This window comes from Pseudomonas sp. SDI (assembly GCF_003105155.1).
In the GTDB taxonomy this organism is placed as follows: Bacteria; Pseudomonadota; Gammaproteobacteria; order Pseudomonadales; family Pseudomonadaceae; genus Aquipseudomonas.
Window position 1 is genome coordinate 56,847 of sequence record NZ_QETK01000004.1, and the last position, 57,151, is coordinate 113,997.

General features: G+C 63.3%; 49 protein-coding genes and 3 pseudogenes (2 of these 52 only partly in view). 27 read left to right on the forward strand and 25 right to left on the reverse strand.

The window, feature by feature from the left end; genetic code table 11:
• From DCO48_RS03630 to DCO48_RS03650, 5 genes are all read left to right on the forward strand, one after another.
• Positions 1 to 595: the 3' portion of a saccharopine dehydrogenase family protein gene (locus DCO48_RS03630; RefSeq protein ID WP_116549252.1), read on the forward strand. Its footprint begins 641 nt before the window's first position; only the last 595 of its 1,236 coding nucleotides appear in the window; its start codon lies beyond the left edge, outside the window; the stop codon is at positions 593 to 595.
• 220 nt (positions 596 to 815) lie between these two features.
• Positions 816 to 1,412, forward strand: a complete 597-nt coding sequence (locus tag DCO48_RS03635) for a paraquat-inducible protein A (protein ID WP_116549253.1) — start codon at positions 816 to 818, stop codon at positions 1,410 to 1,412.
• Entirely contained in the window at positions 1,409 to 2,053 is a 645-nt protein-coding gene (locus DCO48_RS03640) for a paraquat-inducible protein A (RefSeq protein ID WP_116549254.1), read from the forward strand. Before DCO48_RS03635 ends, DCO48_RS03640 begins: the two co-directional genes overlap by 4 nt.
• A complete protein-coding gene (locus DCO48_RS03645) occupies positions 2,034 to 3,686 on the forward strand; it encodes an intermembrane transport protein PqiB (RefSeq protein WP_116549255.1) in 1,653 nt (550 codons plus the stop codon). Before DCO48_RS03640 ends, DCO48_RS03645 begins: the two co-directional genes overlap by 20 nt.
• 14 nt (positions 3,687 to 3,700) lie before the next feature.
• Complete coding sequence (locus DCO48_RS03650; RefSeq protein WP_116549256.1) at positions 3,701 to 4,255, forward strand: membrane integrity-associated transporter subunit PqiC; 555 nt, start codon at positions 3,701 to 3,703, stop codon at positions 4,253 to 4,255.
• 18 nt (positions 4,256 to 4,273) lie between these two features.
• Here DCO48_RS03650 and DCO48_RS03655 read toward each other — a convergent pair whose 3' ends face one another.
• The 4 genes and pseudogenes from DCO48_RS03655 to DCO48_RS03670 form a co-directional block, all read right to left on the reverse strand.
• On the reverse strand, positions 4,274 to 4,777 hold the full coding sequence (locus DCO48_RS03655) for a GNAT family N-acetyltransferase (RefSeq protein WP_116549257.1): 504 nt from the start codon (positions 4,775 to 4,777) through the stop codon (positions 4,274 to 4,276).
• A gap of 166 nt (positions 4,778 to 4,943) precedes the next feature.
• Positions 4,944 to 5,504, reverse strand: coding sequence for a DUF1003 domain-containing protein (locus DCO48_RS03660; protein ID WP_116549258.1), 561 nt, complete (start codon positions 5,502 to 5,504; stop codon positions 4,944 to 4,946).
• A 22-nt stretch (positions 5,505 to 5,526) separates the two neighbouring features.
• Positions 5,527 to 5,793, reverse strand: a pseudogene (locus DCO48_RS03665) (spermidine/putrescine ABC transporter substrate-binding protein PotF); the annotation flags it as partial.
• 19 nt (positions 5,794 to 5,812) lie between these two features.
• A complete protein-coding gene (locus DCO48_RS03670; protein ID WP_116549259.1) occupies positions 5,813 to 6,094 on the reverse strand; it encodes a DUF1652 domain-containing protein in 282 nt (93 codons plus the stop codon).
• A gap of 242 nt (positions 6,095 to 6,336) precedes the next feature.
• On the opposite strand from DCO48_RS03670, the pseudogene DCO48_RS03675 reads away from it, so the two are divergent.
• Both DCO48_RS03675 and DCO48_RS03680 read left to right on the forward strand, forming a co-directional pair.
• A pseudogene (locus DCO48_RS03675) lies at positions 6,337 to 6,785 on the forward strand (ATP-dependent Clp protease proteolytic subunit).
• Between the two features lie 77 nt (positions 6,786 to 6,862).
• A complete protein-coding gene (locus tag DCO48_RS03680) occupies positions 6,863 to 7,090 on the forward strand; it encodes a DUF6555 family protein (RefSeq protein ID WP_116549260.1) in 228 nt (75 codons plus the stop codon).
• On the opposite strand, the pseudogene DCO48_RS23145 reads toward DCO48_RS03680, so the two are convergent.
• The 4 genes and pseudogenes from DCO48_RS23145 to DCO48_RS03695 form a co-directional block, all read right to left on the reverse strand.
• A pseudogene (locus tag DCO48_RS23145) lies at positions 7,059 to 7,229 on the reverse strand (DNA-3-methyladenine glycosylase 2 family protein); the annotation flags it as partial. The gene DCO48_RS03680 and the pseudogene DCO48_RS23145 sit on opposite strands and share 32 nt — an antisense overlap.
• Positions 7,230 to 7,234: 5 nt before the next feature.
• Positions 7,235 to 8,101, reverse strand: coding sequence for a pirin family protein (locus tag DCO48_RS03685; RefSeq protein WP_116549261.1), 867 nt, complete (start codon positions 8,099 to 8,101; stop codon positions 7,235 to 7,237).
• Positions 8,102 to 8,320: 219 nt separating this feature from the next.
• Complete coding sequence (katG, locus tag DCO48_RS03690) at positions 8,321 to 10,528, reverse strand: catalase/peroxidase HPI (protein WP_116549262.1); 2,208 nt, start codon at positions 10,526 to 10,528, stop codon at positions 8,321 to 8,323.
• Positions 10,529 to 10,649: 121 nt separating this feature from the next.
• Entirely contained in the window at positions 10,650 to 11,630 is a 981-nt protein-coding gene (locus tag DCO48_RS03695; RefSeq protein ID WP_116549263.1) for a GlxA family transcriptional regulator, read from the reverse strand.
• A gap of 304 nt (positions 11,631 to 11,934) precedes the next feature.
• Between DCO48_RS03695 and DCO48_RS03700 the strand changes: the two genes are divergently transcribed.
• Together DCO48_RS03700 and DCO48_RS03705 are read left to right on the forward strand one after the other, a co-directional pair.
• On the forward strand, positions 11,935 to 13,308 hold the full coding sequence (locus tag DCO48_RS03700; protein ID WP_116549264.1) for a cystathionine beta-synthase: 1,374 nt from the start codon (positions 11,935 to 11,937) through the stop codon (positions 13,306 to 13,308).
• The gene (locus DCO48_RS03705; protein WP_116549265.1) at positions 13,305 to 14,471 is read left to right on the forward strand and encodes a PLP-dependent aspartate aminotransferase family protein; all 1,167 of its coding nucleotides are present in this window, start codon (positions 13,305 to 13,307) and stop codon (positions 14,469 to 14,471) included. The genes DCO48_RS03700 and DCO48_RS03705 overlap by 4 nt, the downstream gene beginning before the upstream one ends.
• Positions 14,472 to 14,629: 158 nt before the next feature.
• On the opposite strand, the gene DCO48_RS03710 is transcribed toward DCO48_RS03705, so the two are convergent.
• The gene (locus DCO48_RS03710) at positions 14,630 to 15,964 is read right to left on the reverse strand and encodes a HAMP domain-containing sensor histidine kinase (protein WP_116549266.1); all 1,335 of its coding nucleotides are present in this window, start codon (positions 15,962 to 15,964) and stop codon (positions 14,630 to 14,632) included.
• The gene (locus tag DCO48_RS03715; protein ID WP_116549267.1) at positions 15,961 to 16,620 is read right to left on the reverse strand and encodes a response regulator transcription factor; all 660 of its coding nucleotides are present in this window, start codon (positions 16,618 to 16,620) and stop codon (positions 15,961 to 15,963) included. The genes DCO48_RS03710 and DCO48_RS03715 overlap by 4 nt, the downstream gene beginning before the upstream one ends.
• 132 nt (positions 16,621 to 16,752) lie before the next feature.
• Between DCO48_RS03715 and DCO48_RS03720 the strand changes: the two genes are divergently transcribed.
• The 7 genes from DCO48_RS03720 (at position 16,753) to DCO48_RS03750 (ending at position 24,363) form a co-directional block, all read left to right on the forward strand.
• Positions 16,753 to 17,076 (forward strand): PepSY domain-containing protein, encoded by a 324-nt coding sequence (locus DCO48_RS03720; RefSeq protein WP_116549268.1) that lies wholly within the window; start codon positions 16,753 to 16,755, stop codon positions 17,074 to 17,076.
• A 91-nt stretch (positions 17,077 to 17,167) separates the two neighbouring features.
• Positions 17,168 to 17,638: a DUF2271 domain-containing protein gene (locus DCO48_RS03725; RefSeq protein WP_116549269.1), complete on the forward strand. Its 471-nt coding sequence runs from the start codon at positions 17,168 to 17,170 to the stop codon at positions 17,636 to 17,638.
• Positions 17,639 to 17,663: 25 nt separating this feature from the next.
• Positions 17,664 to 19,844 carry a PepSY domain-containing protein gene (locus DCO48_RS03730; protein ID WP_116549270.1) on the forward strand — a complete coding sequence of 727 codons (2,181 nt, stop codon included), beginning with the start codon at positions 17,664 to 17,666 and terminating at the stop codon, positions 19,842 to 19,844.
• Positions 19,834 to 20,799 carry an FAD:protein FMN transferase gene (locus DCO48_RS03735; RefSeq protein WP_116549271.1) on the forward strand — a complete coding sequence of 322 codons (966 nt, stop codon included), beginning with the start codon at positions 19,834 to 19,836 and terminating at the stop codon, positions 20,797 to 20,799. Before DCO48_RS03730 ends, DCO48_RS03735 begins: the two co-directional genes overlap by 11 nt.
• A gap of 69 nt (positions 20,800 to 20,868) precedes the next feature.
• Positions 20,869 to 21,570, forward strand: a complete 702-nt coding sequence (locus DCO48_RS03740) for a VIT family protein (RefSeq protein ID WP_116549272.1) — start codon at positions 20,869 to 20,871, stop codon at positions 21,568 to 21,570.
• 97 nt (positions 21,571 to 21,667) lie between these two features.
• Positions 21,668 to 22,351 (forward strand): response regulator transcription factor, encoded by a 684-nt coding sequence (locus tag DCO48_RS03745; protein ID WP_116549273.1) that lies wholly within the window; start codon positions 21,668 to 21,670, stop codon positions 22,349 to 22,351.
• 53 nt (positions 22,352 to 22,404) lie between these two features.
• Positions 22,405 to 24,363 carry a sensor histidine kinase gene (locus DCO48_RS03750; protein WP_116549274.1) on the forward strand — a complete coding sequence of 653 codons (1,959 nt, stop codon included), beginning with the start codon at positions 22,405 to 22,407 and terminating at the stop codon, positions 24,361 to 24,363.
• On the opposite strand, the gene DCO48_RS03755 is transcribed toward DCO48_RS03750, so the two are convergent.
• The 4 genes from DCO48_RS03755 to DCO48_RS03770 form a co-directional block, all read right to left on the reverse strand.
• Complete coding sequence (locus DCO48_RS03755; RefSeq protein WP_116549275.1) at positions 24,338 to 26,470, reverse strand: pentapeptide repeat-containing protein; 2,133 nt, start codon at positions 26,468 to 26,470, stop codon at positions 24,338 to 24,340. The two genes, DCO48_RS03750 and DCO48_RS03755, sit on opposite strands and share 26 nt — an antisense overlap.
• A complete protein-coding gene (locus DCO48_RS03760; RefSeq protein WP_116549276.1) occupies positions 26,467 to 28,158 on the reverse strand; it encodes a hypothetical protein in 1,692 nt (563 codons plus the stop codon). Before DCO48_RS03760 ends, DCO48_RS03755 begins: the two co-directional genes overlap by 4 nt.
• An 18-nt stretch (positions 28,159 to 28,176) precedes the next feature.
• Positions 28,177 to 32,067 (reverse strand): hypothetical protein, encoded by a 3,891-nt coding sequence (locus DCO48_RS03765; RefSeq protein ID WP_165840724.1) that lies wholly within the window; start codon positions 32,065 to 32,067, stop codon positions 28,177 to 28,179.
• A gap of 164 nt (positions 32,068 to 32,231) precedes the next feature.
• Entirely contained in the window at positions 32,232 to 33,119 is an 888-nt protein-coding gene (locus DCO48_RS03770; RefSeq protein ID WP_116549278.1) for a MerR family transcriptional regulator, read from the reverse strand.
• Positions 33,120 to 33,271: 152 nt separating this feature from the next.
• Between DCO48_RS03770 and DCO48_RS03775 the strand changes: the two genes are divergently transcribed.
• From DCO48_RS03775 to DCO48_RS03790, 3 genes are all read left to right on the forward strand, one after another.
• Positions 33,272 to 33,718, forward strand: a complete 447-nt coding sequence (locus DCO48_RS03775) for a PAS domain S-box protein (protein ID WP_116549279.1) — start codon at positions 33,272 to 33,274, stop codon at positions 33,716 to 33,718.
• Positions 33,719 to 33,986: 268 nt separating this feature from the next.
• Positions 33,987 to 35,234, forward strand: coding sequence for an NAD(P)/FAD-dependent oxidoreductase (locus DCO48_RS03780; protein WP_116549280.1), 1,248 nt, complete (start codon positions 33,987 to 33,989; stop codon positions 35,232 to 35,234).
• A gap of 135 nt (positions 35,235 to 35,369) precedes the next feature.
• Positions 35,370 to 36,629: a cyclopropane-fatty-acyl-phospholipid synthase family protein gene (locus tag DCO48_RS03790; protein ID WP_116549281.1), complete on the forward strand. Its 1,260-nt coding sequence runs from the start codon at positions 35,370 to 35,372 to the stop codon at positions 36,627 to 36,629.
• Between the two features lie 22 nt (positions 36,630 to 36,651).
• Here DCO48_RS03790 and DCO48_RS03795 read toward each other — a convergent pair whose 3' ends face one another.
• From DCO48_RS03795 to DCO48_RS03815, 5 genes are read right to left on the reverse strand one after another with little or no spacing between them, the layout of a single operon-like run.
• Positions 36,652 to 36,798 carry a DUF2256 domain-containing protein gene (locus tag DCO48_RS03795; RefSeq protein ID WP_116549282.1) on the reverse strand — a complete coding sequence of 49 codons (147 nt, stop codon included), beginning with the start codon at positions 36,796 to 36,798 and terminating at the stop codon, positions 36,652 to 36,654.
• Positions 36,795 to 38,321, reverse strand: a complete 1,527-nt coding sequence (locus DCO48_RS03800; RefSeq protein ID WP_116549283.1) for a cryptochrome/photolyase family protein — start codon at positions 38,319 to 38,321, stop codon at positions 36,795 to 36,797. Before DCO48_RS03800 ends, DCO48_RS03795 begins: the two co-directional genes overlap by 4 nt.
• 8 nt (positions 38,322 to 38,329) lie before the next feature.
• Positions 38,330 to 38,635: a DUF6482 family protein gene (locus DCO48_RS03805; RefSeq protein WP_116549284.1), complete on the reverse strand. Its 306-nt coding sequence runs from the start codon at positions 38,633 to 38,635 to the stop codon at positions 38,330 to 38,332.
• Positions 38,632 to 39,168, reverse strand: a complete 537-nt coding sequence (locus tag DCO48_RS03810; protein ID WP_116549362.1) for a DUF3833 domain-containing protein — start codon at positions 39,166 to 39,168, stop codon at positions 38,632 to 38,634. The genes DCO48_RS03805 and DCO48_RS03810 overlap by 4 nt, the downstream gene beginning before the upstream one ends.
• 17 nt (positions 39,169 to 39,185) lie before the next feature.
• Positions 39,186 to 39,716 (reverse strand): chalcone isomerase family protein, encoded by a 531-nt coding sequence (locus DCO48_RS03815; RefSeq protein ID WP_116549363.1) that lies wholly within the window; start codon positions 39,714 to 39,716, stop codon positions 39,186 to 39,188.
• Between the two features lie 174 nt (positions 39,717 to 39,890).
• Between DCO48_RS03815 and DCO48_RS03820 the strand changes: the two genes are divergently transcribed.
• The 3 genes from DCO48_RS03820 (at position 39,891) to DCO48_RS03830 (ending at position 42,462) form a co-directional block, all read left to right on the forward strand.
• Positions 39,891 to 40,382, forward strand: a complete 492-nt coding sequence (locus DCO48_RS03820; protein WP_116549285.1) for a DUF1543 domain-containing protein — start codon at positions 39,891 to 39,893, stop codon at positions 40,380 to 40,382.
• A gap of 98 nt (positions 40,383 to 40,480) precedes the next feature.
• Complete coding sequence (locus DCO48_RS03825) at positions 40,481 to 41,608, forward strand: diguanylate cyclase (RefSeq protein ID WP_116549286.1); 1,128 nt, start codon at positions 40,481 to 40,483, stop codon at positions 41,606 to 41,608.
• 83 nt (positions 41,609 to 41,691) lie between these two features.
• Positions 41,692 to 42,462, forward strand: a complete 771-nt coding sequence (locus tag DCO48_RS03830) for an SDR family NAD(P)-dependent oxidoreductase (protein ID WP_116549287.1) — start codon at positions 41,692 to 41,694, stop codon at positions 42,460 to 42,462.
• 96 nt (positions 42,463 to 42,558) lie between these two features.
• Here the strand turns inward: DCO48_RS03830 and DCO48_RS03835 are convergent, their stop codons facing one another.
• The 4 genes from DCO48_RS03835 to DCO48_RS03850 all read right to left on the reverse strand — a co-directional run bounded on the left by DCO48_RS03835 (position 42,559) and on the right by DCO48_RS03850 (position 46,685).
• Positions 42,559 to 44,181 carry a methyl-accepting chemotaxis protein gene (locus DCO48_RS03835; RefSeq protein ID WP_116549288.1) on the reverse strand — a complete coding sequence of 541 codons (1,623 nt, stop codon included), beginning with the start codon at positions 44,179 to 44,181 and terminating at the stop codon, positions 42,559 to 42,561.
• A 219-nt stretch (positions 44,182 to 44,400) separates the two neighbouring features.
• On the reverse strand, positions 44,401 to 44,976 hold the full coding sequence (locus DCO48_RS03840; RefSeq protein ID WP_116549289.1) for a cytochrome b: 576 nt from the start codon (positions 44,974 to 44,976) through the stop codon (positions 44,401 to 44,403).
• A 131-nt stretch (positions 44,977 to 45,107) separates the two neighbouring features.
• A complete protein-coding gene (locus DCO48_RS03845) occupies positions 45,108 to 45,731 on the reverse strand; it encodes a dTMP kinase (RefSeq protein WP_116549290.1) in 624 nt (207 codons plus the stop codon).
• 153 nt (positions 45,732 to 45,884) lie between these two features.
• The gene (locus tag DCO48_RS03850) at positions 45,885 to 46,685 is read right to left on the reverse strand and encodes an ABC transporter substrate-binding protein (protein ID WP_116549291.1); all 801 of its coding nucleotides are present in this window, start codon (positions 46,683 to 46,685) and stop codon (positions 45,885 to 45,887) included.
• A 297-nt stretch (positions 46,686 to 46,982) separates the two neighbouring features.
• Between DCO48_RS03850 and DCO48_RS03855 the strand changes: the two genes are divergently transcribed.
• A complete protein-coding gene (locus DCO48_RS03855; RefSeq protein WP_116549292.1) occupies positions 46,983 to 48,569 on the forward strand; it encodes a hypothetical protein in 1,587 nt (528 codons plus the stop codon).
• A 46-nt stretch (positions 48,570 to 48,615) separates the two neighbouring features.
• On the opposite strand, the gene yddG is transcribed toward DCO48_RS03855, so the two are convergent.
• Positions 48,616 to 49,515: an aromatic amino acid DMT transporter YddG gene (gene yddG / locus DCO48_RS03860; RefSeq protein WP_116549293.1), complete on the reverse strand. Its 900-nt coding sequence runs from the start codon at positions 49,513 to 49,515 to the stop codon at positions 48,616 to 48,618.
• Positions 49,516 to 49,746: 231 nt separating this feature from the next.
• Here yddG and DCO48_RS03865 point away from each other — a divergent pair, with 231 nt between their 5' ends.
• Genes DCO48_RS03865 through DCO48_RS03875 form a run of 3 tightly spaced genes read left to right on the forward strand, consistent with a single transcriptional unit; the run spans position 49,747 to position 55,897 of the window.
• A complete protein-coding gene (locus DCO48_RS03865; protein ID WP_116549294.1) occupies positions 49,747 to 50,808 on the forward strand; it encodes a DUF2278 family protein in 1,062 nt (353 codons plus the stop codon).
• Positions 50,809 to 50,818: 10 nt separating this feature from the next.
• On the forward strand, positions 50,819 to 51,811 hold the full coding sequence (locus DCO48_RS03870) for an SUMF1/EgtB/PvdO family nonheme iron enzyme (RefSeq protein WP_165840725.1): 993 nt from the start codon (positions 50,819 to 50,821) through the stop codon (positions 51,809 to 51,811).
• Between the two features lie 57 nt (positions 51,812 to 51,868).
• Complete coding sequence (locus DCO48_RS03875) at positions 51,869 to 55,897, forward strand: Dyp-type peroxidase (protein WP_218276116.1); 4,029 nt, start codon at positions 51,869 to 51,871, stop codon at positions 55,895 to 55,897.
• 62 nt (positions 55,898 to 55,959) lie between these two features.
• Here DCO48_RS03875 and DCO48_RS03880 read toward each other — a convergent pair whose 3' ends face one another.
• Positions 55,960 to 56,619: a phytanoyl-CoA dioxygenase family protein gene (locus tag DCO48_RS03880; protein ID WP_116549296.1), complete on the reverse strand. Its 660-nt coding sequence runs from the start codon at positions 56,617 to 56,619 to the stop codon at positions 55,960 to 55,962.
• A gap of 143 nt (positions 56,620 to 56,762) precedes the next feature.
• On the opposite strand from DCO48_RS03880, the gene DCO48_RS03885 reads away from it, so the two are divergent.
• Positions 56,763 to 57,151, forward strand: partial view of an HNH endonuclease gene (locus DCO48_RS03885; RefSeq protein WP_116549297.1) — the 5' portion only. The gene runs 265 nt beyond the window's last position; the window shows 389 of its 654 coding nt (coding positions 1-389); its start codon is at positions 56,763 to 56,765; the stop codon falls past the right edge of the window.

Sequence of the window (57,151 nt, forward strand, 5' to 3'; positions counted from 1 at the left end):
CAGCAACACCATGTTCGAAGTCAAACGTACCGACGACCTGCCAGTGGTCGGTTCGCAGAACCTCTACCTGACCGGCCACGATGAAGTGCACTCGCTGTCGAAGAACCTCGACGTGCCGAACGTGCGCTTCTGGATGAGCTTCGGCGAGCACTACATCAACGTGTTCACCGTGCTGAAAAACCTTGGCCTGCTCTCCGAGCAGCCGGTGAAGACCGCTGAAGGCCTGGAAGTGGTGCCACTGAAAGTGGTCAAGGCCGTACTCCCGGACCCAGCCTCGCTGGCACCTGGCTACACCGGCAAAACCTGCATTGGCGACCTGGTCAAGGGCACCAAGGACGGTCAACCGCGCGAAGTGTTCATCTACAACGTGGCTGACCACGAAGAAGCCTATGCCGAAACCGACAGCCAGGGCATTTCCTACACCGCCGGCGTCCCCCCGGTGGCGGCGGCCCTGCTGGTTGCCCGTGGCGAGTGGGACGTGCAGCGCATGGTCAACGTCGAGGAACTGCCGGCAGAGCCGTTCCTCAAGGCGCTGGACGTGATGGGCCTGCCGACTCGGGTCAAAGACGAGCACGGCGACCGTCCGTGGAACTGATCCCGGGTTAGTTGCCAGCGGTACAAGAATGCGCCCTTCGGGGCGCATTTTTTTTGGCTGGCGCTGTGCGCCAGATCGCTGGCAAGCCCCCCAAAGTGGATTTGTGCCGGCCTCGCCATGTAGCGCATACCCCTTGTGGGAGCGGGCGCACAGATTTGCCTAATGCCAACGCACTTCTATATTGACTGATACCCCCGCCGGCTTCGCATGAGCGCGATCCATGGCCACGACCGCCCCGTTGATCATCTGCGAGCACTGTGACTGCGTGTACGAAAAGGTGTCGCTCGCCAAACACCAGAAGACCCTCTGCCTGCGTTGCGGTGCGCCGCTGCAGCGCTACAACGGTCTGACGGTGGAACAACGCCTGGCCCTGACGCTGACGGCCGCCATGCTCTGGCTGTTCGCCAATTTCTACCCGGTCATGAGCATCAGCCTGCAGGGCCTGCACAACAGTGCCACGCTGTGGGACTCGGTGCTGGCCCTGAGCCTGGGGCCAATCACCTTCATTGCCCTGGTCGCGGCGATTTCCATCATCCTCGCGCCGATCTTCCAACTGCTGTTGCTGACCTGGGTGCTCAGCTTTGCCCTCGGCGCCCGCCGTGCGCCGGCGTTCAAACTGTGCATGCGCGGGCTGGAGTCGCTGCGCCCATGGAGCATGCTCGAAGTCGGCCTGCTCGGGGCCATGGTCGCGGTGTTCAAGCTGGCCGGGATGCTCGATGTGCTGCCCGGCATCGGCCTGTTCGCCCTGGCCGTACTCAGCCTGCTGATCATTCGCATCGCCGGGCGCGACATCCGCGACCTCTGGGACACCCTGTGAAGCGCCCGCCGCTGGCCAGCGAGCTGGGCCTGTGCCTGTGCCACAGTTGCGGGCTGGCCTGTGACATGCAGGATGAGCCGCACACTTGCCCGCGTTGCGACGCACCGCTGCACCGCCGCAAACCCGACGCGCTGAACCGCACCTGGGCGTTCATGCTCGCCGCCCTGGCCTTCTATGTACCCGCCAACCTGCTGCCGGTGATGAACACCAAGCTGCTCGGCGCCGGTGCCGACAGCACGATCATGAGCGGCGTGCTGGAATTCTGGCAACACGGCGCCTGGGACATCGCCCTGATCATCTTCATCGCCAGCATCGCCGTGCCGGGGATCAAGTTCGTTGTGCTCAGCCTGCTGCTGGTCAGCGTGCAGCGCAACAGCGCCTGGGCGCGTCGAGAACGCTCGAAACTGTTTCGCTTCGTCGAACTGATCGGCTACTGGTCGATGCTCGACGTGGTCGTGGTCGCCCTGGTAGCGGCGCTGGTGAAGTTCCAGGCCCTGGGCGATATCGAGCCGCGCCCAGGCATTCTGTTTTTCGGCCTGGTGGTGGTGTTCACCATGCTCGCGGCCATGAGCTTCGACCCCCGGATGATCTGGGACAGCGCCACCCCACAGGAGAGCCTGGATGAACCCGTCAGCCACTGATGCGCCCTCAACACCGGGGCCGGCGCCGGTCAGGAGCCGTCGATTCAGCATTTCGCTGGTGTGGATCGTGCCCATCGTCGCGGTGCTGGTGGGGCTGTCGCTGGTGGTGCACAACCTGCTGCAGGAAGGCCCGAGCATCACCCTCACGTTCAAGACCGGCGCGGGCCTGACCGCGAACAAGACCGAGGTGCGCTACCGCAATGTAGTCATCGGCCATGTCACCGACGTCGGCCTGAGCGATGACCAGCGCAGGGTCAACGCCACGGTCAAGCTGGACAAGCACGCCGAAGGCTTCACCCGCGAAGACTCCACGTTCTGGGTGGTGCGCCCGCGCATCGGCGCGGGGGGGGTGTCCGGCATCGATACGCTGCTGTCGGGCGACTATATCGGCGCTGACATCGGCCAGGCCAGCCGCCGTGCCAAGCACTTTACCGGCCTTGAGAACCCGCCAGCGATTACCTACGGCGAGCCAGGCAAACATTACACCCTGCACACCCAGGATCTTGGTTCGCTGGATATCGGCTCGCCGGTCTATTACCGCAAGATCCCGGTTGGCCAAGTGGTGGCCTATGCCCTGGATGCCGACGGCAAAGGGGTGAATATCGAGGTGTTCGTGCACGCGCCGAACGATGCGTTCGTCACCGAGAACTCGCGTTTCTGGAACGCCAGCGGGATCGACCTGAATGTCGGCGCCAATGGCTTTTCGCTGAAGACCGAGTCGTTGTCGGCGCTGCTGGTCGGCGGGATCGCCTTCCGTGCCCCGGACTACAACCCCGACGACACCGCTGCGGCGGAAAACCATCGCTTCGACCTGTTCGCCGATCAACAAAGCGCCCTCGCCCCGCCCGCCGGCAAGGCGCAGTACCTGACCCTGCGCTTCGACCAGGCGCTACGCGGGCTCAAGGTCGATGCCCCGGTCGAGTTCCTCGGCATGGAAGTCGGCCGGGTGGTGTCGATCAATCTCGATTTCGACGAGCAACTGCGCAGCTTTCCGGTCAATGTCGGGGTAGTCATCTACCCGCAGCGCCTTGGTCGGGCGCACACCAAGATGCTCAAGGCGCTCAAACACAACCCTGAGGACGAAGCGGCGGCCGGCAAGCTGATGGGCAGCTTCGTCGCCAATGGCCTGCGCGCCCAGGCCCGCAGCGGCAACCTGCTCACCGGGCAGTTGTTCATCGCCCTGGACTTCTTCCCCAAGGCGCCAAAAGTGGCGTTCGACGAAACCGCGCGGCCGATGGCAATCCCGACCGTACCGGGCAGCCTGGAACTGCTGCAGGAGCAATTGCAGGCCATGGTCGACAAGATCAACCGGCTGCCGGTGGAGCGCATCGCCGGCAACCTGGATGCCAACCTGGTGGAACTGCGCAAAGGCCTGGCGCAGTTCAACAGCAAGACCCTGCCGGGCGTGCAGAGCACCCTGACAGACGTCAGCAACACCCTGCAGTCGGCCAGCACGACCCTCGCGGAAGACTCGCCACAGCGCGAAAAACTGAGCCAGACCCTGGATGAGCTCGGGCGCATGTCGCGCTCGCTGCGCGAGTTGTCGGACTACCTCGGACGCCACCCCGAATCGCTGATTCGCGGCCGCCCGGCCAACGCTGCGCCGAGCCCGCCAGCCCCGGCACGCCAATGAACAGGATCCCCGCCATGCCCATCGCATCGAAGATCACCGTGCTCGCGACCCTGTTGGTGCTGGCGGCCTGCCGCAGTGACCCGATCAGTTTTTACACCCTGACCCCGGCACAACCGGCGCCCCAGGCACGCAGCGCGGGCAACATCCAGATCGAACGTATCAGCGTACCGCCGCAGGTGGACCGGCAGCAGATCGTCATCCGCCAGGGCAACAATGCCCTGGCGGTGCTCGAAACCCAATGGTGGGGGGCCAGCCTCGTCGATGAGCTGCGCAGCGCACTGGTCGATCAGTTGAGTAATGCCCGCAGCGGCAGCAAAACCCAGGGCTTGCGCGTGGACGTGCTGCGCTTCGACAACGTCCCCGGCCAGTACGCCTTGCTCGACGCCACTTGGCGCCTGCGTGCGGCCGATCTACGCAACCCGCTGATCTGCCGCAGCACGTTGCAGACCGCCTCCGGCGCAAGCATCGACGAACTGGTGACGGCGCAGCAAAACAACGTCAAGCGCCTGGCCGCGCTGATCGCCGCAGCGGCTAACAGCAACGCGGGCAATTGCCCGACAGCCCTCTGACGGGCGCCAAGGACAGCCTCAGTGCATCACTCGCGGCAACAGGTAATTCACCAGCTCCGGCTCATCGTCCAGGCTGATCGGCTTGACCGTGCGCGGTAAGCCCTCCAGCACCGAATGCCAAAACGCCGCGGCGGCCTCGTCCTGCTCGTAAAACCGCACCAGCCAGGCATGCTCGGCATTCATCAGCACCTCACGCGCCAGTAACCGGCCGAAACCGCGCCGCCGGTAGCGCTTGAGAATGAACAGGTCTGCCAGCTCCTGCGCCTCGATCCCCGGCAACTCACTGCGCTCGATCAGCATGAAGCCGGCGATGAAACCGTCTACCAGCACCAGGTTGGCGCTCCACTGCGGCGTGTCCCAATAGCGGCGCAAATGCTCGTCGTGGATATAGAAACGCCCATCCACCTCGACATCCTCCTGCTCCCAGTCCGATGTCTCATAGGCATAGAACTGGTAAAGGTTGCGGATCAGCTCGATCTCTTCCGGGCCGGTAGCAACCAGCTCGAGCGTGACGTCGGTCATGGGGTGAATCTCGATCAGGAAAACGGGGCGCCATTGTAGTAGAGCCCAGGCGCTTATTGCACCGGCAGACGATGGAAAAGCCGCAGGCACTGCGCCTGCCGCGGCTCGACTCGCGACTGCGCCGCAGACGGGCACAGCCTGGCCGATGAATAGCGGGGTGCCGCCACTAGCCCTGCCCTCGCGGGCTCTGTCCGGGGTTGAGGAAATGCGAATGCACCTGAAGCGTCAGTTTTTCGATGCGTTCGGTCAGTTCCTTGGTCATGACCGTCAACTGAGTGTTCTGCTCCAGCAACCCCATCAGTTGCTTGCTGTGCAACTCGGCATCACGCTGCCGGCGCTGGTTGGCCACGGCGATCGCTTCGCGGTGGCGCGCGTCGGCCTCGGCGTTGGCCTTGTCGCGCGCCGCCTGACGGGTCTGCGCCAGCAGGATCAATGGCGCGGCATAGGCGGCCTGCAAGCTGAAGGCAAGGTTGAGCAGGATGAACGGGTACGGGTCAAACGCCGACATGCCGGACAGGCTGATGCTCATCCAGACGATCACTACCAGCGTCTGCGCCCCGAGAAACACCGGCGTGCCGAAAAACCGCGCGAAGGCTTCGGCACGCTTGGCAAAGGCGTCGTTGCCGAAGGTCTGGCTGAGATGGTCATGGCCGCGCAAAAATCGCAGGTGATCGACATCTTCGGGCGTTTCCGAGGTTTCAGCCACAGTGCCAACTGAGGGTTTCATCTGCAGTCTCCTGGGGAATCGATGGGCGCATCGGCATGCGCGCCTTGATCTTGTCGACGTTGTAGCTGATGCCCGAACTGCCCCAGGTGTAGGCCGCCGAGTAGATAATGCCGGGGTCGTAGCCTTGCCGGTTCGGCAGCACCTGTGGGTCGATGGCCCAGCTGGGCAGCTGGGTCTTGTCCAGCGGCTGGAAGACCTTGGCCTTGATCAGCGGCGGCAGCAGCGAGGCATTGAGCATCACCAGGTCATAGCCGGAGCGGCCGGTGAGGCGTTTGGTCTGGCCGGGCTCTACGCGACCTTCCTGCTGGTCAGCGGCCTGTCGACGTTAATGCGCGTGCGCACAGCGTTTTCGAGCGCGCGAGGGACTCCCGTTCTTCGCGCACCTGCGCCACCAGATCGGCCATTGCGCGGGTGTTGGGTAACGCACTGAGGCGAATGCCGGTGATGGTCATCTCGTCATGCTCGGCGTCCTGGGCGAAATGCAGCGTCAGCGATAGGCCATCGCTACAGCTCACTTCACAGCGGGCAGGCAGAAACGCACCTTCGATCAGTTGTCGAAGCTCAAGGTCGCACACTCCGTTCATTGGCATGGTCCAGCCCTCGGCAGATGGTGGAGGTCCACCCAGTATGGTCGTCCCTGTGCTAGGGAGAGCGCCGACCCGACGGAGTTCCGCATCAAGCTGCCAGTGTCGGATGAACGGCAGGTGCTGACCGTTCGTCCTTTGCCCGTGCAGTTTTTTCAAACTTTACCGGCGCTGCCGCCTCCACCCTTATGTGAGCCTTATCGGGCCCGCGCCTTTCACGCCAAGAGGCACTGCATCATGGACGCCCGATCGATCAGGCCAGCACCGAGCGCTTCCGTGACCGGTGCTTGCAGACAGCTTTCTGAAATCGCTGCCGGTGCCATTGTGCGCGGTGAATGCCGGCAACATCGAATCAATGGGTATCGTCATGTACCTGGCGGCCGGCGAACGGATTGCCGCACCGCACTCGCGCTTTCTGATTCACCCGATGACCTGGCATTTCAGTCAGCGCGCGGTGGATCACTCGCGCCTGCGCGAGTACCTGTCAAGCCTGAACAACGACCTCGACCGTTATGCGCGGATCTACGACCTGGAAACCGCCCATGCGGAACGCAAGCTGGACATCATTCACTGCCTGTCGACCGAGGAGAAGGTCATCCCGGCCTACGACTCGCTGGCCTATGGCATTGCCCATCGGCTGGAGCAGGTGGTGTTCGCCGAGGATGCCGTGCACCTGAGTGTCGGCTCTGAGGGCTAAGTGTCGGACAATCCGAGTGAATTATTTCGCTGTGGCGGGGACACAGTTAAATACGTTGAAGGGACACACGACGAACCATGATTAACGCAAAACTCTACGTCATCGCCTACAACCTGCACGGTGAGCACAAATCCTTCGTGATCCGCGCCGCGGCCATGGACAACGCCGAGGCCTGGCACTGGGCGAGCTGCGATGCCGGAGTCGGCCGGATCGGCCGCTATGGCCGGGAGAAGGTGAAGAAGATCAGCAAGCCGTTGGCCGAACGCTACGGCATCACCGAGGTGACGTGGCGCCAGTCCAACTGAGCGAGGTCCACAGATGCTGTGCGGCGTACGCCCGCCAGGGACGCCAGGCCTAGGCGCGCTCGGCCAGTTGCGCGTCACGGCCTTCCAGCAGGCGCAGGGCTTTGACCAGGGCAACATCGCCCAATGGAAACGCATCGGCATTGATTAGCCGGCCATCTGCCCAAAGCGCCCGGCGTGAAAGTCGTCGAATGCCTCGACGATTTCGGCCTCGCTGTTCATCACGAACGGCCCATAGCCAACAATCGGCTCATTCAGCGGCTCACCACTGAGCCACAGCAGCACCGCATCGCCCGTGGCCTCCAGCAGCACCTCGTCGCCATCCTGGGCGAACACCACCAGTTGCGCCGGGCCGACGGTTTCAGCGGCGTTGACCTGCACCTGGCCATGTAGCACCACCAGCGCGGCAGTGTTGCCGGCCTTGCTCGGCAGGCGCAGCGTGGCGCCGGTTCGCAGGTGCAGGTCCCACACAGCCATCGGTGTGAAGGTACGCGCCGGGCCCCGATGGCCCAGGTACTCACCGGCGATCACCCGCAGGCTGCCGGCCGCGTTGGCCAGTTCGACCCGAGGGATGTCGTTGGCCAACAGGGTTTGGTAACCGGCAGCGGCAGACTTGTCGCGGGCCGGCAGGTTGACCCAGAGCTGGACCATCTCCAGCGTCCCGCCGCTGCGGGCGAACGACGGCGCATGGAACTCTTCGTGGAGGATGCCGCCGGCAGCGGTCATCCATTGCACGTCGCCCGGCCCGATCAGGCCGCCGGCGCCGGTAGAGTCGCGGTGCTCCAGTGCGCCCTGGTAGACGATGGTCACCGTCTCGAAGCCGCGATGCGGGTGCTGGCCGACACCCCGGCGACTGGCGGTGGGGCTGAAAACGTGCGGACCGGCGTAGTCCAGCAGCAGGAACGGGCTGAGCTGCTGGGCCAGGTTGTCGTAGGTAAACAGGCTGCGTACCGGGAAACCGTCGCCCACCCAATGGGGCGCCGGGCTGCGGTAGATGCCTTGAATGGTTTTCATGGGAGACCTCTTGCTCGTGTAGCAATCACCATACGGGTGATACCGACTTTGCGGTAGAGAGGGAATTTTGATTGGTGTGTTCTACCAGCAGGACAATCGACGGGAAACCTATCGCTGGCTAGGCCAGCGCCCACAGGACCGGCTTCCATTCAAGGTGGAAGCCGGTCCTGTGGGGCCCGCCTTGTCGGCGACCAGGGCCGACACAGCATCAGCAGAGGCTTACAAGCGCCCTTCCCGCTCCTTCAGATCGTAACGATCCAGGTTCATCACCTTGCTCCAGGCCTTGACGAAGTCGCGCACGAAGACCGCCAGCGAATCGGCACAGGCATAGGTCTCGGCCAGCGCCCGTAGTTGCGAGTTGGAACCGAACACCAGGTCGACCACGCTGCCCGTCCACTTCAGGTCACCACTGCTGCGCTCGCGCCCCTCCAGCAGCGCCGGGTTGCTCGCCGACTTCTGCCAGCGCGTACGCATGTCCAGCAGGTTGACAAAGAAGTCGTTGCTCAAGGTCTGCGGGCGCTGGGTGAACACCCCGTGTGGGGTCTGCCCGACATTTGCACCCAGCACCCGTAGGCCACCGACCAGCACGGTCATCTCCGGCGCCGTCAGGGTCAGCAGGTTGGCCTTGTCGAGCAACTGCTCGGCCAGCGCGCTGGCGTCCACACCCTCGGCAACGTAGTTGCGGAAGCCATCGACCTTCGGTTCCAGCACGGCAAAGGCTTCGACGTCGGTCTGCGCCTGGGACGCATCGCTACGGCCCGGGGCGAACGGTACACTGACCTCGACCCCGGCGGTTTTCGCCGCGGCCTCCACGGCGGCACAACCGCCGAGTACGATCAGGTCGGCCAACGACACCTGCTTGCCATTGCCCTGCCCACCATTGAACGCCTGCTGGATCGCCTCCAGTCGCTGCAGCACCTGCGCCAGTTGCGCCGGTTGGTTCACCGCCCAGTCCTTCTGCGGCGCCAGGCGAATCCGTGCACCGTTAGCCCCGCCGCGCTTGTCGCTGCCACGGAAGGTCGACGCCGAGGCCCAGGCGGTACTCACCAGTTGGGCAATCGACAGGCCGGATGCCAGGACGCTGGCCTTGAGTGCGGCAATGTCCTGGGCGTCGATCAGCGGATGCTCGACCGCCGGCAGCGGGTCTTGCCAAAGCAGTGCTTCCTTCGGCACCAGCGGGCCCAGGTAACGCGAGCGCGGGCCCATGTCGCGGTGGGTGAGTTTGAACCAGGCGCGAGCAAAGGCATCGGCGAATTCGGCCGGGTTGGCCATGTAGCGCCGGGAGATCTTTTCGTAGGCCGGGTCCATGCGCATGGCCATATCGGCCGTGGTCATCATCGGGGCGTGGCGTTTGCCCGGGTCCTGGGCATCGGGCACCGTGCTGGCGGCGGCCGGGTCTTTCGGCCGCCATTGCTGGGCGCCGGCCGGGCTGCGGGTGAGCTCCCACTCATAGCCGAACAGGTTGCGGAAATAGCCGTCGTCCCAGCGCGTCGGCTGGTCGGTCCAGGCGCCTTCCAGGCCGCTGGTGGTAGCGTCGGTGCCCACACCGCTGGCGAACTGGTTAGCCCAGCCCAGGCCCTGGGCCTCGATGTCGGCGCCTTCCGGCTCGGCGCCGACGTACGCCGGGTCACCGGCGCCGTGGCACTTGCCGAAGGTGTGGCCACCGGCCGTCAGGGCCACGGTTTCCTCGTCGTTCATCGCCATGCGGGCGAAGGTTTCACGGATATCGCGCGCCGAACCGAGTGGGTCCGGGTTGCCGTTCGGGCCTTCCGGGTTGACGTAGATCAGGCCCATCTGTACCGCAGCCAGCGGGTTCGCCAACTGGCGGTCGCCGCTATAGCGCTCATCGCCCAGCCAGGTGGTCTCGCTGCCCCAGTTGATCGCCTCATCCGGTTCCCAGGTGTCCGGGCGCCCGCCGGCGAAGCCGAAGGTCTTGAAGCCCATCGACTCCAGCGCGACGTTGCCAGTGAGCACGATGAGGTCGGCCCAGGACAGCTTGCGCCCGTATTTCTGCTTGATTGGCCAGAGCAGCCGCCGCGCCTTGTCGAGGTTGCCGTTGTCAGGCCAGCTGTTCAGCGGGGCGAAACGCTGCGCCCCGCTGCCGGCGCCGCCGCGGCCATCGGCGATGCGGTAGGTGCCGGCGGCATGCCAGGCCATGCGGATGAACAGCGGCCCGTAATGGCCGTAGTCGGCCGGCCACCAGGGCTGCGAATCGGTCATCAGCGCCTGCAGGTCCTTGATCACCGCATCGAGGTCGAGGCTGCGGAATGCGTCGGCGTAGTTGAAGGCGGGGTCCATGGGGTTGGACTGCGGCGAATGCTGCTGGAGGATCTTCAGGTTGAGCTGATTGGGCCACCAATCGGCGTTGCGGGTGGCCCGTGGTTTACCGGCGTGACCCGAAAACGGGCACTGGGCTTCGGTGGACATGGCGCGCTCCTCACTCTTGTTAGATGGCTAACACGAGCATCAGCTTGGATTCGCCTGGCGATTCCTTCAAATCGCTTTTGCCCATCTGTACGATAGCCGCGCTCTCTGAGCGACCGACGGGCTATTTCACCCGCCGGGTTTCCCGCGACGGCGTGTAGCCGAAGTAGGCGCTATAGCACTTGCTGAAATGGCTCGGCGAAACAAAGCCGCAGGCCACCGACACCTCCACCTGCGACAGCTCGGTGTGCTGCAACAGGCGTCGCGCCTCGGTGATGCGCAGCTCCATGTAATAGCGCTGCGGGGTGGTGCCCAGTTGTTCCTTGAACAGCCGTTCGAGCTGACGCCGCGAGCGCCCGGCGTACACCGCCAGTTGCTCCAGCCCCAGCGGTTCTTCGAGGTTGGCATCCATCAGCTTGACCACTTCGCGCAGCGGCGCGCTGACCGAGGCATGCAGGGCCGGCTTGATCCGCCGATAACGCGACGCCTCGAACGACAGGATGTCCTCGATACCCTCGACCAGCGCCTTGTCGTGCAGCGTCTTGATCCACGCCAGGGCCATCTGGAAGGCCCCGGCCGGGCTCGACGCGGTGAGCCGGTCGCGATCGACCACAAAGGCTTCGCTGGTCACCTGCGCGCCCCTGGCAATTTCCGCCAGCGCCGGACGGTGCTCGGGGTGAATCGCACAGCGGTAGCCATCGAGCAGCCCGGCCAGGCCGAGAAACCAGGCGCCATTCCACAGCCCGGCCAGGCCGATGCCCTGCTCGGCGGCGGCACGCAGCAAGGCCTTGAGTTCGTCGCTGGCCTTGAGTTCGGTGCGATAACCGCCACAGATCACCAACAGGTCGAGCTCGGCCAACGCCGCCAGCTCCAGCCGCGCATCCGGGCGGATCACCAGGCCGAGGTCGCTGACCACGTCGGCGTCGCCCTGGCCGAACGTGCGCGGGGCGAACAGCGCTGGGCGCAGCAGGTTGGCGGTGACCAGGGTGTCCAGCGCCTGGGTGAAGGCTGGCAGGGAAAAATGCTCCAGCAACAGGAAACCGACGCGGCTCTGCCGGGCCGGCTGGCCGCGCTCGTCCAGGTAGCGCAGGTTCTTGCCCTTCATCAACTCGCTGAATTGCCGTCTTTCGCTCAACGCTGGCCTCGCTTGATTGTTCTGGTTATGCACAGCATCGTACCGACCGCGCTGAAACCGCGATAGTCAGAGGGTGCGGATCGGGCCGTGACGTGAGCCACACAAGGCCGGGAGGCCTCCTATACTGACTCTCTCGCCAGGCGTGGCGAACGCGCCAACCTGTCTATTCAACCCCGGCCAGGCGAACACGCGCACACGCAGTGCCGGCAAACGCTTTACCCGCGTGAAGCCTTACCTGCGCACGGTCGCGCAGCCGAAATAGCGAGGTCGCCCCATGTCCAACCATTCCGGGCCGGCGGTACTGGCCCTGATCGGCAATACCCCGCTGGTGCAGGTGAGCCGCTTCGACACCGGCCCCTGCACGCTGTTTCTCAAACTCGAATCGCAGAACCCCGGCGGCTCGATCAAGGACCGCATCGGCCTGGCAATGATCGATGCCGCCGAGCGCGACGGCCGCCTGAAACCGGGGGGCACCATCGTCGAGGCCACCGCTGGCAACACCGGCCTGGGCCTGGCCCTGGTCGGCCGGGCCAAGGGTTATCGGGTGGTGCTGGTGGTACCGGACAAGATGTCCAGCGAGAAAGTGCTGCACCTCAAGGCCATGGGTGCCGAAGTGCACATCACCCGCTCCGATGTCGGCAAGGGTCATCCCGCGTATTACCAGGATGTCGCCGCGCGCCTGGCGCAGGAGATTCCCGAAGCGTTCTTCGCCGACCAGTTCAACAACCCGGCCAACCCGCTGGCCCATGAATGCAGCACCGCCCCGGAAATCTGGGCACAAACCCAGCACGACGTCGACGCCATTGTGGTCGGGGTCGGCTCGGCCGGCACCCTCACCGGCCTGAGCCGGTTCTTCCGCCGAGTGCAGCCGGCGCTGGCCATGGTGCTGGCCGATCCGCTCGGCTCGGTGGTGGCCGAATACAGCCGCAGCGGCACCCTCGGCACAGCCGGCTCGTGGGCGGTGGAAGGGATCGGCGAGGATTTCATCCCGTCGTTTGCCGACCTCTCCAGCGTGCGCCAGGCTTACTCGATCAGCGACGAAGAAAGCTTCGATCACGCCCGTCAGTTGCTGCGCGCCGAGGGCATCCTCGGCGGTTCGTCCACCGGCACCCTGCTCGCCGCCGCGCTGCGCTACTGCCGCGAGCAGACCACGCCGAAACGGGTGGTGAGCTTTGTCTGCGACACCGGTACCCGCTACCTGTCCAAGGTCTACAACGACCAGTGGATGACCGACCAGGGCCTACTGGCGCGCAAGCGCTATGGCGACCTGCGCGACCTGATCGCACGGCGCTTCGAAGACGGCCGGGTGATCAGCGTCGGCCCCGACGACACCCTGCTCACCGCGTTCCAGCGCATGCGCCTGGCCGATGTGTCGCAACTGCCGGTGCTCAAGGGCAAGCAGTTGGTCGGGGTGATCGACGAATCCGACATTCTCCTCGGTGTGCACCAGGACGCCACGCATTTCAGCCTGAGCGTGGCCAGCGCCATGACCCGCCAAGTGGAGACCCTGGCCCCCGGCGCCAGCCTGGCCCAGTTGCAGGCCGAGCTGGACAGCGGGCTAGTGGCGATCATTGCCGACGCCGCGGGCTTCCACGGTCTGATTACCCGATTCGACCTGCTCAATCACTTAAGGAGATCCCTGCCATGAGCCAGCACGACAAACCGGCCTTCGCCACCCGGGTGATTCACGCCGGGCAAGCCCCGGACCCGTCCACCGGGGCGCTGATGCCGCCGATCTACGCCAACTCCACCTACCTGCAAGAGAGCCCCGGCGTGCACAAGGGCCTCGATTACGGGCGCTCGCACAACCCGACACGCTGGGCGCTGGAGCGTTGCGTGGCAGACCTGGAGAGCGGTAGCCAGGCGTTTGCCTTTGCCTCCGGGCTGGCGGCGATTTCGGCGGTGCTGGAGTTGCTCGACGCCGGCTCGCATATCGTTTCCGGCAACGACCTGTACGGCGGCACTTTCCGCCTGTTCGAGCGGGTGCGGCGGCGCAGTGCCGGGCATCGCTTCAGTTTTGTCGACCTGACCGACCTCAATGCGTTCGAGGCGGCGCTGCAGGACGACACCAGGATGGTCTGCATCGAAACCCCGAGCAACCCGCTGCTGCGCCTGACCGACCTGGCCGCCGTGGCGCGGATCTGCCGCAGCCGGGGGATTCTCTGTGTGGCCGATAACACCTTTGCCAGCCCGTGGATTCAGCGGCCACTGGAGCTGGGGTTCGACATCGTGGTGCACTCGACCACCAAGTACCTCAATGGCCACTCGGATGTGATCGGTGGCATCGCCGTGGTCGGGCAGAACCCCGAACTGGCCGAGCGCCTGGGCTTTCTGCAGAACGCGGTGGGGGCGATTGCCGGGCCGTTCGATGCGTTTCTGACCTTGCGCGGGGTGAAGACCCTGGCGTTGCGCATGGAACGCCATTGCCAGAACGCACTGGCGCTGGCGCAGTGGCTGGAGCGCCAGCCGCAGGTGGCACGGGTGTATTACCCCGGGTTGCCGTCGCACCCGCATCACGCACTGGCCAAACAACAGATGCGCGGGTTTGGCGGGATGATTTCGCTGGACCTGAAAACTGACCTGGCCGGGGCGCGGCGCTTCCTGGAGAACGTGCAGGTATTTGCCCTGGCCGAGAGCTTGGGCGGGGTCGAGAGCCTGATCGAACATCCGGCAATCATGACCCATGCGACTATTCCACCAGCGACACGGGCGGAGTTGGGGATCGGCGATGCGCTGATTCGGCTGTCGGTTGGGGTGGAGGACGTTGAGGATCTGCGTGCGGATCTGGCTCAGGCCTTGGCTCGGGTCTAGGGCTCGGGCTAGGAAATACGGGGCTTTGGGGCTTTCCACTTAAATCGCGATTGCTGCAGATGATCTGCGTGCTCCACTGCCCCCCGCTTGCACGACGATACCCAACGCTGGGCACAATGGCGCCTGTTCGAGCACATCAAGCCGAGGGATGCAGGCTTTTATGAGGGGGCAAGCGGCAACCAGATACAGACTTCGAACCCATCTTGTCGACCGGTTGCCGGCGAGAGCAATTTCATTCTGGCGTTTACCCCCTGCACGATCGTTTTGGCAATCGCCAAGCCCAGGCCTGAACCGCTGATCTCACTGTGACCGCGCACAAAACGCTCGGTCAGGCGCTCCAATATAGGCTGCGGCACCGCCGGACCGCTGTTGATAACCCGTAGCTGCGCCTGCTCGGTGAGACTGACTTCAACCGGTTGGTTGGTTGCACCATACTTCAGCGCATTCTCAATCAGGTTGCGCAGCAGGATGCCAAAGGCGTCCGGATCAATGATCGCGTACACGCTGGCCTGGCTTGGCAACTGCAACTCAATGCGCTGCCCGCTGCGTTGGTTCCACTCGTCCACGCCGTGGGCAAGCAACGGAATGAGGTCTTGTGGCGTTTCGGACAACAGTCCGCCGCCCTCGGCTTTGGCCAGCTGCATGAGTTTTTCTGAAAGCCGTGAAAGCTCGCGCAACGCGTTCTCGATCTTCTGTGCACGCATTCGCAACGGACCGTCGGGCGCTTCCTGGTGTAACCGCTGGATCTGCGCCAGGGTCGAGGCCAACGGTGTGCGTAGTTCGTGGGCGCTGTTGGCGGTAAAGCTGCGCTCGGCCTCAAGCGCGTTGCGTAAGCGCTCCAACAGGTGATTGACCGCCTCAGCCAACGGATCGATTTCTGCCGGCAGGTGCGCCACCTTGATCGGCGACAGATCACCCACACCGCGCGTTTCAATAGCACGACGGTAAGCCAGCACGCTGCGCAAGCTGAAACGCACCAATAACCAGGTGCCCAACAGGCTGATCGGAATCAACACCAATAAAGGTAACAACAAAGCCAACAAGGCCTCCCGCGCTGCTTCACGACGATGGCCAAGCGGTTCGGCGATCTCGATGAACAGCGTCTGGCTCAAAGCACTGGCGCCATACAATCGGTACTTGTCAGAAGTGGAAAAACCTTCCGTCGGTTGTCGATTGAAAATCTTCGGGTTGGCGTCGTGAGATTGCATCAGAATCTTGCCCTGGGCATCGCGCACCAGGTACGTCAGGTATTCCTTGTGCATTTTCAGGGTTGCGACGTGTTGCGCCGTCCGTGGTTCGTCGCGGTTGCTGATTTCCAGCACGGCCAAGGGCAGGATGCGTTGTGCCGTCTCTTCCAGCGCGCTGTCGAACGCTTCGTTCAACTCATGTTGCACCACCAGCCAGGCGCCAACTGTCGCCACCAACCAGAGTAACGTCATACCCAACGTCAGCCCTAGACCAAGACGTATTTGCAGGCTCGAAGACGGCTTCATGCGGGCATTAACCGGTAGCCCATGCCCCGCACGGTTTCAATCAGGTCGCGCCCGAGTTTTTTACGTAGGCGACTGATGTAGACCTCAATGGTATTGCTCTCGATTTCCGCGCCGAAGGCATACAGCCGCTCTTCAAGCTGCGACTTGGACAGCAGCGCGCTGGGACGCTGCACAAACGCCTCGAACAGCGCCCACTCGCGCGCCGTGAGGTACACCGTCGCACCGCCCCGCTGCACCGTACGGGCACTCATATCGAGCTGCAAATCACCGAGTTTGATCTGTGGATTGGGGTTGCCGCTATAACGCCGGGCCACCGCCGCCACACGGGCCGAGAGCTCAAACAGGTCGAAAGGCTTAACCAGGTAGTCATCGGCGCCAGCATTGAGGCCAGCGATACGATCGGATATCTGATCCTGGGCAGTCAGGATAATCACCGGGGTCACGTCCCCTGCCGAACGTTGTTGACGCAAAAAGTCCAGCCCGCGCCCGTCTGGAAGCATCAGGTCCAGCAGAATCAGATCGTACGGCGTGGTGCGCACGCTATTGCGCGCGTGGTCCAGGCGCTGTACCCAATCGACGGCGTGACCGTCATCGGCAATCTGCTCGCGCACCGCGTCGCCCAAGCCGGGAGCGTCCTCGACTAATAAAACCCGCATCTGACACCTCCTGTGATGAATGTCGTACGGCACCTTAACCGCCTTACCTGACGTGAATCTGAAGATTCAGCTGGTTGTCAGGAATGCCCCTTAGGGTATGCCACAGACGCCGCCCCCGGCAGGAGACAGATCATGAAATCAGGTTTTATTGCCCATGCCACGCTGTTGAGCCTGCTGCTCAGCGGTTACGCCATGGCCAGTGACGACTGCAGCGACCCGGTGAGCGACTGGCAACCGCGCGAAACCTTGCGTCAGCAGGTAGAGCGGCAATACGGCTGGAGCGTGCAGCGCATCAAGGTCGACGACGGTTGTTACGAACTCAAGGGCCTTGACCGCAAAGGCAACGACATCGAAGCCAGCTACTCACCGGCATCGCTGCGCCTGCACACACTCGAGATCCATTTCCGTGACGACGGCGATGCCAGGGATTACCTCGGCAGGCCGCTCGCCGAATGACGTCTCACCTGTCGATGAGTCTTCCTGCGTTTCAGCTTGCTGTCAGCAAGCAGGTCCAGGCTCTCGACCTAACGATCAAAAGGACACTGTCATGAAAAAAACTATCGCAGCAACCTGTCTCGTCGTTGCCATGGCCCTGCCGGCGCTGGCCCAGGCCCGTGAAGTGACCCTGACCACGCAGCTCAAGGACTACAGCGGCAATGATGCCTACCTGGCGATCTACGTCACCGACGCCAATGGCCAATATCAGAAAACCCTCTGGGTGGCCGGCAAGAAGGCCAAATATTACAAACACCTGGGCGACTGGGCCCGTGGCAGCGGGATGAACCCGAGCGAGTTTGATGGGCTCAGCGGCGCCAGTGTCGGCAGTGGGCGCACGCTCAACGTCAGCGTAGAACTCGCAGACACCCTGATTGATGCCGGGTATCAGATCCGCATCGACAGCGCCGTCGAGGACAAACGTGACGCCCGCGGCGATGTCAGCGTACCCCTGACGTCCAAGGGCTCAGGCAAGCCCGCGACCGGCAGTGGCTACGTTGCCGCCTTTACTTACGATCTGTAGCACCCGCCACCTCTGGAGGCTGAACATGCTTCGTCAGTTCCACTCCCTTCCTGGCCTGATCGCCGCCCTGTTGGTCATGGTGTTGGCCATCAGCGGCGCGATCCTGTCTGTCGAGCCGGCGCTGGAACGCCTGCACAGCACATCCACGTCTGCCGGACAACTCAACGTCGGCCAACTGGCCGGGCGCGTTGCCAGCCACTTTACCGGCGTGGAGCAGATCCAGCGCTCGGCGTCCGGCACGGTGATCGTCTACTACAACCAAAACGGTCAGGCCGGGGCGGAAAAGGTCGACCCACTGACTGGCCAAGGCCTTGCCCCTTACGAGCCATCCGCGTTCTCCCGCTGGGTAAAAGACCTGCACCGCTCACTGTTGCTTGGCACGCCGGGCCATGGGGTGTCGGGTGCTGGTGCCCTGTTCATGCTGACGCTGTCAGTGTCCGGCGCGCTACTGCTGGCCCGGCGCCTGGGTGGCTGGCACAACCTGCTGCGGCCGCTGCGGGGCACGTTCAGCCAGCGCTGGCATGCTGAAGTCGGGCGACTGGCCTTGCTCGGGCTGCTGCTGTCGGCATTGAGCGGGCTCTACATGTCTGCCACCACGTTTGGTTTTATCGCCGACGGCAGTCAACCTGAACCCGCCTTCCCCGCCCACGTCAGCGCTGGCCCGGCCTTGCCAGTGGCGAAGCTGCAGGCCTTGCAGGCCACCGACTTGAACGACCTGCGCGAGCTGGTCTACCCGAGCCCCGGCAACCCCCGCGATGTGTTTTCACTGCGCACGGCCCAGGGCGACGGCTACGTGGATCAGGCCAGCGGCGCCTTGCTGTCCTATCAAGCCCACGACACGATGCACAACCTCTATGCGTTGATCTACCAGTTGCACACTGGCGAAGGCCTCTGGTGGCTGGGCCTGTCGCTCGGGCTCTGCGCCCTCTGCGTGCCGTTGATGAGCGTGACCGGTATTCTGTCATGGTGGCGCCGCCGCAAGGCGGGCCCGAACATCCGCCACAACAGCCCTGCTCATTCCGCCGACAGCGTGATTCTGGTGGGCAGTGAAAACAACAGCACCTGGGGTTTTGCCAAAACCTTGCACGAGGCGTTGCAGCAGAGTGGCCATCAGGTGCACAGCGCGGCAATGAATGAATGGAGCGGCGATTACCGCAATGCCCAACGGCTGTTCATCCTCACCGCGACCCACGGTGACGGCAATGCGCCGGCCTCGGCTTCGCAGTTCCTGGCGCGGCTTGCCAAAACCGGCCTCAAGCCCGGCCAGCCCTTTGCGGTGCTGGGCCTGGGCGACCGTCAGTTTGCGCAGTTCTGTCAGTACGCTCATCACGTGCAGGACGCACTGGTGCAAGCCGGTGGCTCGCCATTGCTGGGGCTGGAAACCATCAACCGCCAGTCCCCTCAGGAGTTTGCGCGCTGGGGCCACGCGTTGAGCGACGTGTTGGGGCAGGCGCTGACACTGATTCACACCCCGCAGCAGCCGCGTACCCATCCATTGGCGCTGACAGCGCGGATTGCCTATGGCGAGCACGTGAACGCACCGACCCACGTCCTGCGCTTCAACGCTTGCGGCGAACTGCCGGGCTTTCTGGCCGGCGACCTGCTCGGGATTCTGCCCCCGGGCAGCCCGATCCCGCGTTTCTACTCGCTGGCCAGCGGTTCCCAAGACGGCGTGCTGGAGATCTGTGTGCGTAAACACAACGGTGGCATGTGCTCGGAATTTCTTCATGGCCTGGACATCGGCGCGCAGATCAACGCCTTCATCCAGCCCAACCCACAGTTTCGTCCGGCATCGGGCACGCATCCGGTAATCCTGATCGGCACCGGTACCGGTATCGGTCCTCTGGCCGGCTTTATCCGCAACAACAAGGCCCGACACCCGATGCACCTGTACTGGGGCGGGCGTAACCCGGCCTCGGACTTTCTCTACGAACCGGAGCTCAACCAATACTTGTCGGACCACCGCCTCACGGCATTGCGCGCCGCCTTTTCTCAGGTTCCGGACCGCAGCTACGTGCAAGACCGGCTAATCAGCGATGCCCAGGCCTTGCGCCGGCTGATTGAAAAAGGGGCCCAAGTGCTGGTGTGTGGCAGTCGCGAAATGGCCAAAGGCGTGATGCAGGCCCTCGATGAAGTATTGGCACCTCTCAATCTCAGCGTGCTCACCCTCAAGGCACAAGGACGCTACCGTGAAGATGTCTACTGAGTTGCACCGCTATAGCCTGAACGGCGAAACCATGGGCACCCGCTACACTGCCCTGTTTTATGCTGGCGCCGGGATCGATAGCGACGAAGTTGGCCAGCGCCTGGCCCGCGCCGTGGCCCGGGTAGACCAGCAAATGTCCACCTGGAAACCCGACTCGGACCTCAACCGCCTCAATGCCGCCCCCGAGCAGGAATGGGTGTCGGTCCCCAAGGAACTGGCCACGGTGCTGTCTGCTGCATTGCGCGTCAGTCAGCAATCCGGCGGCGCATTCGACATCGCTGTCGGTGACCTGGTGAACGCCTGGGGCTTCGGCCCAAGCGTTCATCAGGTCACCGCGCAGGCGATCGGCACGACTGCGCCGCGCGCCCGGCCGTTAGCCAGCGCCGCATTGGTGGTTGAACCACAACGCAATCGGGTGCGCAAACGCGTGCCGCTGAGCCTTGATCTGAGTGGCATCGCCAAAGGTTTTGGGGTGGATGAACTGGCCCGTTGCCTGGACGGTTTGGGTATCACTCGCTACCTGGTCGGTATCGATGGCGAGATGCGCGCCCGAGGCGTCAAAGCTGACGGACAGTGCTGGGTCGTGGCCCTGGAAAAACCCAACCGGGGCGTACGTGAAGTCATGGGTGTAATGGATCTCAGCGATGCCTCAATCGCGACCTCCGGGGACTATCGGCACTGGGTCGAGGTGGCCGATCAGTCCTATGCTCACACCATGAACCCGGCCACCGGCGCGCCGCTGTGCAACATGCTCGCCGCCGTCACCGTGGTGGCAGCCTCGTGCATGCTCGCCGATGCATGGGCCACGGCGCTGATGGTCCTGGGCGAGACCGAGGGCCCACGTCTGGCTCAGGAGCGCGGGATGGACGCGTTGTTCGTGCTGCGCGACGGTGAACAATTCAAAGAAATATCGATTGTCGGCGGACAGTTGCAGGCGCTGATTGAAACCCGTTGAGGCCGATTGCCAGCCCGCTCGGAAGCCGTCCGAGATCAACCTTCTAATGGCAGGGAGTCCCGTTTAACAATGAAATTCATGCACAGGCACACCGAGGCACACCGAAGTGATCGTATCGGCTGGCTGCGCGCCGCGGTCCTGGGTGCCAATGACGGAATTGTCTCTACCGCCAGCCTGTTGACCGGCGTCGCGGCCGCCAACGCCAACCATGCCACGTTGTTGGTCACCGGCGTCGCGGGGCTGATGGCCGGGGCCATGTCCATGGCCGCTGGCGAGTACATTTCCGTACATTCCCAGGCCGATACCGAGCGGGCGGACCTGTCCCGCGAACGGGCAGAACTGGCCAGCGACCCGAAAGCCGAACACATCGAACTCGCCAACATCTACATGCATCGCGGGGTATCACCCGGACTGGCACATCAAGTGGCCGATCAATTGATGGCCCATGACGCATTGGGCTCCCACGCCCGGGACGAACTGGGCATCAGCGCCACGCTCACCGCCAAACCCTTGCAGGCCGCCTTGGCCTCCGCCGCCAGTTTCGTGGTGGGTGCTGCCTTGCCTCTGGCGGTGACGTTTGTCGCGCCTGAGCACAGGGTGGTGCCCTGGATATCGGGCATGTCATTGGTGTTTCTCGGGACATTGGGCGCCATTGCCGCCAAGGCTGGCGGGGCCAATGTCATGACCGGCGCCTGGCGGGTGACCTTCTGGGGGGCGTTGGCCATGGGCATTACCGCACTGGTGGGGCGCTTGTTTGGCGCAGTGGTCTAGCGGGTGCCCTCCCCAACCCCACCGACATTGTCATCGCTATTTGTGCGACTCCGCACTAGACTCGGCGCCTGCCCGGAACCGCTGGTACCGCCCCGAAATGCCTGACTTGATTCTCCTTGAAGACGAACCGGTACTGGCCGAAGAACTCCATGAATTCCTCGCTGACTACGGTTACAACGTGACGCTGGTGCATGACCTGGCCGGTTTCGCGCGGGCCTTCGAACCGGAGCGCCACCACCTCGCAGTACTCGACCTGGGTTTGCCGGACGGCGACGGACTGGAACTGATCCGGGCCCTGCGCGAGCAAGGCAGCCACCTCGGCATCGTCGCCTTTACCGCTCGCGGCGCTACCGTGCAGAAGGTAGAAGGTTTTCGCCTAGGGGCTGACCATTACCTCACCAAAGGCTGTGACCTGGAAGAGCTTGCTGCTGCCCTGCAAGCATTGGCGCGCCGCCTGAACCTGGCGCCCAGGCCTGCAACCTGGCATCTGGACAGCCGCGCTCGCGTGCTGCGCGCGCCCAACCACCAGGTCGCGCGCCTGTCGCATCAGGACAGCCTGGTACTCCAGCGCCTGATGGCAAGTGCCGGCGCCGACGTCGGCCGCCGCCAGATCGTCGAGGCGCTGGGCGAAGATTGGCTCAGCTATGATCAGCGGCGCCTGGACACCCAGATCCGCCGCCTGCGCCGCAATGTGCAGGACGCGACCGGCCTGGAACTGCCGCTGAAAACCTTGCGCAACAACGGCTACTGCTTCTACACGTCGGCCTGGATCAACGACTGAGCTCGCTGCTGCAAGCAAGATTGCGCGCGCCCTTCCCTGCTGATGGCTACCCCATGTGTCGATCACTGCCCTGGCTGTTCTGCCTGCTCCTTTTCACCTTGCATGCCCCGGCGGCGACGCTGCTGCCCACAGACGCCAGCCTTGTGGTCGAACGCCTGGATGACCACGAGGCGCGCCTGGATGCCAACGCCGCGCTGGCGTCGCGCGACTGGCGGCCACTGCCCGGTTCCCTGAGCGCCGGCTTCGTACCCGGTGCGATCTGGTTGCGCCTGCAGGTGCAAACCGGCACCGGGGCGCCACGCCAGTGGATGCTGATGCTGAGCAATGCCCTGCTTGACGGGGCCACCCTATTCGATGCCCGCGACATCTCCCACCCGATCCTTAGCGGTGAAGCCGTGGGCCGTCAGCACTGGGCCATCAACTATCGCTCACCGGCGTTCGCCCTGGACCTGGATTCCGGACAACCGCGGGTGCTGTTGCTACGCCTGGAAAGCAAGAACGCGATGTCGGTCAGCCTGCGCCTTATCTCCGCCGAGCGGTTCGCTTGGGACCTGTCCATGGAATACCTTGGATATGGCCTGTACTTTGGCATCTGCCTCGTGCTGATCCTGTTCCATTCTGCCTTCTGGCGCATGACCCAGGCCCCGGAGAGCGGCTGGTACCTGGCCTACGTCAGCTTTGCCGTACTGATCGAGCTGCTGACCCTGGGCCTGCCCCAGCAGATGCTCGCCCTGCCGATGACGTTCAGCGACACCCTGCTCGGTTGCGCCCTCGGCCTGAGCCTGCCGGTAGGGGTGATTTTCACCCTGCGCCAATTGCAGGCATCGGCTTATCCGCGACTGCAACGGTGGCTGATCGCCGCCAGCCTGATCATCGGCACGACCGCCGCACTGACGGTGCTTGCCGGGCATTACCAGGTCGGCGCCCCGCTGCATCAGGTCACCGTGCTGGCAAGCATTGGATGCTTCATTGGCCTGGCGCTCTGGCTGATGTATCAGGGCCATCGTCCCGCGCGCTACTTCCTGCTGCTGTTCGGACTCTATTACCTGGGGATTGGCATCAGCTTCCTGCGCAACCTCGGTCTGCTGCCGGCGAGCTTTTTCACCGACAACGCCGTGGCCCTCGGCGCGCTCCTGCATATGCTGCTGATGAGTCAGCGGATCATCCGGCACTACCGCTGCCTAAAAGCCCAGACCCGCCGCGCCGAGGACGCCGTCAATGCCCTGATCCGCAGCCAGAACGCCAGGTTGGAGGAGGAAATCGATGCCCGCACCCGCGAGTTGCGCCAGGCACTGCATCAGGAGCAGCGGATGCGCGAGGAGCAGCGCGATTTCGTGGCCATGGTGTCTCACGAATTCCGCACGCCGCTGGCAATCATCGCTACCTCGGCCCAACAGATAAGGCGCAACCTGATGCAGGCGCCCCAACGCAACGAGCAGCGCTGCCACAACATCCACCAGGCCTCCAGGCGCCTGCTGTGCCTGGTGGATGACTACCTTGAGCATGACCGCGTTGCGGCACGGGCGAGCGAGCCACGCTGTGCCGTCCATGACCTGGATGCATTGTTCGAGGGCTGCCTCGATGACTTTCCACCCGGCCGTATCGAGCTCGACCGGCGCAGTGTTCGCACACAGCTTGAGTGCGATTTCGGACTGCTGCGCGTGGCCCTGCGCAACCTGCTGGCCAACGCCGACCGCCATGCCCCGGCCAGCAGCATTGTGCTGCTCAGGGTGGAGGACGGTACTGGCGGCCTACGGATCCGGGTCACCAACGAAGGCGCGGAGATTCCCGCAGAGCAGGCCCCGCTGCTCTTCCATAAGTACGTTCGTGGCACCCAGGCCCAGCACACGTCGGGTACCGGGCTGGGCCTTTACCTGGTCAAGCGCATCGCCGAACTGCATGGTGGCAGCCTGGTGCTGGAAAGCCGGGGGCAGCAGCGCCCGATCTGTTTCTGTCTGGAGCTGCCGCAACCGGCCGACAGCAACCTCAGGTCAAACGCTTCATCGCCGTAAAGAAGCCTTCGACATCCGACCCGTCAGCGCTCAGCCCGCGCCGAGGATAACCCGCCGGGCCAAGGCTATCCGACGACATAGCTGCGGCCAGGTTGGCGGTCGCCTTGAACGCCACGCCAACCGGATAGGTTGGCCAATCGCGCATCAGCAACGGCGGCATACCGAATACCTGCACGCCCTGCCCGCGCCGGGCAAGGCGAAACGAGGCGTAGCCGAACGCACCGACAATACCCGCATCCGCCGCCGGCTGCAGTCGCGGGTCCTCGGTCTGCGTGATGCTCGCGGCGGCACCGAGCCCGTAGCCGGCCATCTCGAACGCGGATAGCAGCAAGCCATCGGGGTGCTTTTCGTCCAGGCTGAAGGACGCCCACTCGGGCAGGCTGAACAGGTGCCCCAGCGCCCCAGCCGCATCGAACACCTCCAACTGCCCGCGAACCCAGCGCAGCGAATACGCCCGGGGATGACTCGGATCAAGGTCGCTGCGATTGTCTATTTGCCACTGCCGGTCCAGGTCCAGGGTGGGTGCGGAGCCCAGTGGATAACCGGCCTGGGCGAACACGGGGGCGAGCCCGGCAAGATCTTCGGAACCGAGCTCATCCCATACCGATACCGGCAAGCTGAACAAGGGCACCCCCTGCTCCAGCGCAACACCGGCACCGAGCAGCAGGGCTCCGTCGAGGACGCTATCGCTGAAATCGACGCCCTGGATCTGCGCGCCCTCCAGGGACAGACGTCGCGCCGCACAGTCCGCCAGTACCGTACAACCGGCAATCCGTGCATTCACCAGCACGCTATTACTCAGGTCGGCACCGCTCAGAAAAGCCTGGGACAGGTCCAGCGACACCAACAGACTACCGGCGAGCACTGCGCCCTCCAGATCGGCGTGATCGAGGCTGGCCTTGGCGCCACACCACTGCACACCACGCAGGTCGGCGCCGGCCAGATGGGCGCCAGACGCCCGGGTATCGATGCAGATGGCCCGGTGCAGGACCGCCGGACGCCACGGCAGATCGGCGAGCTCATCGCGGTCGGCAAGGCCTGCCACCGAACCGACCTGATGAACCTTGGCATCCAGGCGCGCCTGGCTCAGGTCGGCAGCAGAAAAGTCCGCCGCAGTGAAGTTGGCATTACTCCCCAGGATATTTTTCAGCGAGCACTTGCGCAGGCTCGCCCGCAGGGCGAAGACATTCCTCAGGTCAGCGCCGTCCAGCACCGCGCCGTCCAGTCGGCAGCTCTCCAGACGGGCATCGGTCAGCCGGGCCCCGCTGAGTTGCAGGCCGCTCAGGTCGGCTTCGCTGAAATCGCCAGCGCCGAGGTTGGCGTGGCTGCAGTCGAGGTTGCGCGACGGACTGCCGAGGATAGCGCCCCTGGCCTGGCACTGACTCAGGTCGATCTCCCGGGCACTGCGCGGCGCCCCCCAGCCCGGGGCGCCAAGGGTTGCACCGGACAAGTTGGCACGATCCAGCAGCGCGCCGTCGAAAAACACCCCGTTCAGCCGGGCACCGCGCAGATCGGCCTCGCCCAGCAGGCAGTTGGAAAAGTCTGCGCCCTGCAGGCTGGCGCCGGCAAAGCGCGCACCGGTGAAGTCCACCCCCATGGCGATCGCGCCATCGAGCACGACGTCGGTCAGGTCTACGCCACGGCCCTGGCCGCTGGCCACCAGCGCTGCCAACGAGGGCGTGACGATAACCGGCTCGAAGCGCGATACGGCGGTCTTGCCACCGTTAGTCGTGAGAATCGCCTGGGCCGTTTGCGGGTAGAACACCACGCTTTTCCAGGTATCCCCGACCTGCACTTCCCAGCACTGCCCCAAGGGTTCACTCGCCAGGCGCAGCGTCGCGGCGTCCGCTACGTCACTGTTCAGGGTCAGGCAGCCCGCCGTGCTGGAAAACCCAATCCAGCGCTCGTCGAGGCGCAGGCGAAAACTGCCGTCGGGCAAGCGGTAGGCGCTGGCAAGCCCAGGCTGCTCGATGGCGTCGCGCGCGATCATCGCCGGGAACCAGCGATAGCCCTGGTCGCCATCCTGAAGCTCAAGGGTTGCCAGGCAGGTTGCCCCTGCATGGAAGGTAAGCTTCCCCATGAACTCGCCCAGCGCTTGCGTCTTCACAGATGCACCTTGGCCTTGATCGAGACGAAGCCCTGCTGAACGCTGAGTTCCGCCTGCTCGAAAACGAAGTGGAACATCTCCATCATCGGCAGCGGTACGCCTTCCGCCCCCATCCTTTGCAGACAGTCATCGTATTTACTCTCCACCACCGTCCAGAGCATGTTGCCGAACGGCGTGCCAAGGTCCTCGGCAACGCCCGGGATGGTGGTGCTGAGGAACGTGGTTTTCGCGCTGTTCTTCTGGTAGTCGAACTTCAGTGTCTGCGCTATCGAAGTCGGGGCGAGGCCCAGGCGCAGGTTGGTCAGGAGATCGATACGGCTGACCGTGAACTCAAGCTTGGGCGGTGTCTGTTCGCCGGTATCGATGAACACCGTGAACTTCAGGTTCTGGCGCATGACCATGCCGCTTTGCCTGGCATAATTGACAATATCGGTGATCAGTGGCGCGCTGACTTTCCATTTTGCCAGTGCGTTTTCCAGATCCCTCTGCTCAATATAGGAGTGGCCGCGCAACTTCATCACCGCGGGCATTTCGGCAGTAATGCCAGGGATATTCGCGACTCGCGCCAACGTCGCATCGGTCATTTCCCAGACGCTCTGGAATTCTGTCGTGGGCGCCTCAGTCGAGACAATTTCAGCATACAGATCGTTGTCTTCGTACTCGCTCAGGGCCTCGACAACTGGGACATAGGTGGCGCAACGCAAGGCATCTGGATTGGGGATGTTGCCGGTGGTTGCGCTGGTATGCAGCAATCCGGCCTTGAAACAGGCCCATTGCAGCCCGTTGATGCTGTAGCTCGACACGTAGGTCTGCAGATAATTCGGATCGCTCGCCGCCGGAATCGGTGGGAGGCCCAGCGGCTCGGGCGCAGGCGCCGGATAGGCCTCACCCTTGTAACGGACCCCGCCGGTCACACCGATCCGCAAACCGTTGCGCCCCTCGGTCGAGTCAAAGCCCAGGCCGGATTCGCCGAGGCCGAACTCGAACAGAATGTCGTGCCCCAAGTTGCCACTGGACGGAATGCTGCGCAGCGACGCCGGCATGATCTGATTGATCAGGGCAGAGAAGTCGAGCGTGGATACCGCTTCACGGGTGGTGGCGCTGACCTCGGTCGTCGTGCAGCCCTGGATCTCGTTGCGCACGATGCTGCCCGACGGAATATTCGCGCTGACCTCTCCCGGATCCGCCACACAGCGGTGCTCGACCACTTCATAGGTACTGCTCGCGGTATTGAATTCGAAGGCAGCAGTGACGTGTATCTGCAAACTGGAAAAGCCCGGCGCATAGTTAAACCTGTGATCGATGTCGTGGGACTTGCAAACCACCATCCCCCTGATGTCCTGGGTGCACTCCTTGGACTTTCCGGTCTCGTGCCACTGGTATTGCGCGGAGAATCCGGAAGCGACGAACTCGAGCTTGAATTCACTGCCCGTCGGGTTGCCGGAGGCCAGCTGGGTGACCGAACGATACGCCGGGCTGAACCCCTGCAGGTAGCCCGAACTCAGCGCCACTTTGACATTCGAGTAGTCGGTGCCCATGCCCGAACCGGAGCCGGTGAAGCTGCCGACATCGATCAGTCGGTCCGGAACCGGCATCGAGCGGATCAGGTCCTGCAAGCGAGGGGACAGGAATTGTCGGCAAAAGAAATCGATACCGGCCTGGCCGATGGCGATGGTGAGTGTCTGCATGATGAATCCTCCGTGAATTCAGGCTTTGACCGCGTAGACATGGATGCTGTTGGCGACGCGATAGATGTGGTAAGTCGCTGCGACGTCCTTGACGCTCCAGGCACCGTTTGGATCGATGACGTCGATAAACGCATTGGGCGTCAGGTCGATCCCGTGCTCGTCGAACTGGAGCTTCACTTCGCCGATGTTGTGTTCGTTAAGTCGCGGCTGCTGGCTGACCGGCATGTCGAACAGTGGCGGCGTTGGCATCCAGTGGCCGATGCCCGGCTGGGGGCTCCCGGACGGCGACTTCAGGGTCTCGAACATCAGCCCGTAGACATTGCGCCACAGGTCCACGGCCAGCTTGCCGGCGACCACGTTGTGCGGCGTGCGGGTCAGCGACGGGTCCGGCGAGCGCGACAGGAAACTGCCGTCCGGGGCATAGATGTCCAGCAGGTAGTCACTGGCCCGGCTGCCATCGCCGGTGTACGACAACACGTAGATGTAGCCGCGCGCCTCTACCGCCATGTCCAGGTAGGTCACGTCCTGGCCGCGAACGTTCTGCAACGGGAAATAGGACAGCGACCAGTACACCAGCGATTGCCGGGGCTGGGCCGTGGCTGGCCGGATCCGCCAGGCCTGACTGGTAGTACCGTCGAGGATGTGCCATTCACTGCCCGGGGCGATGACCTCGACCTGGGCACGGCACGGCCGCTGGTACACCGCCAGCACGCCATGGCGCAAGCGCACTTGCCAGCTCGATCCGCGTGGATCGTCGAGGGTCCATTCATGGCCCGCCTCGACCACATGGATCTGCGCGCTGGCCGAGGTATCGCCCATCGCTTGCGGGTCGTAGGCGAGCACCAGGCCATGCAGGTTCAAGGCCTTGAGCAGCGGATCGTTCTCGGCAGCGAACGAGGCGTCGTCCAACTGCTTCACGAAACTGGTCGAAAGGGCAAACAGATAACCTTGCTCCTGGTCGAGCAGCGCCTGGATGAAAGCCTCCGGCACGACGCCGTCGTTGAGTGCCGCAGCAATGGCTTCGTTGTCGATCGAGAGCAATGGCTTGAACGGGGTGAAACCCGGTACCGCATTGGCTTTGGTGTCAAACGCCTGGACCCGATGGTTCTTGCTTTCCAGCACCAGGATCCGTCCGTCCGGCATCACCGAGATGGCTTTCGGACCGCGTAACAGGCCCTGGCGGATACCCTCCCCGGCCACCATCATCGCCATCGGTGCCTCGCTGTCAGGCGAACCTTGCGCCGGTAAGGGCAGGAACATCAGCTTGCTGTCCTTCCACGACGCGGCCAGAACGATACCGTCGGGGTGGATGGCCAGCGCGTCGATGTTGTTCAGCGGAAACTGTCCCCAACTTTGCAGGTCGCGCGCACCCAGGCCGAAGCTCGGCGCACCGTCGCCCAATATCACCTTGCGCAGGTGCATGGCGCTGCCGCGCGGGTCGAGAATGAAGTTGTCCTGCTCGATCCGCTTGTCTTGGTTGCTTGCCTGCGACCAGGCGATACCGGGCCGATTGCTCAGGCCGACATCGGAAACCATCAGGCGTGATTGCGGGTCGGCTAGCACCGACAGGTTCTGTAACACGTACTGCTGCGCATCGGACGTCGGCGCAGCGGCCGAATCCGTCGGCAGTTGCTGGCCCGAGGCACGCCAGGCATAGCCAATCTGATAGGCGCTGTTGTTCAGGGTGATATCCACCAACTCGCAGAGCGTGCCGTCTTTGCCGCAGGCCAGCGAAGCATGGGTGGCTTGCGGTGGCGCACCCGCCTGCCAGACATAGCGCCCGCGCTCGACGGCGATGCGCTCCTTGAACACGTACTGGGTGTCCGGGCTCAGTGGTACCAACTGCTCGACGATGGTGCGCGCACCCAGCTCCAGCGTGGTGCCCTGGTTGGCCTCGGCAGTCATCCAGTCGCTCTGCCACGAGCCGGCCAGCCAGCCGTTGTCGCTGTACAGTCCACACAACACACGGAACTGGCCGCCCGCCGGCACATCGTCGAAACGCAGCGCCAGTGGGGTGTTACTGGTGACCCGCGGCATGCGGCCGGTCAGCTTGTGATTGGTACCGCCCTGGTATTCGAGATAGGCGACATAGTTGCTGGCCACCGCTGGCCATACTGCGGTTTGCGGATTGCCGGCCTCGCCATGGGCTGGGTCCGGGTGCAGGCTCAGGCTCACGTCGATCGCCCGGGAGACCATCACCTTGACGCAGGATGGTGATGACAGTACTTGCCCTGTGGTCACCGCCATTTCCTCGATGCTCATCAGGGTCGCGGCGGTGCGGAACACCCAGCCCACCGGTCCCAGGCACGAACCGAGCACGCCTGTCGCGCAGCGCCCGGCCAACCACTTGCCGAGGGCCTCCATACCTTTGCGCAGAATCAGGCCGACGATCATATTGGCGCATTTATCCATCACCCAGCGTGTACTGCGCACGGCGGACGCGGTGGCAAGGCCACCGCCGAGCATCGGCAGGCCAATGGCGAGGGCGGCCGCGGTGAGCTGCCGGTCGTTGACGATCCGGTTGAATTCCCGATGCCCGGTAATGTAGCTGCCGCATGCCATCAACACCGTCGGCACACCGTATTGCCAGAGACCGGTCAGCAAGGCGCCACTGGTACTGAAGTCATCGTCCCAATCGCTGACACCGAGGCTGGCGAAATACAGGCGCACGGCGGAGGCATTGCCCATGGCAATGTTCAGCGTGCTCGGCTGCGTATCGTATGGAATGCCCAGGATCGAGTTGGTCGCCGATACCGAATGCAGGCGCACCTTGCCGCCGAGGGGTTGACCGCAAGCATCGAGCAACTGGTAGCCGGCGATCAGGGTGCGCAGGTAGGTGTTGCTGACATCGATCGACAACAGGCTGTCACGGTCGATATCGATCGACCCCGCGTCGACCTGGATGCCGTGGTGCACCGTGCGTTCGTTGACGGTCCATTTGTAGCGGGTCTCACCGCCACCCGCCGTTTCAAGGTGCACCACGGCTTCACCCGCCGCGCGTTCGCTGACGGCGCAGGTCGTGCCGCTGCTCGCCGTCCAGGTCTTGTCCATCAGGCGCACATCGTTTGCCGCCGAACGGTTGGCCCCTGCCACGCTGGCGCCCAGATGCCCTTCAAGGTCCTCATGCACGCCATAGGTGTACAGAGGCTGCCCGGCGTCGATCTGGCCGGGGAGATCGTACTCGGCCACCAGCACATTGCCATCGGCATCCTGGCACGGCACGATTGGCGACCAGTCCTGACCAAGGCGACCAATCTGCGTCGCCAGCAATTGCATGCGGTTGTATTGCTCTGGATCGACCTCCGGGCTGGGCAGGATATGGTCGTTAAGTACGATCACGCGGGTGCTGGACTGAATACTGGCCAGACCAGGGTGATGCGACACCAGTGCGGCTGCGGTATCCAGGGGCGTGACCAGGGTCTGGGCCTGAACCAGGGCATCCAGGCGCGCCGATTGCCCGTCGGGCAGCGCGCGGAGCCCTAGGTGGGCCAGGCGCGCACAGTGAACCTTGGGCTTGCGCGCAATGGTATGCCGATGGAACGCTCGCAACTGCTTCAGGGGATTCTGATAGCGCTCCAGGCGCTCTTGCCAGAACACCCGCAGATGATCCTCGGGAATGAGCACGCACATCGCCACCACCTGCGGCAAATGCACGCCCTCACGCTCGGGGATGACCACCTGCAAGTAGCGCGAATCGGCGTCGCTGAAGTGCGTCTTGTCGACCACCGCGAAGTGGCTGAAGCGCTGCTGATGCTCACTCGACAACAGCGCCAGCGCGCCATGAGTCGACCCAGCGGATGCAAGACTCTGGTCGCTATGGGCACTGAGCGGATAGCGCGCGCTGCCAACACGAACCTCTAGCGCTTGCGTACGCTCGACATGCCGCAGGTCGAAATGCAGGTGCTTCATTGCCATCTCCTTGGTCGGGGGGCAATCCCCCAAGCGGCAGCCAAAATAGGCAGCGAGATGGCTTTTTGTCAGCATTGGGTTTCTGAGCAAATCTGAGCGCCGACCGGCCACTTCACATTGGCAGGAGGCTCAGGCGGTGGCAGGCGATACGGCGCCAGCGACGGTCAAAGATCGAGGGCACCGCTGAGCAAGGCGTGGAGCATTGCCGCAACGTCAGCGTCCTGAGTATCCAGCAGGCGCAGTGGAATGCCCCGCAAGGCAGCCTGCGAAGCGGCCAACCCTTCACCGGTGAGGGCCAGCGGACAGGCAATGTCCATCTGCAACGAACGCAGCCGCTTGGCCAGCTCGGGGCGTACCGGCGCTGACAACGCGATCACCAGTGCCGCTGGCTGGATCGCTGCGCACAGCAAGGGCAGCTCTTCCAGCGGCTGCCCGTAGCCAAGCACCTCGATGCGTTGCTGCTCGCCGGTCAATAGCAGCCCGGCGCACAGCAACTGCAGTTCGGCTTGCCCCTCGGTGCCGGCCACCAGCACGCGCGGCGCATCGGCCTGGTTCATCTGCAGGCGCAGCAGCAGGCGGGCGCGCAGGAATGTATCGAGGAACAGCCATTGGCTGCGCTCACCGAACGCAGTGCCTGAAGCCAGGTCATGCCAGACCGGCATCAACACGTCGCGCAGTACGGTGGCTTTGGGGAAGAGTGTGAACAACTGGCCATGAATACCTTCCAGCGCCTGGGCATCGAATGCTCTCGTTGCACGCGTCACGGCGGCACGCCAATCGTGAAAGGCCGTGGCCTTTGGCGCGGACGCTTCACGCTGGCCTGCGAGCATCTCGCCGACTTTGCTGATGGGTACGCCATGGGCGGTCCAGTGCAGGATATCGCGTATGCGCTGGACATCTCCGGCCTTGTACAGGCGATGGCCACCCTCGGTACGCTGTGGGCGGATCAGCCCATGGCGCCGCTCCCAGGCGCGCAAGGTCACCGGATTGATGCCGGTCAGGCTGACCACATCGCGCATCGGCAACAAATCGTGTGGGGTAACATCTGTCATGGCGAGGATCTTCCGGGCGGTGACACATTCTAAACCTATACACACCTTCTGCGGCGAGCCGCCTTAGGTCATCATGCAGCAAACCGCGCCGAAGCTATTCGCACAGGGCTACGCTGCGCATATCGCATACGAAATTTCTGTAGGTGGGACCTATGATCAACGCAAAACTCCTGCAACTGATGGTCGAACAGTCCAACGATGGCATCGTTGTCGCCGAGCAGGAGGGCAGTGACAGCATCCTTATCTACACCAACCCCGCCTTCGAGCGCCTGACCGGCTACTGCGCCGACGACATCCTCTTCCAGGACTGCCGCTTTCTTCAGGGCGAGGATCATGAGCAGGCCGGTATCGCAACCATCCGCGAGGCGATCAGCAAAGGCGAGCCCTGCTGCCAGGTGCTACGCAACTACCGCAAGGATGGCAGCCTGTTCTGGAACGAATTGTCGATCACCCCCGTGCGCAACGAGGCAGACCAACTGACCTACTACATCGGTATCCAGCGCGATGTGACCGCGCAGATGTTAGCCGAAGAGCGGGTTCGCGAGCTGGAAGCCGAAGTCGCTGAATTGCGCCGGCAATTGGCCGAGGCCAAGGCGTAACCTAAAAATCTATACAAGCTCGTTGACTTGTACAGTTTTATCCTTAGGATTCAGGTATACCTATACAACAATTCCCTGTTGTACAGGATTGCCTGGAGCCCCGCATGTCAGCGTACCTACAGCCATTTGCCGAGCGTTTGGCCGGCCTCGACGGGCAGCGCCTCGCTGCCCCTGAAAAGCTGTACAGCAACAACCTCACCTGTGCCGACGCGGTGAGGCCTGGACCGCCTACCCACTGCAAGGTACGCGGCCAGCGGATTATATCGCCATGCGTATAGCAATTATTGGCAGTGGCATCGCTGGCCTGACCTGCGCCCACCTGCTCTCTCGTCGGCACGAGGTGACCGTATTCGAGGCCGCCGAGTGGATCGGCGGCCATACCCACACTGTCGACGTGACGTGGTGCGGCAAACACTACGCCATCGATACCGGCTTCATCGTCTTCAACGACTGGACCTACCCCAACTTCATCCGCTTGCTCGACCAGCTCAACGTCGCTTCCCGACCGACCGAGATGAGTTTCTCCGTACATGACCCGCTCAGTGGACTGGAGTACAACGGCCACAACCTGAACACGCTGTTCGCACAGCGCCGCAACGTATTGTCGCCAGGTTTCTGGGGGATGCTGCGCGATATCCTGCGCTTCAACCGGGAGGTACTCGCCGACCTGGACGACCGGCGTATCGATGCCAGCACCACCCTTGGCGCCTATCTCCAGGCCCAGGGCTACGGCCAGCGCTTCATCGAGCACTACATCGTGCCCATGGGGTCGGCGATCTGGTCGATGTCGCGCGCGGACATGCTCGGCTTCCCGCTGCAGTTCTTCGTGCGTTTCTGTCGCAACCACGGCTTGCTGTCGGTGAACCAGCGCCCGCAGTGGCGTGTGATCCAGGGCGGCTCGCGCAGTTATGTCGCCCCGCTTTGCCGACCATTTGCGGAGCGGATCCGCCTTGGCTGCAAGGTCCACCGGGTCGGCCGCGACAGCGGCGGTGTCACCCTCGTCAGCGCCGCCGGCACAGAACGCTTCGACAATGTGGTGTTCGCGTGTCATAGCGACCAGGCCCTGGCGCTGCTGGAAGCCCCGAGCGTACAGGAGCATGCCGTGCTGGGTGCTATCCGCTACGCCGACAACGATGTCGTGCTGCACACCGACACCCGCCTGCTGCCCCGCCGCCGGAAAGCCTGGGCCAGCTGGAACTACCGCCTTGGTGGCACTGAACAGGCCCCGGCCGCGCTGACCTACAACATGAACATCCTGCAAGGGATCGAGGCGCCGGTGACCTTCTGCGTGAGCCTGAACCAGACCGCGCTCATCGACCCGTCACAGATCATCGCCCGTTTCAGCTACGCCCACCCGCAGTACAGCCTCGCGGCGTCCGCTGCGCAGGCTCGCCAAGCGCAATTGCAGGGGCATCAGCACAGCTACTTTTGCGGCGCCTACTGGGGCAATGGCTTCCACGAAGACGGGGTGGTCAGCGCGCTGCAGGTGGCCAGGCACTTTGGAGAACACTGGTGAACAGCGGCGGGCACCTGCCCGCGCAGGCCCGGCCTCGGCACGCGCTGTGCCGCTTGTGCAAGCGTCCCCCCATCCATGAACACACTGCCAGCCGGGCTCACCTGGGGCTTGGCCAATCTTGTGAGGACCCTAAGTATGTCCAATCCCACCCTGAGCGTTAGCAAGTCTGCCGGTCTTGCGCCATTACTCGGCGGGCTGGCACGCAACGCCGTACTCGCCCAGCTGGGCAAGCTGCGCCACGGTCACCTGCGCCTGCTCAGCCACGGGCAACAGTGGAGTTTCGGCAATGCCGACAGCCCGCTGCAAGCCGAAGTGGAGATCCTCGACGATGCAACCTGGAGCCTGATCGCCGGCAATGGCTCGATCGGTGCCGGCGAAGCATATATCCATGGCTATTGGCGAAGCCCCGACCTGGCGCGGGTGACCCGCCTGTTCGTCGCCAACCTCGACGTGCTCGATGCCTTGGAGGGCGGCCTGGCCCGCTTCGGACGCCCTGCCCTACGGCTGCTGCACCGGTTGAACCGAAACAGCAAGCGCGGCGCCCGACGCAACATTTTGGCCCACTACGACCTGGGTAACGCCTTGTTCGAGCAGTTGCTGGACCCGACCATGATGTATTCGGCCGCCCAGTTCGAGCACCCGGAGCAAACGCTGGAACAGGCCCAATTGCACAAGCTGAAGCGCATCTGCGAGAAGCTCGAACTGCACGCCGGCGATCATCTGCTGGAGATTGGTTGCGGTTGGGGCAGCCTGGCGATCCACGCTGCGACCCAGTACGGCTGTCGGGTCACCACCACGACACTCTCCGAGGCGCAGTACACGCATACCCTCCAGCGCGTCCGTGCTCTGGGGCTGGAGGCACAGGTGACGGTGCTGCGTGAAGACTACCGTGACCTGAAAGGCAGGTTCGACAAGCTGGTCTCGATCGAGATGATCGAGGCGGTTGGCCATCGATACCTGCCGGTGTATTTCCGCCAGTGTGCGTCACTCCTCAAACCCGACGGCCTGATGCTGTTGCAGGCGATCACCATCCGCGACCAGCGCTATGCCCGGGCACGCCGCGCGGTGGACTTCATCCAGCGCTACATCTTCCCCGGGGGCGCCCTGCCCTCGCTGAGCGTGCTGCTGGACACCGCCAGCCGGCAAACCGAACTGAACCTCGTGCACCTGGAGGATTTCGGCCAGGACTACGCGCGTACCCTGCGCCATTGGTACGACAACCTGGGCCAGGCACGCACCACGCTGACGGCCCTCGGCTACGACGAGATGTTCCAGCGTTTGTGGGCGTTCTACCTGTGTTATTGCCAGGGTGGTTTCGAGGAGCGCGCCATTGGTGTAGCGCAACTGCTGTGGGCGGCTCCCCAGGCGCGACGCGCGCCTTTGTCCGCGCCGTGATTGAAACCTGGCCCTGGCATTGCTAGGGCGCGCCGCTGCGCCGGGCGGAGCGGCGGCAGCGCTCCGAGCAGTAGCGTACTTGCTCCCAGCAGCGAGCCCAGCGTTTGCGCCAGTTGAAGGGCCGGCCGCACACCACGCAGACCTTGCTCGGCAGGAGGCCCTTCTTCACAGGGCCTCAGCGGCATCGAGCCGTGCCAGCAGTGACTGACCACGCTGCCACACGGCATCACGCCGGCTGGCAGTCATGCCGTCGAGGCTGCGATAGATCAGCGCCAGGCGCGGATTAGCCGATAACTGGGGGCGATGGCGCATAAGAAAGTGCCAGTACAGCGCATTGAACGGGCAGCCATCTTCCTCTATGACCTGCTCGACCTTGTAACTGCAAGCCTTGCAGTGATCGGACATCCGTTGGATGTAACGGCCACTGGCGCAATATGGCTTCGACCCCAGGTAGCCGCCATCGGCGTGCATCACCATGCCAAGCGTGTTGGGCAGTTCGACCCAGTCGAAGGCATCCATGTACATGGCCAGGTACCACTCACAAATCGCGGCCGGGACGATGCCGGCCAGCAGGGCAAAGTTGCCGGTGACCATCAGCCGCTGGATGTGGTGGGCGTAGCCCAACTGCAAGGTCTGCCCGATGGCTTGTTCCATGCAGCGCATGCGGGTGCGTCCGGTCCAGTAGAACGCCGGCAGCGGCCGGTCGTTGCCCAGATGATTGAGCCCGGCGTACTCAGGCATGCGCAGCCAATAGATGCCGCGCACATACTCGCGCCAGCCGATCAGTTGACGGATGAAGCCTTCGGCCGCATTGAGCGGCACGCGCCCCTCGCGCCAGGCCGTTTCGACGTCCTCGCACAGGCGCCGTACATCGAGAAGCCCGATATTGAGTGCCGCGCTGATGCGCGCATGGAACAGGTAGGGTTCGTCTTCGGCCATGGCGTCCTGATAGTCGCCGAAGGCGGCCAGACTGAAGTCGAGAAAATGCTGCCAGAGCTGCTGTGCTTCGCCATGGGTCACCGGGTAGTCGAACCCGTCCAGTGCCCCGTAATGGTCGCTGAAGCGTTGGCGCACCAGGGTCACCACAGCCTGGGTGATAGCGTCCTGCTCGAACTGTGCAGCGAACGGCCCATGCAGCCCACGTGGTAATGCCTTGCGATTGTCACCATCAAAATTCCAGGCACCACCGGCCGGCTGGCCGTCGGGCTCCATCAGCAGCCCGCAACGTTTGCGCATGCCACGGTAGAAGTGCTCCATGCGCAATTGCGTTCGCCCTTGGGCCCAGCGCGCGAACGCTTCGCGCGAGCACAGGAAACGATTGTCGCGATGCCACACGAGCGGCAGCCCGGCGTCGCGCAAAGCCTGCTCCAGGCGCCACTCACCACACTCGGTGAGGTGGATTTCCGCAGCGCCCAACGCCTGTTGCCAGCGCTGCAGTTCGCCGGCAATGCTGCCGCTGTTGCCGTCCGCATTCAGCGCCACGTAATGCACCTGCCAGCCCCGCTCACGCAGGGCCTGGGCGAAATGCCGCATGGCGCTGAAAATGAGTACGATCTTCTGCGGATGATGCGGCACATAGCGCGCCTCGCCCATCACTTCTGCCATCAGTAGCGCATCGCGAGCCGGGTCCAGCGCGCCCAGGCTTGCCAGCTCGAACGACAATTGGTCACCCAGTATCAGACCCAGGCGCATCGTTCGGGCTACCACTGGCTGGTCAGCGTCACCGGCACCCGCATCGGCGCGACCGGGCCGTCACGTTGACCGCACATCTCATCGTGCACCACCTGCTGCACCAGCATGCACGGCACCGCCGGCAGGTCGATCAGCAGTTGGCGCAGTTCCGTGATGGAACGCACACGAACCGGTTGGCCGAGGGTATCGCTCAGCGTCACCGGACCGGTGCCGGTGAGTGCACGCAGGACGTAGAAGCCGCCCTCCAGTGACAGGACTTCAAGTTCTTCGACTGCGCCGGCCGTGACCAGCTGAGTGAGCGCGTTAAGGTTCATGGTGTGGCCTCCGGCAGGCGGCGGAAGAACAGGGTGATCTGCCCGATCTCCACGCCCAGTTTGCTCATGCTCGAGCGGTTGATCAGGGTGTCGTCATCTATCAGGTACATCCAGTCATCCAGGTCCACCTGCCAGTGCCGCCCATCGACGGGCAGATCCAGCTGGTATCGCCAACGCAAGGCATTGCCCGCCACTTCGCCACGGGCCTCACCGATCACGTCCCCTGCGGTGCCGCGCCAGCGACCAGGGCCATCCGGCACCAGTGTCCAGGTACGTTGCTGACGCGTCCCGTCGCTATACAGAAAATGCTCGTCGAGGATCAGCCGGTCACCTTCACGGCGGCTGTCGATACGCACCTGGAAGCGCTTTACTACCTCGCCCGAACGCTTCTGAAACATCCCCCAGGCCTGTACGGGACGCGAGAAGAACGTCGCCAGGTCCAGCTTCGGTTGCTCGCCGGCATAGTGCTCGACACCGACATTGCCACAACTGCCCAGAAGCAGGCAGGCTGCCAACAACAGCGCTTTATACATGTGCATGTTTACGTGCCTCAGTCGTTACCGGCCAGCCCGAGCAGGCGCTGACGCAGTTGTGGGTCTCTGGCACGCGGATCGAGCCAGATGGCGAAGAAAGCCCGGGCAAAGCGCGGGTCGGCGATTTCACCGCTGAGTTGGCCATCGACATAGAAGCGGCACCCACGCCCTGGCAGGTACAAGCCGGTAATGCGCATGCCGGGGCGCACATCAACGAATGCCTGTTCAATCGCCTTGGTCCACGTCGCGCGTTGCTGCGGCGTCACGCTACCGCCGCTCAGACGCTGCATTTCCTCAAGGCTGGCCTTTACCAGCGTGGCTTTAGACAGTGATCGGTGATAGATCAGCTCAAGGGCAAAAGGCTGACTCCAGTCCTGAACGGGGCCGACAGTCCACAGCCGGGCGGTATACAGGTGCAGGCCAAACCAGGTGAAATCACCCACACCCAGCCGCTGTGCCGTTGGCAGCTCGGCTCGCCAGTCTGCTGCCACCGACGACAGGGCTGTCAGTAACAGACACAGGCAGGTCCAACGAGAAGGGTGTGCCATGCTGACCTCAAGCATCACGATAAATTCTATACAACTATAGACTCATGTATAGGTTTTTTCAGATCCTGTACAATTTTTTATTCATTGAACTACCATCGCCGTCAGGACAGCGGTTGGCAGCGTCTGCGGCGGCGCGCAGAATGCAACGCTTTCTGGCGTTTGAGGGGCTTGCTCATGCTGTACGTTGTCATGCTCGGTGGCCGTCACCCGCGCGCCAGCATCGAGGTCCACGATGTGGTGTTCGCCCAGGCAGACTCACTGGACCAGGCCTACCCACAGTTGCGCCAGGCCTGGTTCGGCAGCCATGCGGGCCTGCACATCGATTCCTGGCTGGAGGTCGACGGTATCGACGCGTACCGTGTTGAACTTGGCCCGCTCGCCCCGGGACCGGGCACACCGAGGCTGTTCTTCATCAACCTGGGCGGCTATGAGCGGCAGGTATTCGGCGAGGCCCATCGCTACCTGTTGCTGGTGGCCAACGACAAGGCCCAGGCCAGGCAGTTGGGCAAGCAACGCTTGCAGGCGGACTGGCTGAAGCCCCACACCGATGCCGTGCTTGACGTCGACGACTGCTTGCCGGTGGATCTCGTCGGCGGTCGCTATGTGCATCTGGTCGAGGGCCGCCATGACGGTATTCGGCAGTACAGTGATTACATCCTGCTCTGAGCCTTATCGAGCCCCTGGCGTTTGCCGCGCAGAGTGCTTTCGGCGAAGCTGGCAGAGTGCCACAATAGCCCATCGTATTTCGAGCTGCGGCGGTAGCCATGAACGACCTCGGTCCTCCAGATGAAATAGCGAAGTACGTAAGGACGGATCGGCTGAAACAGCTGTTCGTTCAGTCGGCCCCCGCCGTACTAGGTAGTTACCTGGCCGCAGCGATGCTGTGCTGGTTGGGTTGGGAGCGTTTCGATCAGCAAAGGGCGACTGCCTGGATCACCCTACTGAGCCTGTCCACGGCCTTGCGCGCGATGATGTTCGTCGCCTATCGGCGAACGCCGCCCAACCGGCGCACGCCCGAGCACTGGGAGTGGCGCTATTGGCTGACGCTGACGTTGTCGGCAGGCATCTGGGGCCTGGGCGCGCTCGCGGTAATGCCCAGCGACGACCTGGTGGGGCAGACGGTGATCATGCTGTTTGCCGTCGGCATGTCCGTCAGCGCAGTCTCGTGCTACTCCTCTTACCGCCATATGACGCTGGCATCCATCAGCCTGGTGCTGCTGCCTTGCACCGTCTGGTTGCTGTTGCAACCCACCGCGCTGCAACGGGGCATCGCCCTGGCGGTGCTGGTGTTCGCATCGTTCGTGGTCAGCGCTACGCGCAATCTGTCCTCAGCCCTGGAGACGGCGTGGCGGCTGAAGCATGAGATGGAGCTCGCGCACCGCTTGGCCGTGGTCGCCTCGTGCACCGACGCGCTGACGGGCCTGAACAATCGGCGTGCGTTCTTCGACCATGCGCTGGCACAGCATGCCCAGTGCCAGCAGGGCTGCGAGGAGATCGCGGTGCTGATGCTGGACATCGACCATTTCAAACAGATCAACGACACGTTCGGGCATGCGGCGGGTGACCAGGTGCTACAGCACATAGGCGCGGTGATCAGCACGTGCCTGCGCGATGACGATATTGCCGGCAGGCTCGGTGGCGAGGAGTTTGCCGTCCTGCTGCCCGATACATCCCAGGCCACGGCCTGCGCTATCGCCGAGCGCCTCAGAGCACTGATCGCGCAACTGAGCAGCGAGTACCCCGTCACGGCAAGCATTGGCCTGAGCTGTGCAACCGCCGCCGACAGCGATCTCGATACATTGCTCAGCAGCGCCGACAAGGCTATGTACCGCGCCAAAGCGTCGGGCCGTAACCGAGTGACCGTCGCCGAACAGGTGCGCGAGGCTGTCTGAGAACAGGCAAAACCCTCGGCAGCCTCAACTGGACGAGGCGCGAGCGTGCAATCACCATTGTCCAGCACCCAGGGGAATGTTAAATGAGCCTGATCACCACCCTTCACACCCCCGCCAACGTGCTGGTCTGCGGCGCCAGCCAAGGGATCGGTCTTGCCTTGTGCACGCAGTTGCTGGCGCGTGACGACATCGGGCTGTTGTTCGCCGTTTCCCGCAACGCTACCCGCAGCCCCGCGCTGGAAGCCCTGGCCCGGGAACATGGGCAGCGGCTGGTTCGTCTCGACTGCGACGCCCGTGACGAACAGGCACTGCACATGCTGGCCGACCAGGTGAGCGCCAGCTGTAACCAGCTGAACCTGGTGCTCTGCACGTTGGGCGTGCTCCAGGAGCCACCGGCGCGCGCCGAAAAATCGTTGGCCCAGCTGGATATCGCCGGTTTGCACAGCAGTTTCACAAGCAACTGTTTCGCCCCTATCCTGCTGCTCAAGCACCTGCTGCCCCTGCTGCGCCAGCACCCCATGACCTTCGCCGCCTTGTCGGCACGGGTCGGATCGATTGGCGACAACCATCTCGGCGGCTGGTACAGCTACCGTGCCAGCAAGGCCGCGCTCAATCAGTTGCTGCGCACCGCAAGCATCGAACTTAAACGGCTCAACCCTGCCTCCACGGTCCTCGCCCTGCATCCAGGCACCACCGACACCCAGCTTTCCCGACCGTTCCAGGGCAATGTGCCGGCGGGCAAACTCTTCTCCCCGGCGTTCACCGCAACCTGCATTCTCACGCTGGTCGGCCGTCACGGCCCGGCGCAGACCGGGACGTTCTGGGCGTGGGACGGCACACCGGTTGCCTGGTGATTCAGCGCTGCGCCGGCAGGTCGAAGCGCCAGTGAAAGTGGCCCGGAAGGTAACCGCTCAACGGCTGCGCCGCCACGCAGCCCTGGCCGAGCGGAATCACAGCTGAAAACGCTGCACCACCCCGTTCAGCTCAATGGCCAGGCGCGAAAGCTCCTGACTGGCGGCGCTGGTCTGGTCGGCCCCAGCTGAGCTCTGCAGCGACAGGTCGCGAATGTTGAGCAGGTTACGGTCCACTTCACGGGCGACATGCGCCTGCTCTTCCGAGGCACTGGCGATAACCAGATTGCGCTCGTTGATCGCGGAAATCGCCAACGCGATTTCCTCGAGTGCCGCACCCGCCGCACGTGCCACCTCAAGGGTGGCGTCGACCCGCTCGCAACTGCTGCGCATCGACGCCACCGCCTGGCTCGTGCCCTGGTCGATCGCGCTGATCATCTGCTCGATTTCCTGGGTCGATTGCTGGGTGCGATGCGCCAGCGCCCGCACTTCGTCTGCCACCACGGCGAATCCGCGCCCTTGTTCGCCGGCCCGCGCAGCCTCGATGGCAGCATTCAGGGCCAGCAGGTTGGTCTGCTCTGCAATCGAGCGGATCACCGACAATACCTGGCTGATGTCGCGGACATGATTGGCCAACTCCTCGACGTTGCCGGAACTGCGGCTGACCTCATCGGCCAGTTGTGCGATGGCGCCAACCGTCTGACCAACCTGTTCCCGGCCATTGCGCGACGTCTGGTCTGCCTGGCTGGAGGCCTCGGATGTGCTGACGGCGTTGCGCGCCACCTCTTCCACCGCGCTGGTCATCTCGTTGACCGCAGTGGCAGCCTGCTCGATCTCGGCATTCTGCTGGTGCAAGCCGCGTGTCGAGCCCTCGGTCACCGCATGCAGTTGCTCGGAGGCTGAGGCCAATTGATTGGCGGAGTCGGCAATCTGCTGGATGGTGCCGCGCAGGCTGCTCTGCATGTCCTGCAGTGCGTGCAGCAACTGGGCCGGTTCGTCATGGCCCTGAACATCGATACGGCGGGTGAGATTACCCGATGCAACGACGCGGGTCAGTTCGACGGCTTGCGCCAGTGGCATGACCAGACTGCGGGTAAACAGCACGGCGAGGGCAGCCGTCAACGCCACAGCCGCGGCGAGCAAGCCGATGACGATCTTCAGTGCCGTGGAAAACGTCGCATCGCTAGCGGCCGAGGCCCGCTGGGCACCTTCACTGTTGAGCCGGGTGAGCTCGCCGAGCGCCTTGGCGACATTCTCGGCGTAGTCGCCCAGCTTCTGCTCGACCACGTGGCGCACGCCACTCAGATCCCCGGCCTGACTCAACGAGAGGGTCAGCGCAGACTGCTCCATGTAGCGTGCTTTGGCGGTTTTGTAGGCCTCATACTGGGTACGCTCCTCGGCCGAGGAGATCAACTGCTCGTAGCGCAGCTCGTCGGCCTCCAGGTGCTTTTGCGCCTCCCGCAGGCTGGCCAGCGTGCTCTCGCGGGCTGTGCCTTCAACCAGCGCATAGCGCAGGGTCATTGCCCGAATACGCATGCTGGCGGCGCTCATGTCGTTCACTGCGAGTATGGACGGCAGCCAGTTACGGTTCACTTCATCGCTGCGATCATCCATTCGGTTCATCTGGTCCAGGGAGATGCCCCCCAACAACAGCAGCACTAGCCCCAAAGATGAAAATGCAAGGGTAGAACGCAATCCTATGCGCAGCTGTCTGAGCCACATGGTCAATTCCTGATTAAATTCGACACGGTTGAATGGCCTGCACGGCCCCGCTCCGCCCATCAGCGCTCGCGAGGTTGGCAGCCTGTTTTATAGTTGCCCACGACACCCCAACACCCTGTAGCTCGCGGCCCAGTGCATGCCCTGTAGCGTCCCCGGATAAGCCCGGTATTGACTTGACCTGGCGCAACGCGTTGCGCGATTGGTGACAGCGCCGCCGACTTATTTCAATTTCAAATCGGGGCATTGTGCGGCGCGCCGTCCTGGCAGCATGCGCCTGAGGGTGTTGTCCTTTAGCCAGTAGTGATGGGCCAGGCCCGCACAGGCATGCAGCCCTATCAGCCAGTACCCGGCATTTCCCAGCCACTCGTGCCAGCCCTTGAGTGTCCTGGCCAGGGCCGGGTCGAGGGGCATCGGTGAGGGTAGCGTCACGTCCCAGTAAGGCAGCGGCTTGCCGGCAGCGCCGAGCATCAGCCACGCCAGCAGCGGCGTGAGAATCATCAAACCATACAGGGCGATGTGCAGCATGCCGGCCATCGCGGTCTGCCAGGCCGATGGCGGGGGCATGATCGCTGGGCGGGGGCTGAGGCGGCCCAGCAGCCGAACCCATACCAGGGCAAAGATGGCAATGCCCATCAACGCGTGCACGCCCAATAGCGGCCCTTTCAGAAAATGCCCCTTGGGCAAGGCCGAACGTAGCTCGACGCCGGCATAGACGCCGATAAACAAAATAACCATGCCCCAGTGCATGATGATCGAAAGTTGCCCATAACGCTCTGAGTTCGAAGTGCGCTGCATTGCCAAGGCCTCAAGCAACAGGAGAGATCGTCACTGCCGGCCAGCGCGATAACCACGCAAAGCTCGGCAACGGACCGAAGCACGTTGCCAGCCAAAGCTTAAGGAAATCTGAAGGGTGTGAAGGCATAGCCTCAGGAAGAGCCCACGCCAAGCACCTCATGGATCCGCGAAACCACCTGCTGCGTCGCCTCTTCAACCGTCCCTTCATTCCGGCACAAGACCCAGCCATGCGCGGCAACTGCGCGTTCAAAGGCCTGGGTACAGGCCACCTGCTCCTCCAGCGTGTGCATCAGCGTACTGCCCAACCCCCGCGAGCGCGCCGCTGCCCTCGCCCATGAAACCTGCGCAGCGGTGACCACCCCAACATGCAGGTCTGGCACGCGCACGTTACGCGCGCAGTTCAACTGCAGAATTTCTGCAAACGGGACTATCCGGCGAAACGCGGCATCCGAGGGGTACCAGCGGTCAATCAGAATGATGCTGTCTGCCGGTTGTCGAGGCAGCACATGCTCGGTAATCCAGGCGCGGCTGTCCGCCAGGCGCCGGCAAACCGCCAACTCCAATTCCCGCGAGGGGTTTCTGACGAGCGTGTTGACCAGGGCCATTGTTTCCCCCCTGAAGGGATCGCTTTTTTTCTCGCAAAGCCGGATCACCTTTTGCTGGTCGCGCCTCAATGCGGCGGTAACAGCCTCCAACAGCGTGGTTTTACCGGTGCCCTTGGGCCCGTCCAGCGAAATAAACAGCGCTCGATTCATTCTTCAGGTAACGATGGGCAAGTGATGCAGCACTCTACCCCAGTTCCAGACCAAGCGGCCTCGAAATCCAGGCTAATCCGCGCCAACGGCAGCGCAATCATGGCAGCCTCATCATCCTGCGCGAGCACCGGGGGTGGCGCCGCCGGGCAGTCGTTACGGCAAGTGCTGACGGTCCCACAGGGCCAGATTCTGCCGCAGGAACTGCTCGGGCAGTGGCGTCTTCACCAGTTCCACCATTTTTTCCGCCAGTTGCGCCCGCAACAGTTCCTGATTGCAGGCCGACTTGCGCGACAGCGCCACATGCAGCCCCTCGCTGGAAACGGCCGGTTGCAACACCAGCAGGTCGTGTTCCATACCCAGTGTTCGGGCCAGCGCGAGGCCGGGATAGTGCTCGTAGATCACGTAGTCGTTGCGTTTGAGCAACAATTTCTGGAACGCCTGCTTCGCCGTGGGCACGGCTTCCAGGGCAAGGTGGGCACGAGCGAAATCGTCGAAGTGCTGGCCATAGCTGTTGTTGACCAACGTGCCGCCGCTGCGACCTTGCAGGTCGGACCATTGCCCGTAGGGGAAGGCCGCATCCTTGCGCACCCAGACCACGCTGGGCGTGGACAGGAACGGCGGGCTGACAAAGTCCACCTCTCGCGTGCGGCCCTGGGTGATGAAGTAGCCCGCAAGGATGTCGATGCGCCCGGTGCGCACTTCTTCCTGGGCACGCGGCCAGGGCCCGACATGGACCACGTCGACCTGCAGACCCAGTTGCTGGGCTACATATTTGAGCACATCGGCGTTCGCTCCGATCAATTGCCCGGGATTGTCCGGGTTGCGCCACAGGAACGGCGGATAATCGGGATTGCCCGTCGCACTCAGGTGCGTGCACGGTTCCACAGCCATGGCAGACGTGGGCAGCCACACCATCAGGGGGAGCATGAAAATCGACCGGTAGCGTTTCGTCATCGGTAATGCTCGTGTCTTCTCGTTGTGGGCATAGCTATACCGCCTGTCTCACCCAAAGTGCAATCACGCGCCAATAAAACACGTGGTCGCAATCATCGGCGCCGTGCCGCCACTAGCGGTTATAGCTCCTCGCAGCGGATTATTTCCAAGGAGGGCAAAACACCATCGGCTGGCGTTCGCTGTGAGCCCATAGCACCGGCCGTTGCGGGAGCCGGCCTTGCCGGCGAATCAGGTTAAAGTTCCCCGCCTGACCGCCGACATACCCTGTACAAGAATGGAAACTACGGGTACCCCAGCATGAGCCCTACCATCGCCGGATTGCGAATCGTCCCGCCTTACATCGCCCCCCAGCCCGCGGCTGCCAGCACTACCGCCAGCAGCCAGGCCGAGCCGGCCAAGGTCATCCCCAGCACCACCGTGAGCCTTGGCCAAACCAGCACCAGCGGCAACGATGCCCGTACCTACACCCCGCGCGGTGCCCTCGGCCCGACACAGGTGCGCTATGTACTGGAACAGGACAGCCTGGATAAACTCAGCTTCCGCCTGATGAGCGGTGCCCAGTCGGCCGCCATCGGCTCACGCTTCCAGGGCCTGGGCGCGGCCCTGCTCGAACAGTTGGTGGCCAACGGCGGGCAGTCGATTTCACAAGCGGTGCTGAGCTACGCCGACGGTGCCCAGCCCAGCGCCGAAGTGCTGCGTCTGCAAGGCAACCAACTGCGCGAAGAGCCCACCAACGCCGTCAACCTGAGCCTGACCACCGCCTCCGGGGCCACCGTCACCCTGGCGCTGGCCAGTGGTGAGAAAGGCTTGGCAGTCAGCGCCGAGGTCCAGGGTGGCCAGCTCAGCGCCGACGAACTCAACGGCCTGGCGGCGCTGACCGACAGCTTCGAGTCGGCAATCAACGGCCTCACCCAGGAACCGCCGAAGTTGCAACTCGGTGCACTGGCCAAGCTCGACCCGGCGCTGTTCACCTCGCTCAAGATGAATGCCAGGCTCGACACGCCAAGCGGCGAGCAGCAACTGTTCGACCTCAACCTGAACGACAGCGCCCGCACCCTCAGCCTGCAAGGCCCGAATGGCAACGTGCAACTGAACCTCGACACCCGCGACACCACTCTGCTGGGCAGCAGCAGCCAGCGTCAGGCCGCGATCAGCAACTACCTCAGTCAGTTCGACGCCGCCCAGCGCCGCGGCAAGGGCGACGAGAACCTGGTGAGCCTGTTCAAGGACGCCTTCGTCCAGCTCAACAGTGCCGACGACAGTGGCCGTGCCTCGAGCGTGAACAACCCGGTGCTGGCAGCCAAAGACCGCGTACTGCTCAGCGGCCTGGCCGACTTCAGCGCCTCGATCAGTCAGCACCGTCAACAGATCAACCCACTGCAGCCGGGCGAAGTCGACCGCTTCGACTACAAGGTCTCGCAGACGACCACGGTGCGCGGTACGGCGCAGTCGACCCGCTCGGTGCAGCAGGACCAGCAGGCGCGCCTGAGCGCGGCCTACCACGCCAGTCTCAACCCGCAGGTGGCGCTGAAGCTGGATCACGACCCACAGTCGCAGAACTACCGCTACCACGAGATCAACGACCAGGCGAGCAGCAGCACCCGCCTCGCCTACGACAAGACCCGCCTGGTCGATGCCAGCGCTACCCAGCAGGCCAGTCAGAACGAACGGATTCGCACCTACGTCAATGGTGAGCTGAACAGTGATGTCAGCACACCGAAGTCGGTGTCCGAATCGCGCAATCTACTTGGCCTGCTCAACGACGTTTTCCAGCGTGAGCGGATTTCCCTGAAAGAGCGTGGCTTGTCGATTCTGGAAGCGCAATTGCAGTCGCAGCGCAGCCAGTGGCTATTGAAATCCGACCCGTCGGCTATTCGCAGCTAGGCAGGACAAGGCAATGCCCCCCAAAGGTCCTGAAGGTCCTTTGGGCTTAGCCCGGCCCGCAGCGCTCGCGGGTCGCCTGCCAGCAGATCAGCGAACCCAGCGTCACCAGCAGCGCCCCTTGCCAGAACTGCAGCGTCAACGGCGCACTCAGCCAGGCCGCCGCAAACGCCGACGACAACACCGGGGCAAAATACGATGCAGTGGCCAGCAACGTCAGGTTGCCGCGCAGAATACCCAGGTTCCACAACGCATAACCGCCCGCCATCGCGCCTGCCGCTGCCAGCAACTCCACACTGCTGCGCAAAGTAAACGCCGGCAGTGCCAGGCCAGCGACCAGCAGTTTGAGCCACAGCGCCAGCGCCGTCAGCGCGAAGAACATCTGCACCAGGTTCTGCCCGCCGGCATACCGCCGGGTCACATTGCAATACAGCGCAAAGGTTATTGCGCAGCCGAGCGCCAAGCCGTAACTCAGTGGATTGGACTGCACATTGGCGACGATCCCTGCCACCGACAAACCGTCACCGCTCACCACCCAGGCCAGCCCGAATACCGCCAGTGCCGACCCCGGCACAATCAGCCAGCGCGCCCGCTGGCCATTCATGACAATCGCCAGCAGCACCGTAAGGCACGGCCAGAGATAGTTGACCATGACCACTTCAATGGCTTGGGTGTTGCTGATGGCAAAGCCCAGCGACAGCGACAGGCACACCTCATAGGCCACAAACAGCGCACTGCCGAGCACCAGGTACGCCTTGGGCACACTGCGCAGACGTGGACGGCCGAGCAGCACTATCAGCATCAACGCGCCCAGCGTATAGATCAGTGCCGCACCGCCCAACGCACCGAAATAAGCACTCACGCTCCTGATCAGGCCGGTGGCGGTGCTCCATAAAACGATCGCCAACAACCCGCACGCCGTCGCGGCGCGCTCGCTTCTGATGTGCATAGTTCTGTCTCTGTTCGGATGCCGTCGCAGCTGCCGGCGGTCGGCAAGCGTATTACAGATACTGCATATTGCGGAGTTTCCTTGACCGAATCAGACGCTGCGCTAGGGTTTACCTGCGGCCTCCCTTCAGGACGTTTCCAGCAGCCGTGGCGCCACTGCCCGCGGCGGGGCTGAGCCTGTTCGTAGCGCATGCCAGAACATTTTCTCAAAACGGACACATGAGGAAAAAACATGCCTCTCAAAAAGTATGGCGTGCTCAAGGGCCGCCCCATTGAGGTACGGTTAGGGACAAGCGGCAACGCCCACTATCAAGTCAAGCTGATCGACGACACGGTCGACTATCGCATCGCAATCAACGTCCAATCTGCCGTCGCACCCTCCGAGGTCGAGTACATCGTTGTAGAGAACTTCAGGCACCCAGTGACCAGCCGGGTTGTCGACCTTCCTGCCGGTTTCACCGAGTTGACCCGTGCGCCAACCAGCGGAGCCCTGGATTACATCCGCGGAAACCTGTTTGATCGTTCCGGGATGCGGCCGCTACCCTTCGACGTACCTGGCGTCGACAACGACCTCAACGAAAAGATCAACAGCATCATGCAGCGCGCGATGGCCGATGAAAACGCAATGGTCTATGCGTTCGGCGAACGTTGGGGGCCTGAACAGAACAAGAAAGACAAGTTCTTCGGCTTCTCGCCCGGCAACGGCATCCACGATATTCACATGAATCAAGGCAACGTCGGTGATTACGTCAAGGATGACGGGGTCTGGCAGGATGGCGGGATGCTGGTTCACTTCCCAGCCCAGAATACCTGGGTAGGCATTTTCCTGAAGTTCCAGTCGCAGGCCTGGCACACCGACGACTCCACAGGCCACCGCCTGGTCGCCTCACTTAGCGGCCAGCCGGAGGATCTCGCCAGCAAGCACTTCCCGCCGGCTGCGCCAACCCACATCGAGCTTCCCGATAGCGATGAACCCGAAGGGCTGGTGCGCATCATTGCCGCGCTGGTGAACAGCACCCAGTCACCGGAGGTCGAAACGGTCACGCTGATCAATACCTCAGCCCATGCCATTGCGCTGGACGGCTGGACAATCGCCGATAGCGCAAAAATCAAGACGCCACTGACCGGAACGCTCCCTGCCGGCGCAAGCCTGGTGGTTACGATCGTGCCGCCGGCAGCGCTGTCCAATCGAGGTGGCGTCATCACGCTGCTGGAGGAGAACGGGCTCAAGGTCCATGGTGTGTCCTACACACGTGAGCAGGCCCGCCACCCAGGGTGGACGATCGTGTTCTAGGAGCATGCTGATGCGATCAGTCCCCCCCCTCATGGTCGCCGGGCTGCTGGCCTTGCTGACCGCACCACTGCCGGTTCCGGCGCAAACCGACATCCAGGTAGGCGCCAACCAGCCACGCAGTTTTATTGAGCCCGCGAGCGGACTGCGCTTTGTGCGGGTTCCGGCGGGCAGTTTCACCATGGGCAGCACGTTCGCTCAAACGCAGCCCGCCGCAGATCAGCAATGGTTTATCGATGAGGCGCCCCCGCACCGCGTTACCCTCAGCCGTGAGTTCTGGTTGGCCAGCACCGAAACCACCATCGCCGCGTTCAGCCGTTTTGTCGACGAGACCGGCTATGTGACCTCCGCAGAACGCAGTGGCCAGAGCCTCGGGGTCTATGCAGTTTCTACCGATGCACAGGGCGTGCAGAGTGGCCAATGGGCGGTCGGGGCGAATCTCACCTGGCGAAGTCCTGGCTGGACAGCAACCGACCAACACCCCGTGGTGCATATCAGCTGGGCCGATGCGCAGGCCTTTGTCCAGTGGTTGCGTGACAAGACCGGCCGACCGTTCCGGTTACCCACTGAAGCCGAGTGGGAGTATGCCGCCGGCGGCTCGCAACATACCCGCTACAGCTGGGGAGAACAGCAGCCGAGCAGCGCCAGGGAGGGGAATATTGCCGATCTGAGCTTCAGCAATGCCTATCCGTTGTGGAAATACCCCGTGTTCAAGACAGTCAACGACCATTACGTCCACACCGCCCCGGTTGGAAGTTTTGTCGCCAATGACTTTGGCCTGTTTGACATGACCGGAAATGTCTGGGAGTGGTGTGCCGATCGCTACGCCGCCGACACCTATGTAAGCGGGCCGGAACTCGACCCACAGGGTGCGGCGACAGGCAGCGAGCGGGTGCACCGCGGCGGTGGTTTCGACTGGGAGCTGCCTTACCTGAGGGTTGCCAAACGGCGGCACGGTAGCGAACAACAGTCAGCGGCAAATATCGGTTTTCGCGTAGCGCTATAGCGGCCGGGGAGGCAACGAGCAGCGCCACGTTTTTCAGCAATCGAAGGAGCGAACATCATGAGCATCGATGAAAGCAAGGAATCTGCATTTGCACTACCGGCGACCGATTACTTTGATGCCGGCGTAGGTGAAGAGAATCTGTGCGGCAGATCTTCGGTCGAACAATTGCTACGCCAGCGGGGCAACGAAACGCTCAGCTGGATGCAACCAGGTCTGGTCTATCCAGCCCCCTGGCAATGTGCACTGTCAGTGTTCGACGTGCCGGAGTCGCTTGGGCGTGCGGCTTTTGCCGACATCCTGTCCAATGCCCGACGCAAGATTCACCAAGACCTCGGTGACCTTCATGCAAGCGCCTGCGTTGCCTTTTCCCCACAGGTCTGGGCACGCTTCTGTCGCGAAGACGGTCGCCCGGTTCCGCGCGGCATGGCATTCGAGGAGCCCGGCAACAATGTCTTTGTACCGCGTGTACTGGAACGCTCCGGCGGCGTGTTGCAGGACAGTGGCGCCGGTGCCTGGTTCATTGTCAAAGCCGACGAGGAAGCGCCCGTTACCGCGCTGGCGGACTTCATTGTCGCGCAGTTGGCCGATATCGGCATTGCAAGCCAGTCGGTGTATCGCGTTCCGATGCACAGCCGCACCAATCCGACACTCCCGACCAGCGGCACGGGCGGGCGCGTGCTCGGTGGACGATTCAAGGAGAACCTGCGTAACCCGGCGTCGCCCGTGGAAATACTCAATCACGTGCTGGTGGGCGGCGAAGACCCCGATTGCGCAGGTGGTTCGTTCCTCTTTGCCCAGCGCTTTCAGCTGAACTGGGCGGAGTTGCACTCGAAGACGGCGAGCGAGATGGAAGCGGTGGTTGGCCGCCGCCAGTTCACCGATGAGTTTGTCCCCTCCTTCGACGCACGCTCACACATCCGCTCGGCGCATACCTACGATGCCAGCGGCAATACCATCAAGTTGCTGCGCATTGGATTGCCCTTTGGCAAGCGTGGCCGCGAAGACAACGGCACCCCGCTGATCCAGAATGCCGGCGCCAGTTCGCTGGGCGACGAGGCAGGCATCTACTTTATTGGCATGGCGCGGGCTGCCTCGCGCATCGAGACAATCCTGCGGTCGCAGTTCGGCGCCCACGACAGCGGTGAGTTTACCCGCGACCGGCTGCTTTCTGGCGCTGTCGCGCGGTCCGATCTTGGGGGCTTCTTCTATGCCCCAAGTTTGCGTGAGCTGGGCGCTGCGGCATTTGTCGAGGATGCCAGACAGAAACAAGGCAAGGCCTTCAATGATTGGCAGCGCTTCCCCGGCGTCGACTGGTCACGGTTCAACCGCCACTACGACAAGCGGTCGAGCAATGGCTGGATGTTCTACAACCATCAGGATTACCTGTACTCGATGGGTACCCGCACCGACGACACGCCGGAGCGGCCGACGCCACCATCGCTGCGCGTGCAGTTCCTGCTCGAGCAGATGTTCGCCAAATGGGATGACACCTGGTTCAGGGCGCAGAAGCCAGCCGAACTTGAACCGCTGCGCCCGCAGCTGGAAAAATTCTTTGCCGATCCGCGCCATGCCGCCGAGCGCAACGCACTGCTGGGTGGCTCTGCGACGGGTGATGCGACACAGGCTGCCGACGTGATCATGCAGGCACCCGTCGCCCTTCGCGCTGGCTGGGCTATCCGACTGTTGTGCAACCTGGCCGCTCGGCTCGACGGCGTAGGCCAGCGCGGCAACGGCGGCATGGACACCTGCGACATCCACCCGCTCGACCTGCTGGCCGGCTCGATGCCTGCGCAGTCGCTGGCGCAGGGGCGCTATTTCATCGACTACGTCCGTGACGACGACGAAGAACAGGAACGCTATCGCTGGTTTGGCCTGGGGCTGGGGCCGAATTCCGGCGTCGGCCACGTCGTGCCTGGCTACGAGCAATTGCTGGCCGAAGGCATCTCGGGTGTATACGCAAAAATCGATCAGGCCGAAGCCTCATTGAGCGCTACCGACCCCGATCGCGGGGCAAAATCCGCCCTCTTCTACCAAAGTGCACGCTTGGCTGCCAAGGGCTTGGCCGAATACCTTGCTGGGCTCGCCGAGACGGTAAAGGCGAAGCGCATCGAACTGGCTCCGGGGCAAACCATCGAGTACGACAACCTCGCCGCACTGGAGGTGCGCCTGCGCTGGCTGGCAGGAGGCAACCGTCCACGGACGTTGCTGGAAGCCCTGCAACTGATTTTCGCCGCACACACGACGTTGCACCTCTGCGGAGAACCTGTTGCGGTCGGACGGCTGGACAGGCTACTGCGTCCTTTCCAGGAGCGCGACGGCCTGGGTGAAGAAGAATTGCAGGATGCGATCGACTGCTTCTGGCTGAAACTGGCCGAGAAGGTTCTGCTCAATCGCATTTTTATCGACGACCGTCAGCAGTTGGGCAACATGGCCATGGGCAATCGCGCAGGCCCGTACCCCAAAGGCCAAAGCGTCAACCAATGGATTCAGCAACTGACCGTCGGCGGCCGTAACGCCGATGGTACGTGGGAATATTCCGATGTCACGTTGGCATGCCTGCGAGCCTCCTCGCACCTTCCCTTCAATGCGCCTGTGCTTTCACTGCGTGTCTCCAAGGACATGCCAGATGAATGGCGACGTCGCCTGTTGCGCGAGGCAGCTCAGGGGCAACTGAGCGGGGGGGCCAGCCCGATATTGATGAACGACGACAAGATCATTCCGGCCCTCGCTGCCTCGGGCGACGATATTGGGCCGCCGGCAGATTCGCCGAACGCGCCCCTGTGGAACTCGAAGGTGCGCCGCGAAGACGCCTACGACTATGCCGCCGATGGTTGCTATGAGCCACAGTTCGTCGGTGCCAACTGGTTCCATCTCGGCGGCGCAATCCTGCTGCAACCGCTGGAATATGCGCTTAACCAGGGGCGGCAGATTCAATCGGCCGGCCCGGTTGACCTGTTCGGCAAAAACATGTCGTTCCGCTCTCCGCCGGCCAGCGAGATCACCTCTTACCAGGAACTTGAAGCACTGTTCTTCAAGCATCTGGAGTGGTCGTATGCGCGCTCGATGGAGGGCACGGTCGCCGACTTCGGCCGTATGGAGCAAGTCTGCCCATCACCGCTACTCAATTTGTTTATCAATGACTGCCTGGACAAAGGACAGGATCTCTATGGCGGTGGCGCGCGATACAACGTGTTCGGGCCCTGCTTTACCTCGCTGGCCAATACGATCAACGCCTTGTGGGCGATCCGTGTCATGTGTTTCGACAACGAAACGGCGGTCACCTCACTCGCTGAACTGGTGCAGGCCCTGTTGTGCAACTGGGGCGAAAACGTCATTGATCCACTGGTTCACTCGACGGTGCTGACCGCCGATGCCACACGCTCCGCCGAAGCGGTGCGGCACTTCCGGCACCTGCGCTCAATCGCACTTTCGCTACCGCAATGGGGGCGTGGTCATCCTGAAATCGATCCATTCGGCAATGCCATCGCCGCCCGCGTGGCGGCGATGGCGGTCAATGTCATGACCAAGCCGCGTCCGGCGTTGGCGGCACTCTACGAGCAAGTTGCCGCACGCTTTGGATCGCCACAGCATCCATTCGGGGGATTCTCGATGCAGCCGGGCGTCGGTACCTTTGCAAGCTACGTAGAGCAAGGTCTGAGCTGCGCTGCTTCAGCGGATGGGCGCCTTTCGGCGCAACCGCTGGCGACTGACATGTCGCCCTCACCCTCCCCCCTCGACTTGCCGGCCACGGCAGCCTCACAGCAGCTTGCCGATGGTGTATCGGTGCTGGTCGGTCTGCGTTCGAATGACGCGTTCGGCTATACCAATGGTGCACCGATCGACCTGAACATCGCGGAAACGATGCCGGTGAAGCGGCTGGTGGAGATTCTCGATGCCTTTGTCGCGGGCGCGGGCTCGAACGTTCTGACGGTAACGGTGGCCGACCAGGAGACCTTCCTCGCGGCCGCCAGGTCGCCGGAATCATACGATCTCCTGCGCGTGCGCATGGGCGGCTGGACAGAGATGTTCGTTGCGATGCATGCGACCCACCAGAAAGTCCACCCACGGCGCCCCTACAGCATCTAGGTGCCGGTCACACACGCCACCTGCGAGCTATACCGTCGCAGGTGGCACGTTGCAACCGTAGGTCAGCGCGGCTCGAAACACTCGCAGGTGTCCATCTGCACGTGGCGCAGGCTGGCTGTTTCCAGGTGAGAGGCGTACAGCACCTCGGCAAAATAGCTGATCAACAGTGTACGACGGCGGCCGCCGTGCACGTTCAGGCTACTGGCGTGGACCAGATCGTAGTCGAACACCAGGATGTCGCCTGCACAGCCGGCCAGTTGCACCGCGTGAGACTCATCGTTGAAGTCGAACGGCGGCGCGCCGGGCGCCGGGCGATGGCTGCCGGGGACGATGCGGGTCGCGCCGTTGGCCGGGCCGTAGTCATCCAGATACGCCAATGCGCCGATCATGTCGCCTGGCCGTTGCGCCGAGAGATCGCGATGCAGTCGCTGGTGCCCGCCGCCGGCCAGCGGCTCGCGGCCCTCCACCTGCGCAAGGAAGAAACGCTCGCCGTTCAACTCACCGACCGCCGCCAGCAGCGCCGGCAAGCGGCATACCGCCTGAACCTTCGCCTGTGTGTCCAACTGCGCGTGCCGCCAATCCAGACCGCGTGGTACCGGCCATTGCGCCGAAGGTTTTACCCCTGCATCGAAGACCGTACGAAGCTCATCCAGCCAATCAGCCGGAATCGCCTGACGCAGCAGCACGAAGCCGTCACGGTGGAGTTGTTCAGGGTTGCTCATCGGTCCTTGACTCCTCGGCAGCAAGTCGTTTCGCATAGTGGCATCGTGCCAGATTACTCCATCGGGAAAGGCTCGACCACAGCAGCTATAGTTTCGACAGGCTGCAGACAAACTCGGAATTCACTGACAAAAGGAACAGTCGCGTGCTCAAAGACCAGGTCATCGAGCGGTTTCATCGGGAGTTCGGCCCCCCTGAACGAAGCACCGCGAAGGTCACCGCGTTCAAGGCAGCGGGGCTGGGCATCGTGGTTCAGATCGACCAACCCAATCGCGAAGATGCCGCATACGTGTGGCTACCCTACCCGCCAGACGATCAGCCGGTGCCGGAAATTGCCCTGGAATATGCCGGCGATTCCGGGCGCCATAGCGGCACCCATGCGTCCGCGGGCCTGGCCCAGGGGCTGCCGGCGCTGAAGCTGATCCTCAGGTCCGCTGCCGAGCTCAACGATGTCGTGGCGTACATCAAGGCACTTGCCGGCAAGTCCCCGTTGCCGGTGCTGAACACTACCCCACCGCCGATCAGGTCAAGCGC

Coding starts and splice junctions, on each gene's coding strand:
- DCO48_RS03635 (WP_116549253.1), top strand. CDS start 816: ATGGCCACGACCGCCCCGTTGATCATCTGCGAGCACTGTGACTGCGTG.
- DCO48_RS03645 (WP_116549255.1), top strand. CDS start 2,034: ATGAACCCGTCAGCCACTGATGCGCCCTCAACACCGGGGCCGGCGCCG.
- DCO48_RS03650 (WP_116549256.1), top strand. CDS start 3,701: ATGCCCATCGCATCGAAGATCACCGTGCTCGCGACCCTGTTGGTGCTG.
- DCO48_RS03655 (WP_116549257.1), bottom strand. CDS start 4,777: ATGACCGACGTCACGCTCGAGCTGGTTGCTACCGGCCCGGAAGAGATC.
- DCO48_RS03660 (WP_116549258.1), bottom strand. CDS start 5,504: ATGAAACCCTCAGTTGGCACTGTGGCTGAAACCTCGGAAACGCCCGAA.
- DCO48_RS03670 (WP_116549259.1), bottom strand. CDS start 6,094: ATGCCAATGAACGGAGTGTGCGACCTTGAGCTTCGACAACTGATCGAA.
- DCO48_RS03680 (WP_116549260.1), top strand. CDS start 6,863: ATGATTAACGCAAAACTCTACGTCATCGCCTACAACCTGCACGGTGAG.
- DCO48_RS03685 (WP_116549261.1), bottom strand. CDS start 8,101: ATGAAAACCATTCAAGGCATCTACCGCAGCCCGGCGCCCCATTGGGTG.
- katG (WP_116549262.1), bottom strand. CDS start 10,528: ATGTCCACCGAAGCCCAGTGCCCGTTTTCGGGTCACGCCGGTAAACCA.
- DCO48_RS03695 (WP_116549263.1), bottom strand. CDS start 11,630: ATGAAGGGCAAGAACCTGCGCTACCTGGACGAGCGCGGCCAGCCGGCC.
- DCO48_RS03700 (WP_116549264.1), top strand. CDS start 11,935: ATGTCCAACCATTCCGGGCCGGCGGTACTGGCCCTGATCGGCAATACC.
- DCO48_RS03705 (WP_116549265.1), top strand. CDS start 13,305: ATGAGCCAGCACGACAAACCGGCCTTCGCCACCCGGGTGATTCACGCC.
- DCO48_RS03710 (WP_116549266.1), bottom strand. CDS start 15,964: ATGAAGCCGTCTTCGAGCCTGCAAATACGTCTTGGTCTAGGGCTGACG.
- DCO48_RS03715 (WP_116549267.1), bottom strand. CDS start 16,620: ATGCGGGTTTTATTAGTCGAGGACGCTCCCGGCTTGGGCGACGCGGTG.
- DCO48_RS03720 (WP_116549268.1), top strand. CDS start 16,753: ATGAAATCAGGTTTTATTGCCCATGCCACGCTGTTGAGCCTGCTGCTC.
- DCO48_RS03725 (WP_116549269.1), top strand. CDS start 17,168: ATGAAAAAAACTATCGCAGCAACCTGTCTCGTCGTTGCCATGGCCCTG.
- DCO48_RS03730 (WP_116549270.1), top strand. CDS start 17,664: ATGCTTCGTCAGTTCCACTCCCTTCCTGGCCTGATCGCCGCCCTGTTG.
- DCO48_RS03735 (WP_116549271.1), top strand. CDS start 19,834: ATGTCTACTGAGTTGCACCGCTATAGCCTGAACGGCGAAACCATGGGC.
- DCO48_RS03740 (WP_116549272.1), top strand. CDS start 20,869: ATGAAATTCATGCACAGGCACACCGAGGCACACCGAAGTGATCGTATC.
- DCO48_RS03745 (WP_116549273.1), top strand. CDS start 21,668: ATGCCTGACTTGATTCTCCTTGAAGACGAACCGGTACTGGCCGAAGAA.
- DCO48_RS03750 (WP_116549274.1), top strand. CDS start 22,405: ATGTGTCGATCACTGCCCTGGCTGTTCTGCCTGCTCCTTTTCACCTTG.
- DCO48_RS03760 (WP_116549276.1), bottom strand. CDS start 28,158: ATGCAGACACTCACCATCGCCATCGGCCAGGCCGGTATCGATTTCTTT.
- DCO48_RS03765 (WP_165840724.1), bottom strand. CDS start 32,067: ATGAAGCACCTGCATTTCGACCTGCGGCATGTCGAGCGTACGCAAGCG.
- DCO48_RS03770 (WP_116549278.1), bottom strand. CDS start 33,119: ATGACAGATGTTACCCCACACGATTTGTTGCCGATGCGCGATGTGGTC.
- DCO48_RS03775 (WP_116549279.1), top strand. CDS start 33,272: ATGATCAACGCAAAACTCCTGCAACTGATGGTCGAACAGTCCAACGAT.
- DCO48_RS03780 (WP_116549280.1), top strand. CDS start 33,987: ATGCGTATAGCAATTATTGGCAGTGGCATCGCTGGCCTGACCTGCGCC.
- DCO48_RS03790 (WP_116549281.1), top strand. CDS start 35,370: ATGTCCAATCCCACCCTGAGCGTTAGCAAGTCTGCCGGTCTTGCGCCA.
- DCO48_RS03800 (WP_116549283.1), bottom strand. CDS start 38,321: ATGCGCCTGGGTCTGATACTGGGTGACCAATTGTCGTTCGAGCTGGCA.
- DCO48_RS03805 (WP_116549284.1), bottom strand. CDS start 38,635: ATGAACCTTAACGCGCTCACTCAGCTGGTCACGGCCGGCGCAGTCGAA.
- DCO48_RS03810 (WP_116549362.1), bottom strand. CDS start 39,168: ATGTATAAAGCGCTGTTGTTGGCAGCCTGCCTGCTTCTGGGCAGTTGT.
- DCO48_RS03815 (WP_116549363.1), bottom strand. CDS start 39,716: ATGGCACACCCTTCTCGTTGGACCTGCCTGTGTCTGTTACTGACAGCC.
- DCO48_RS03820 (WP_116549285.1), top strand. CDS start 39,891: ATGCTGTACGTTGTCATGCTCGGTGGCCGTCACCCGCGCGCCAGCATC.
- DCO48_RS03825 (WP_116549286.1), top strand. CDS start 40,481: ATGAACGACCTCGGTCCTCCAGATGAAATAGCGAAGTACGTAAGGACG.
- DCO48_RS03830 (WP_116549287.1), top strand. CDS start 41,692: ATGAGCCTGATCACCACCCTTCACACCCCCGCCAACGTGCTGGTCTGC.
- DCO48_RS03835 (WP_116549288.1), bottom strand. CDS start 44,181: ATGTGGCTCAGACAGCTGCGCATAGGATTGCGTTCTACCCTTGCATTT.
- DCO48_RS03840 (WP_116549289.1), bottom strand. CDS start 44,976: ATGCAGCGCACTTCGAACTCAGAGCGTTATGGGCAACTTTCGATCATC.
- DCO48_RS03845 (WP_116549290.1), bottom strand. CDS start 45,731: ATGAATCGAGCGCTGTTTATTTCGCTGGACGGGCCCAAGGGCACCGGT.
- DCO48_RS03850 (WP_116549291.1), bottom strand. CDS start 46,685: ATGACGAAACGCTACCGGTCGATTTTCATGCTCCCCCTGATGGTGTGG.
- DCO48_RS03855 (WP_116549292.1), top strand. CDS start 46,983: ATGAGCCCTACCATCGCCGGATTGCGAATCGTCCCGCCTTACATCGCC.
- yddG (WP_116549293.1), bottom strand. CDS start 49,515: ATGCACATCAGAAGCGAGCGCGCCGCGACGGCGTGCGGGTTGTTGGCG.
- DCO48_RS03865 (WP_116549294.1), top strand. CDS start 49,747: ATGCCTCTCAAAAAGTATGGCGTGCTCAAGGGCCGCCCCATTGAGGTA.
- DCO48_RS03870 (WP_165840725.1), top strand. CDS start 50,819: ATGCGATCAGTCCCCCCCCTCATGGTCGCCGGGCTGCTGGCCTTGCTG.
- DCO48_RS03875 (WP_218276116.1), top strand. CDS start 51,869: ATGAGCATCGATGAAAGCAAGGAATCTGCATTTGCACTACCGGCGACC.
- DCO48_RS03880 (WP_116549296.1), bottom strand. CDS start 56,619: ATGAGCAACCCTGAACAACTCCACCGTGACGGCTTCGTGCTGCTGCGT.